60 protein-coding genes (2 of these 60 only partly in view) are annotated in these 55,608 nt (G+C 71.3%); 50 read left to right on the top strand and 10 right to left on the bottom strand.

Annotated features, from left to right (window positions below):
- The 6 genes from rpsE to map all read left to right on the top strand — a co-directional run.
- A protein-coding gene (gene rpsE / locus ELQ40_RS13990) for a 30S ribosomal protein S5 (protein WP_127794235.1) crosses the window boundary here: on the top strand, nt 1-339 show its 3' portion. 333 nt of this gene lie to the left of the window's left edge; only the last 339 of its 672 coding nucleotides appear in the window; its start codon lies off the left edge, out of view; its stop codon occupies nt 337-339.
- On the top strand, nt 339-524 hold the full coding sequence (rpmD, locus tag ELQ40_RS13985) for a 50S ribosomal protein L30 (RefSeq protein WP_022889741.1): 186 nt from the start codon (nt 339-341) through the stop codon (nt 522-524). The genes rpsE and rpmD overlap by 1 nt, the downstream gene beginning before the upstream one ends.
- Complete coding sequence (gene rplO / locus ELQ40_RS19175) at nt 524-1,201, top strand: 50S ribosomal protein L15 (RefSeq protein WP_127794234.1); 678 nt, start codon at nt 524-526, stop codon at nt 1,199-1,201. Before rpmD ends, rplO begins: the two co-directional genes overlap by 1 nt.
- A 116-nt stretch (nt 1,202-1,317) precedes the next feature.
- Nucleotides 1,318-2,643: a preprotein translocase subunit SecY gene (secY, locus tag ELQ40_RS13975; protein ID WP_127794233.1), complete on the top strand. Its 1,326-nt coding sequence runs from the start codon at nt 1,318-1,320 to the stop codon at nt 2,641-2,643.
- On the top strand, nt 2,640-3,269 hold the full coding sequence (locus tag ELQ40_RS13970) for an adenylate kinase (RefSeq protein ID WP_127794232.1): 630 nt from the start codon (nt 2,640-2,642) through the stop codon (nt 3,267-3,269). Before secY ends, ELQ40_RS13970 begins: the two co-directional genes overlap by 4 nt.
- 8 nt (nt 3,270-3,277) lie before the next feature.
- Complete coding sequence (map, locus tag ELQ40_RS13965; protein WP_127794231.1) at nt 3,278-4,105, top strand: type I methionyl aminopeptidase; 828 nt, start codon at nt 3,278-3,280, stop codon at nt 4,103-4,105.
- Nucleotides 4,106-4,117: 12 nt separating this feature from the next.
- Here map and ELQ40_RS13960 read toward each other — a convergent pair whose 3' ends face one another.
- Complete coding sequence (locus tag ELQ40_RS13960; RefSeq protein ID WP_127794230.1) at nt 4,118-6,031, bottom strand: PTS sugar transporter subunit IIA; 1,914 nt, start codon at nt 6,029-6,031, stop codon at nt 4,118-4,120.
- A 167-nt stretch (nt 6,032-6,198) separates the two neighbouring features.
- Here ELQ40_RS13960 and ELQ40_RS13955 point away from each other — a divergent pair, with 167 nt between their 5' ends.
- The 16 genes from ELQ40_RS13955 (at nt 6,199) to glmM (ending at nt 18,521) form a co-directional block, all read left to right on the top strand.
- Nucleotides 6,199-6,507, top strand: a complete 309-nt coding sequence (locus ELQ40_RS13955; protein ID WP_127794229.1) for a PTS sugar transporter subunit IIB — start codon at nt 6,199-6,201, stop codon at nt 6,505-6,507.
- An 88-nt stretch (nt 6,508-6,595) separates the two neighbouring features.
- Complete coding sequence (locus ELQ40_RS13950; protein WP_127794228.1) at nt 6,596-6,862, top strand: HPr family phosphocarrier protein; 267 nt, start codon at nt 6,596-6,598, stop codon at nt 6,860-6,862.
- Nucleotides 6,863-6,904: 42 nt separating this feature from the next.
- On the top strand, nt 6,905-8,587 hold the full coding sequence (gene ptsP, locus ELQ40_RS13945) for a phosphoenolpyruvate--protein phosphotransferase (protein ID WP_127794227.1): 1,683 nt from the start codon (nt 6,905-6,907) through the stop codon (nt 8,585-8,587).
- Nucleotides 8,588-8,612: 25 nt separating this feature from the next.
- Nucleotides 8,613-10,142: a PTS mannitol transporter subunit IICB gene (locus ELQ40_RS13940; RefSeq protein WP_127794226.1), complete on the top strand. Its 1,530-nt coding sequence runs from the start codon at nt 8,613-8,615 to the stop codon at nt 10,140-10,142.
- Entirely contained in the window at nt 10,142-10,579 is a 438-nt protein-coding gene (locus tag ELQ40_RS13935; protein ID WP_127794225.1) for a PTS sugar transporter subunit IIA, read from the top strand. The genes ELQ40_RS13940 and ELQ40_RS13935 overlap by 1 nt, the downstream gene beginning before the upstream one ends.
- Complete coding sequence (locus ELQ40_RS13930; RefSeq protein ID WP_127794224.1) at nt 10,579-11,724, top strand: mannitol-1-phosphate 5-dehydrogenase; 1,146 nt, start codon at nt 10,579-10,581, stop codon at nt 11,722-11,724. Before ELQ40_RS13935 ends, ELQ40_RS13930 begins: the two co-directional genes overlap by 1 nt.
- A gap of 152 nt (nt 11,725-11,876) precedes the next feature.
- Nucleotides 11,877-12,098 (top strand): translation initiation factor IF-1, encoded by a 222-nt coding sequence (gene infA / locus ELQ40_RS13925; protein WP_011186713.1) that lies wholly within the window; start codon nt 11,877-11,879, stop codon nt 12,096-12,098.
- 69 nt (nt 12,099-12,167) lie between these two features.
- Nucleotides 12,168-12,284, top strand: a complete 117-nt coding sequence (gene rpmJ / locus ELQ40_RS13920; protein WP_005050492.1) for a 50S ribosomal protein L36 — start codon at nt 12,168-12,170, stop codon at nt 12,282-12,284.
- A 173-nt stretch (nt 12,285-12,457) separates the two neighbouring features.
- Nucleotides 12,458-12,838, top strand: a complete 381-nt coding sequence (gene rpsM / locus ELQ40_RS13915; protein WP_127794223.1) for a 30S ribosomal protein S13 — start codon at nt 12,458-12,460, stop codon at nt 12,836-12,838.
- Between the two features lie 35 nt (nt 12,839-12,873).
- Nucleotides 12,874-13,272 carry a 30S ribosomal protein S11 gene (gene rpsK / locus ELQ40_RS13910; RefSeq protein WP_127794222.1) on the top strand — a complete coding sequence of 133 codons (399 nt, stop codon included), beginning with the start codon at nt 12,874-12,876 and terminating at the stop codon, nt 13,270-13,272.
- A 132-nt stretch (nt 13,273-13,404) separates the two neighbouring features.
- On the top strand, nt 13,405-14,391 hold the full coding sequence (locus ELQ40_RS13905; protein WP_127794221.1) for a DNA-directed RNA polymerase subunit alpha: 987 nt from the start codon (nt 13,405-13,407) through the stop codon (nt 14,389-14,391).
- A gap of 43 nt (nt 14,392-14,434) precedes the next feature.
- Nucleotides 14,435-14,968 (top strand): 50S ribosomal protein L17, encoded by a 534-nt coding sequence (gene rplQ, locus ELQ40_RS13900; RefSeq protein WP_127794220.1) that lies wholly within the window; start codon nt 14,435-14,437, stop codon nt 14,966-14,968.
- Between the two features lie 89 nt (nt 14,969-15,057).
- Nucleotides 15,058-16,032, top strand: coding sequence for a tRNA pseudouridine synthase A (locus ELQ40_RS13895; protein WP_127794219.1), 975 nt, complete (start codon nt 15,058-15,060; stop codon nt 16,030-16,032).
- Between the two features lie 136 nt (nt 16,033-16,168).
- Nucleotides 16,169-16,615 (top strand): 50S ribosomal protein L13, encoded by a 447-nt coding sequence (gene rplM / locus ELQ40_RS13890; RefSeq protein ID WP_127794218.1) that lies wholly within the window; start codon nt 16,169-16,171, stop codon nt 16,613-16,615.
- 35 nt (nt 16,616-16,650) lie between these two features.
- Nucleotides 16,651-17,136 (top strand): 30S ribosomal protein S9, encoded by a 486-nt coding sequence (gene rpsI, locus ELQ40_RS13885; RefSeq protein ID WP_127794217.1) that lies wholly within the window; start codon nt 16,651-16,653, stop codon nt 17,134-17,136.
- A gap of 23 nt (nt 17,137-17,159) precedes the next feature.
- Nucleotides 17,160-18,521: a phosphoglucosamine mutase gene (gene glmM, locus ELQ40_RS13880; RefSeq protein ID WP_127794216.1), complete on the top strand. Its 1,362-nt coding sequence runs from the start codon at nt 17,160-17,162 to the stop codon at nt 18,519-18,521.
- A 60-nt stretch (nt 18,522-18,581) separates the two neighbouring features.
- Here the strand turns inward: glmM and coaA are convergent, their stop codons facing one another.
- Nucleotides 18,582-19,532, bottom strand: coding sequence for a type I pantothenate kinase (coaA, locus tag ELQ40_RS13875; protein ID WP_240665805.1), 951 nt, complete (start codon nt 19,530-19,532; stop codon nt 18,582-18,584).
- A gap of 64 nt (nt 19,533-19,596) precedes the next feature.
- Between coaA and glmS the strand changes: the two genes are divergently transcribed.
- The 10 genes from glmS to ELQ40_RS13825 all read left to right on the top strand — a co-directional run bounded on the left by glmS (nt 19,597) and on the right by ELQ40_RS13825 (nt 27,853).
- Nucleotides 19,597-21,447, top strand: a complete 1,851-nt coding sequence (gene glmS / locus ELQ40_RS13870) for a glutamine--fructose-6-phosphate transaminase (isomerizing) (protein WP_127794215.1) — start codon at nt 19,597-19,599, stop codon at nt 21,445-21,447.
- A gap of 48 nt (nt 21,448-21,495) precedes the next feature.
- Entirely contained in the window at nt 21,496-21,867 is a 372-nt protein-coding gene (locus ELQ40_RS13865) for a holo-ACP synthase (protein WP_127794214.1), read from the top strand.
- Entirely contained in the window at nt 21,864-23,075 is a 1,212-nt protein-coding gene (alr, locus tag ELQ40_RS13860) for an alanine racemase (RefSeq protein ID WP_127794213.1), read from the top strand. The genes ELQ40_RS13865 and alr overlap by 4 nt, the downstream gene beginning before the upstream one ends.
- Nucleotides 23,075-23,626, top strand: a complete 552-nt coding sequence (gene tsaE / locus ELQ40_RS13855) for a tRNA (adenosine(37)-N6)-threonylcarbamoyltransferase complex ATPase subunit type 1 TsaE (RefSeq protein WP_127794212.1) — start codon at nt 23,075-23,077, stop codon at nt 23,624-23,626. Before alr ends, tsaE begins: the two co-directional genes overlap by 1 nt.
- Nucleotides 23,627-23,635: 9 nt before the next feature.
- The gene (gene tsaB / locus ELQ40_RS13850; protein WP_127794211.1) at nt 23,636-24,253 is read left to right on the top strand and encodes a tRNA (adenosine(37)-N6)-threonylcarbamoyltransferase complex dimerization subunit type 1 TsaB; all 618 of its coding nucleotides are present in this window, start codon (nt 23,636-23,638) and stop codon (nt 24,251-24,253) included.
- Nucleotides 24,250-24,798 carry a ribosomal protein S18-alanine N-acetyltransferase gene (gene rimI / locus ELQ40_RS13845; RefSeq protein ID WP_127794210.1) on the top strand — a complete coding sequence of 183 codons (549 nt, stop codon included), beginning with the start codon at nt 24,250-24,252 and terminating at the stop codon, nt 24,796-24,798. The genes tsaB and rimI overlap by 4 nt, the downstream gene beginning before the upstream one ends.
- Complete coding sequence (tsaD, locus tag ELQ40_RS13840) at nt 24,795-25,847, top strand: tRNA (adenosine(37)-N6)-threonylcarbamoyltransferase complex transferase subunit TsaD (protein ID WP_127794209.1); 1,053 nt, start codon at nt 24,795-24,797, stop codon at nt 25,845-25,847. The genes rimI and tsaD overlap by 4 nt, the downstream gene beginning before the upstream one ends.
- Before the next feature lie 130 nt (nt 25,848-25,977).
- Nucleotides 25,978-26,448 (top strand): DUF4190 domain-containing protein, encoded by a 471-nt coding sequence (locus tag ELQ40_RS13835; protein WP_127794208.1) that lies wholly within the window; start codon nt 25,978-25,980, stop codon nt 26,446-26,448.
- A 32-nt stretch (nt 26,449-26,480) separates the two neighbouring features.
- Nucleotides 26,481-27,266, top strand: a complete 786-nt coding sequence (locus ELQ40_RS13830; protein ID WP_127794207.1) for a DUF4190 domain-containing protein — start codon at nt 26,481-26,483, stop codon at nt 27,264-27,266.
- An 8-nt stretch (nt 27,267-27,274) separates the two neighbouring features.
- Nucleotides 27,275-27,853 carry a DUF4190 domain-containing protein gene (locus ELQ40_RS13825; protein WP_127794206.1) on the top strand — a complete coding sequence of 193 codons (579 nt, stop codon included), beginning with the start codon at nt 27,275-27,277 and terminating at the stop codon, nt 27,851-27,853.
- A gap of 122 nt (nt 27,854-27,975) precedes the next feature.
- Here the strand turns inward: ELQ40_RS13825 and ELQ40_RS13820 are convergent, their stop codons facing one another.
- On the bottom strand, nt 27,976-29,163 hold the full coding sequence (locus ELQ40_RS13820; protein WP_127794205.1) for a class I SAM-dependent methyltransferase: 1,188 nt from the start codon (nt 29,161-29,163) through the stop codon (nt 27,976-27,978).
- A 146-nt stretch (nt 29,164-29,309) separates the two neighbouring features.
- Between ELQ40_RS13820 and groES the strand changes: the two genes are divergently transcribed.
- The 3 genes from groES (at nt 29,310) to ELQ40_RS13805 (ending at nt 32,266) form a co-directional block, all read left to right on the top strand.
- Entirely contained in the window at nt 29,310-29,606 is a 297-nt protein-coding gene (groES, locus tag ELQ40_RS13815; protein WP_022889766.1) for a co-chaperone GroES, read from the top strand.
- 167 nt (nt 29,607-29,773) lie between these two features.
- Complete coding sequence (rarD, locus tag ELQ40_RS13810) at nt 29,774-30,730, top strand: EamA family transporter RarD (RefSeq protein ID WP_370296404.1); 957 nt, start codon at nt 29,774-29,776, stop codon at nt 30,728-30,730.
- 246 nt (nt 30,731-30,976) lie between these two features.
- The gene (locus tag ELQ40_RS13805; protein WP_127794204.1) at nt 30,977-32,266 is read left to right on the top strand and encodes an ABC transporter substrate-binding protein; all 1,290 of its coding nucleotides are present in this window, start codon (nt 30,977-30,979) and stop codon (nt 32,264-32,266) included.
- Nucleotides 32,267-32,845: 579 nt separating this feature from the next.
- On the opposite strand, the gene ELQ40_RS13800 is transcribed toward ELQ40_RS13805, so the two are convergent.
- The 4 genes from ELQ40_RS13800 to ELQ40_RS13785 are packed head-to-tail and all read right to left on the bottom strand — an operon-like array spanning nt 32,846 to nt 36,847.
- Nucleotides 32,846-33,586, bottom strand: coding sequence for an ABC transporter ATP-binding protein (locus ELQ40_RS13800; protein WP_127794203.1), 741 nt, complete (start codon nt 33,584-33,586; stop codon nt 32,846-32,848).
- The gene (locus tag ELQ40_RS13795) at nt 33,583-34,605 is read right to left on the bottom strand and encodes an ABC transporter ATP-binding protein (protein ID WP_127794202.1); all 1,023 of its coding nucleotides are present in this window, start codon (nt 34,603-34,605) and stop codon (nt 33,583-33,585) included. Before ELQ40_RS13795 ends, ELQ40_RS13800 begins: the two co-directional genes overlap by 4 nt.
- On the bottom strand, nt 34,595-35,575 hold the full coding sequence (locus tag ELQ40_RS13790) for a branched-chain amino acid ABC transporter permease (RefSeq protein ID WP_127794201.1): 981 nt from the start codon (nt 35,573-35,575) through the stop codon (nt 34,595-34,597). Before ELQ40_RS13790 ends, ELQ40_RS13795 begins: the two co-directional genes overlap by 11 nt.
- A gap of 9 nt (nt 35,576-35,584) precedes the next feature.
- Nucleotides 35,585-36,847, bottom strand: coding sequence for a branched-chain amino acid ABC transporter permease (locus ELQ40_RS13785; RefSeq protein ID WP_370296793.1), 1,263 nt, complete (start codon nt 36,845-36,847; stop codon nt 35,585-35,587).
- A gap of 405 nt (nt 36,848-37,252) precedes the next feature.
- Between ELQ40_RS13785 and guaB the strand changes: the two genes are divergently transcribed.
- The 3 genes from guaB (at nt 37,253) to ELQ40_RS13770 (ending at nt 40,834) form a co-directional block, all read left to right on the top strand.
- Nucleotides 37,253-38,755 (top strand): IMP dehydrogenase, encoded by a 1,503-nt coding sequence (guaB, locus tag ELQ40_RS13780; protein WP_127794200.1) that lies wholly within the window; start codon nt 37,253-37,255, stop codon nt 38,753-38,755.
- Nucleotides 38,756-38,980: 225 nt separating this feature from the next.
- Entirely contained in the window at nt 38,981-39,829 is an 849-nt protein-coding gene (locus ELQ40_RS13775) for an endonuclease domain-containing protein (RefSeq protein WP_240665804.1), read from the top strand.
- Between the two features lie 198 nt (nt 39,830-40,027).
- Nucleotides 40,028-40,834 carry an ECF transporter S component gene (locus ELQ40_RS13770; RefSeq protein ID WP_127794199.1) on the top strand — a complete coding sequence of 269 codons (807 nt, stop codon included), beginning with the start codon at nt 40,028-40,030 and terminating at the stop codon, nt 40,832-40,834.
- A gap of 31 nt (nt 40,835-40,865) precedes the next feature.
- On the opposite strand, the gene ELQ40_RS13765 is transcribed toward ELQ40_RS13770, so the two are convergent.
- Nucleotides 40,866-42,020 (bottom strand): MalY/PatB family protein, encoded by a 1,155-nt coding sequence (locus ELQ40_RS13765; RefSeq protein ID WP_127794198.1) that lies wholly within the window; start codon nt 42,018-42,020, stop codon nt 40,866-40,868.
- A gap of 168 nt (nt 42,021-42,188) precedes the next feature.
- Here ELQ40_RS13765 and ELQ40_RS13760 point away from each other — a divergent pair, with 168 nt between their 5' ends.
- Nucleotides 42,189-43,889, top strand: a complete 1,701-nt coding sequence (locus ELQ40_RS13760; protein WP_127794197.1) for an ABC-F family ATP-binding cassette domain-containing protein — start codon at nt 42,189-42,191, stop codon at nt 43,887-43,889.
- Between the two features lie 17 nt (nt 43,890-43,906).
- Here ELQ40_RS13760 and ELQ40_RS13755 read toward each other — a convergent pair whose 3' ends face one another.
- Nucleotides 43,907-44,446, bottom strand: coding sequence for a DoxX family protein (locus ELQ40_RS13755; RefSeq protein WP_240665803.1), 540 nt, complete (start codon nt 44,444-44,446; stop codon nt 43,907-43,909).
- Between the two features lie 106 nt (nt 44,447-44,552).
- On the opposite strand from ELQ40_RS13755, the gene ELQ40_RS13750 reads away from it, so the two are divergent.
- The 5 genes from ELQ40_RS13750 to ELQ40_RS13730 all read left to right on the top strand — a co-directional run bounded on the left by ELQ40_RS13750 (nt 44,553) and on the right by ELQ40_RS13730 (nt 49,576).
- Complete coding sequence (locus ELQ40_RS13750; protein WP_127794196.1) at nt 44,553-45,104, top strand: TetR/AcrR family transcriptional regulator; 552 nt, start codon at nt 44,553-44,555, stop codon at nt 45,102-45,104.
- 9 nt (nt 45,105-45,113) lie between these two features.
- A complete protein-coding gene (locus ELQ40_RS13745) occupies nt 45,114-46,238 on the top strand; it encodes a GuaB3 family IMP dehydrogenase-related protein (RefSeq protein WP_127794195.1) in 1,125 nt (374 codons plus the stop codon).
- Nucleotides 46,239-46,417: 179 nt separating this feature from the next.
- On the top strand, nt 46,418-48,130 hold the full coding sequence (locus tag ELQ40_RS13740) for a glycerol-3-phosphate dehydrogenase/oxidase (RefSeq protein WP_127795316.1): 1,713 nt from the start codon (nt 46,418-46,420) through the stop codon (nt 48,128-48,130).
- 63 nt (nt 48,131-48,193) lie between these two features.
- A complete protein-coding gene (locus tag ELQ40_RS13735) occupies nt 48,194-48,688 on the top strand; it encodes a cation:proton antiporter regulatory subunit (RefSeq protein WP_127794194.1) in 495 nt (164 codons plus the stop codon).
- A 51-nt stretch (nt 48,689-48,739) separates the two neighbouring features.
- Nucleotides 48,740-49,576, top strand: a complete 837-nt coding sequence (locus tag ELQ40_RS13730; RefSeq protein ID WP_127794193.1) for an SURF1 family protein — start codon at nt 48,740-48,742, stop codon at nt 49,574-49,576.
- A gap of 18 nt (nt 49,577-49,594) precedes the next feature.
- On the opposite strand, the gene ELQ40_RS13725 is transcribed toward ELQ40_RS13730, so the two are convergent.
- Complete coding sequence (locus ELQ40_RS13725) at nt 49,595-50,011, bottom strand: VOC family protein (protein ID WP_127794192.1); 417 nt, start codon at nt 50,009-50,011, stop codon at nt 49,595-49,597.
- Between the two features lie 91 nt (nt 50,012-50,102).
- Between ELQ40_RS13725 and ELQ40_RS13720 the strand changes: the two genes are divergently transcribed.
- From ELQ40_RS13720 to ELQ40_RS13695, 6 genes are all read left to right on the top strand, one after another.
- Nucleotides 50,103-50,699 carry a TetR/AcrR family transcriptional regulator gene (locus ELQ40_RS13720; RefSeq protein WP_127794191.1) on the top strand — a complete coding sequence of 199 codons (597 nt, stop codon included), beginning with the start codon at nt 50,103-50,105 and terminating at the stop codon, nt 50,697-50,699.
- 9 nt (nt 50,700-50,708) lie between these two features.
- Nucleotides 50,709-51,197, top strand: a complete 489-nt coding sequence (locus ELQ40_RS13715; RefSeq protein ID WP_127794190.1) for a DUF3817 domain-containing protein — start codon at nt 50,709-50,711, stop codon at nt 51,195-51,197.
- An 80-nt stretch (nt 51,198-51,277) separates the two neighbouring features.
- Entirely contained in the window at nt 51,278-52,828 is a 1,551-nt protein-coding gene (guaA, locus tag ELQ40_RS13710; protein ID WP_205649507.1) for a glutamine-hydrolyzing GMP synthase, read from the top strand.
- Between the two features lie 105 nt (nt 52,829-52,933).
- Nucleotides 52,934-53,881: an L-lactate dehydrogenase gene (locus ELQ40_RS13705; RefSeq protein WP_127794188.1), complete on the top strand. Its 948-nt coding sequence runs from the start codon at nt 52,934-52,936 to the stop codon at nt 53,879-53,881.
- A gap of 121 nt (nt 53,882-54,002) precedes the next feature.
- Nucleotides 54,003-54,443, top strand: coding sequence for a YciI family protein (locus ELQ40_RS13700; RefSeq protein WP_164863602.1), 441 nt, complete (start codon nt 54,003-54,005; stop codon nt 54,441-54,443).
- Nucleotides 54,444-54,450: 7 nt separating this feature from the next.
- A protein-coding gene (locus tag ELQ40_RS13695; RefSeq protein ID WP_127794187.1) for an RNA polymerase sigma factor crosses the window boundary here: on the top strand, nt 54,451-55,608 show its 5' portion. It continues 126 nt past the right edge of the window; the window shows 1,158 of its 1,284 coding nt (coding positions 1-1,158); it begins with the start codon at nt 54,451-54,453; its stop codon lies off the right edge, out of view.

Raw genomic sequence — 55,608 nt, 5'->3', positions numbered from 1 at the left:
CGCGTCGGCGCGACCATCCCGCACCCGGTGCAGGGCGAGGCCGCTGCCGGTGTCGTGCTGCTGCGTCCGGCCTCGGCCGGTACCGGTGTCATCGCCGGTGGTCCGGTCCGTGCCGTCCTCGAGTGCGCCGGCATCCACGACGTCCTGAGCAAGTCGCTGGGCTCGTCGAACACCATCAACATCGTGCACGCCACGGTCGAGGCCCTCAAGCAGCTCGAGGAGCCGCGTGCGGTCGCCGCACGTCGTGGCCTCGACTACGACGAGGTCGCCCCGGCCCGTCTGCTGCGTGCCGAGGCCCAGGCGGCCGAGGCCGCCGCAGCAGCGAAGGCAGGTGCCTGATGGCCAAGCAGCTCAAGGTGACCCAGATCAAGTCCAAGGTGAGTGAGAAGCAGTACCAGCGTGACACGCTGCGCAGCCTCGGGCTCAAGCGAATCGGCCAGTCGGTCGTGCGTGAGGACACCCCGCAGAACCGCGGGTACGTCAACACCGTCGCTCACCTCGTGAAGGTTGAGGAGATTGACTAATGGCTGACGAGAAGATCGACGCCGCCGCGGAAGCCCCGAAGAAGGCTCCTGCGAAGAAGGCCGCGGCGAAGCCCGCCGCCGAGAAGGAAGCGGCCCCCAAGGCCGCTGCGAAGAAGGCTCCGGCGAAGGCCGCTGCCGCGAAGGCCGACGACGCCGCCGCCGAGAAGGCTCCGGCCAAGAAGGCTCCGGCGAAGAAGGCCCCCGCGAAGGCGGACAAGGCCGACGTCGCCGAGAAGCGCGAGCCGGTCCTGAAGGTGCACCACCTGCGCCCCGCGCCCGGTGCCAAGAAGGACAAGACCCGCGTCGGACGCGGTGAGGGCTCGAAGGGCAAGACCGCCGGTCGCGGCACCAAGGGCTCGAAGGCCCGCACCACGGTGCGCCCCGGCTTCGAGGGCGGCCAGCTTCCGTACCACATGCGTGCGCCGAAGCTCCGCGGCTTCAAGAACCCGTTCCGCGTCGAGTACCAGGTGGTCAACCTGGAGAAGCTCGCGGAGCTCTACCCCAAGGGCGGCGACGTCACCATCGCCGACCTGGTGGCCAAGGGTGCCGTCCGCAAGAACGAGCGCGTGAAGGTGCTCGGCAACGGCGACATCCAGGTCAAGCTCAACGTCACGGTCGACAAGGTCTCGGGTTCCGCCGAGCAGAAGATCGTGGCCGCGGGCGGCTCGGTCCAGTAAGACCGCAGCACCACTTCGAGTTCGAGCCTGTCGGGACCTCGCGTATGATTCACGGGGGTCTCGACAGGCTCGAGCCGCATATGGACTGACTCCACGACGGAGCTACAGGAGGACGAGTGTTCAACGCCATCGGGCGCATCTTCCGCACCCCCGACCTTCGGAGGAAGATCGGCTTCACCCTGGGCATCGTCGCCCTGTTCCGGTTGGGGTCGTTCATTCCGGCCCCGTTCGTGGACTTCTCGAACGTCCAAGCGTGCCTCGTGTCCGCGCAGGGCACGGCGTCGGGGCTCTACGAGCTCGTCAACGTCTTCTCGGGCGGCGCGCTCCTCCAGCTGTCGATCTTCGCGCTGGGCATCATGCCGTACATCACGGCGTCGATCATCGTGCAGCTCCTGCGCGTGGTCATCCCGCACTTCGAGACCCTCTACAAGGAGGGCCAGGCCGGGCAGGCGCGCCTCACGCAGTACACGCGCTACCTGACCATCGCGCTCGGCGTGCTCCAGTCGACGACGCTGATCACCGTGGCGCGCTCCGGTGCGCTGTTCAGCGGTGCATCGGCGCCCGAGTGCACGCAGCTGCTCACCAACGACGCCTGGTACGCGATCCTGCTGATGGTCATCACGATGACCGCCGGCACGGGCCTCATCATGTGGATGGGCGAGCTCATCACCGAGCGCGGCATCGGCAACGGCATGTCGCTGCTCATCTTCACCTCGATCGCCGCGACCTTCCCGGGCTCGCTCTGGGCGATCGGCATCACGCAGGGTTGGGACGTGTTCGCGATCGTCCTGGCGATCGGCATCCTCGTCGTCGTCGCGGTCGTGTTCGTCGAACAGTCGCAGCGCCGCATCCCGGTGCAGTATGCGAAACGCATGGTGGGCCGGCGCACGTACGGCGGCAACAACACCTACATCCCGATCAAGGTCAACATGGCCGGCGTCGTGCCGGTGATCTTCGCCTCGTCGCTGCTGTACCTGCCTGCGCTCATCGCGCAGTTCAACCAGCCTGCAGCCGGCGAGGAGCCGCAGGCCTGGGTCGTCTGGATCCAGAACTACCTGACGCAGGGCGACCACCCGCTCTACATGCTCCTGTACCTGGCGCTCATCGTCGGCTTCACGTACTTCTACGTGGCCATCACGTTCAACCCGGACGAGGTCGCCGAGAACATGAAGAAGTACGGCGGCTTCATCCCGGGCATCCGCGCCGGCCGCCCGACCGCGGAGTACCTCGACTACGTGCTCACCCGCATCACGTTCCCGGGCTCGCTGTACCTCGGCGCGGTGGCCCTGATCCCGCTGATCGCGTTCGCCCTCGTCGGTGCGAACCAGAACTTCCCGTTCGGCGGAGCCTCGATCCTCATCATCGTCGGCGTCGGCCTCGAGACGGTGAAGCAGATCGACGCCCAGCTCCAGCAGCGACACTACGAAGGACTTCTGCGATGACCGTTCCCGACACCGCTTCCACGACGCACGCCCGTCTCCTCATCGTCGGCCCGCAGGGCTCCGGCAAGGGCACGCAGGGCATCGTCGTCGCGGACGCGTTCGGGATCCCGCAGGTCGCGACCGGTGACATCTTCCGGGCGAACGTGTCGGGCGGAACGCCGCTCGGCAAGCGCGTGCAGGCCATCATCGAGGCGGGCGACCTGGTGCCGGACGAGCTGACCAGCGAACTCGTTCGCGACCGTCTCGGCCAGCCCGACGCCGCCGCAGGCTTTCTGCTGGACGGATACCCGCGCAACCGCGGCCAGGTCGCCGACCTCGACGCGTTCCTGGCGGGTCGCGGCGAGGCGCTCGACGCGGTGATCGAGCTCGCGGTGCCTCGCGCCGAGTCGATCGCACGGCTCACGCAGCGCGCGATCGAGCAGGGCCGGACGGACGACACCGAAGAGGTCATCTCGAACCGCCTCGCGATCTACGAGCGCGAGACCGCCCCGATCCTGGACGGCTACCGCGCGCGCGGACTGGTCGTCCGCATCGACGGTGTCGGCACCCTCGCCCAGGTCACGGAGCGCATCTTCGCGGCGCTCGCGGTGCGCGGGATGGTACCGGCGCACCCGGGTGCGGCCTGACGCCCGGCGTGTTCCGGAAGTCGATCTACAAGACGCCGGCCGAGCTGCGCGCGATGCGCGCGGCCGGCGCGGCGACTGCCGCCGCGCTCGCTGAGGCGCGTCGCCTGCTCGTCGTCGGCGCGACGCCGCTCGAACTCGACGCGGCCGCCGAGCGCGTGATCGCCGACCACGGCGGTCGCTCGAACTTCAAGCTGGTGCCGGGCTACCGGCACACGCTGTGCGTCTCGGTGGACGACGACGTCGTGCACGGCATCCCGGGCGAGCGGCCGTTCCGACCGGGTGACATCGTGTCGGTCGACGGCGGCGCGGAGGTCGACGGCTGGAACGGCGACTCGGCGTTCACGGTGGTCCTGCCGGATCCGACGCGTCCCGAGGTCGTCGCGGCGCGGCTGGAGCTCGCGAGGGTCACCGAGCATGCGCTCTGGACCGGCGTGGCGGCGCTCGCCTCCGCGAAGCAGCTCAACGACGTCGGCGCGGCGATCGAGGACGCGGTGCGCGCGGAGGGCGAGTTCGGCATCCTCACCGACTACGTCGGGCACGGCATCGGCCGCACGATGCACGAGGAGCCGCCGGTCTTCAACTACCGGGTCGACCGTCGCAGCCCGGCGGTGAAGCCGGGCCTCGTCGTCGCGATCGAGCCGATGATCGTCGCCGGCGCGATCGAGACCTTCGTGCGCGACGACGAGTGGACGGTCACGACGAGCGACGGGTCGGATGCCGCGCACGTCGAGCACTCGGTCGCCGTGCACGCCGACGGTGTCTGGGTGCTGACCGCCGAGGACGGGGGAGCGGCGGCGCTCGCCCCCTACGGCGTGGTCCCCGTTCCGATCCCGTAGCAGCCGAACCGCTCAGCCGACCTCCGCCGCGTGCATGAGGTGCGCCAGTTCGGCGACGAGGCCGGCGTGGTCTTCGGCGCCGTGGACGAGCCGCAGGACGTTGTCGCGATCGGCGAACGTCAGCACGAACTGGTCGAACAGTTCCTGGAATTCGGCGCGCCCGCTGTCGGCGAACGCGATCAGCGCCACGAGGTGCACGGGCGTCCCCGCCCAGTCGACGGCGACGTCGTCGACGCCGATCGCGATCGCGGTGCGCGCAGCCGACATCCGCATCGCGTGCGGCACCGCGAGGTGCTCCGCGAACGCGGTCGACGACATCCGCTCCCGCTCGACCGCGCCGTCGACGTAGGCCTGGTCGATGGCGTCGACGGCGATGAGCCGGGCGCCGAGCATTCGGATGATCGCCTCGCGGTCGCGTCCTCGGAGGCCGCGGACGAACGACCCCGGCTCGATCAGTTCGGCCAGCCGGGCAGCGAGCCTCGCCGTCGCGCGACTCGCACGAAGGCGGTTGACCTCGAGCCGCACCCGTTCCAGGTCGGCCGACGTCGGCAGCGGCGAGACCAGGACCAGCCGGGCCGTCGCGACCGAAGGCGGCACGACCGCGACGACGAGGTCGGCGGTCGCTGCCGCGTCGTCGTCCGTCGAGACGACGCCCGCGGTGTCGCCGAGTTCCCGTTGCACCCGTTCGCGCAGTCGATCGCGCAGGTCGTGGTACTCGGGTGCGACGACGGCGATGCGGATGCGGTCGTCGGCGGCGAGCCGACGCTCGACGTGAGCGCCGAGGTGCATCGCGAGGTAGGCGATCTCGTCGTCGTTCACGCGGATGCCCTCGGCGCGGTACAGCTCACTGGCGACATACACACCGAGCTCGTAGACGAGCGGGTACGCGGCCTTGATCTGCGCCGTGAGCGGATTGCGTGAGAACGCCCGGTCGGCCGACCGTGCGGCCAGGTTGTCGACGTGGAGCGCGAGCCGTTCGACCAGCTCGTCGTCGAGGTCGACGAGGTACTCGGATGCCGCCCGCCGGACGATCCGGCGCACGAGCGCGGTTCGCGGCGACGCGGCGGGACCGTCGGCGGTGGACTGCACCGTGGCGGCTCTGGTCCGGAGCAGGCGAGCGAGGTGGGTCCGGTCGGGCGGCGGCAGGCGCACGTCGAGATGGCGTTCGACGAGGGCGGCGAGCAGCGACTCGAGGGCGTCGGGTGCCTCGAGGGCGTCGGGTGCCTCGAGGGCGTCGGGCGACTCGGGAGCGTCGGGTGGCTCGGTGGCGTCGAGCGCGCCGACGCGGTCGACCCGGTCCGCGGCGATCGCGATGTGCAGCAGGACGTCGTCGAGTGCGTAGCCGTTCGGCGCGTACCCGGCGCTCGCGAGCCCGTCGACGAGCGCGGTGCGGAAGCCGGGCAGTTCGGGAAACCGTCGTCGGAGCGCGTCGACGGCCACCCGTCCGCGGAGCGTCTCCTCGCGCAGCAGGTCCCCGAGGAGGCGTCGCTTGGCCGGCTCGGGGCCGCGGAGCGCGACCCGTGCCCCGCTGCGCTCCAGCCGCAGCGGGCCGTCCGCGAGTCGAACCCGCACGCGCGAGAGGTCGGCCTCGACCGTGGAACCGCTGACGTGGAGATCGTCGGCGAGGTCGTGCACGTCGGCGTCATCGGCGTCGACGAGCGTCCGGATGATCCTGGCCGTGCGCCCGTCCGGACGGTCGAAGCCCGACTCGCCGTCGTCCGTGCGGTCGCGGCGGGCGAGGGCCGCGAGGTCCACTCGATAGCCGTCGGGGCCGGATGCCACGAGCGGGCCGTCGGCGTTGGCGCGGGCCACCCAGGTGCGGACGGTGCGCGTCGACACGCCGAGGCGGTCCGCGAGTTCCGACGCCGTCGTCCAGTCGTCGGCGCGCGCGAGCTCATCGAGGAGTCGCTGCCATCGCTCGGCCACGACAGCAGTCAACCATCCGGGCGTCGCCGTGTCGCCGCATCCGACGCCGATTTCCTCCCGGGCGGAAGCGAATCTGGTGGCCGCCGCCGCGTCGCACGAGGATCATCGGATGCGTCGCGGCGCACGCCGTGGGCGATCGACGAGGACCGACCGGCGAAGGGGGCGGCATGCGCATCATCGTGGTCTGCGGCGCCGGCGCGTCGAGCACGTTCGTCGCCCATCGCCTGCGTATGCGCGCACGCGAACGCGGACTGCAGGTCGACGCGCGGGCCGCCACGGAGTCGACGCTCGCCGACGCGCTCGCCGACGCCGACGTGCTCCTCGTGGGGGCGCATCTCGCGGGCAGCGCCGAACGCATCCGCACGCTCGCGGCCGAGGCATCCGTGCCGTTCGCGATGCTGCCCGAGTCCGCTGCGGCGGACGACGGCGGCGCAGCCCTCGACCTCGCCATCTCGTCAGCTGGGGTGGGGTCGTGACCGGGCCGGAGCCGTGCGTGCCCCGACAGGGGTGCGCGGGCTATGGTGGTGAATCGGGGGACGGACTCCAGCGACGAGAACCGGGGACATCGTGGAACGCACAGTTCGGATCGGATCGACGCACGGGCTGCACGCCCGGCCGGCCAAGCTCTTCACCCAGGCCGTCGCCGCTTCGGGGTCGAGTGTCACCATCGCCAAGGGCGACGGGGCACCTGTCAACGCCGCCAGCATCCTCGCGGTCATCGCGCAGGGCATCGACCACGGCGACGAGGTCACCCTCGTCGTCGACGGGGGCGACGAGGCGCGCGTCCTCGACGATCTGGTCGACCTCCTGCTCACCGACCACGACGGCTAGCGGCGTCCGACCGTCTCCCGATCGGACGAGCGGGAGGACAGCGTGAACGAGATCCAGGGCACCGGCATCGGGCAGGGCGTCGCGATCGGGCCGGTGGTGCGGATGGCCGAACGGCTGCCCGAACCGGTCGACCGGCCGAGCCACCTCGACCCGGCACGCGAGGAGGAGCGGGCGCGCGCATCGCTCGCCTTCGTCGCCGACGACCTGCAGCGCCGTGGGGCGCGGGCGGGCGGCGCGGCGAAGGACGTGCTCGAGGCGCAGGCCATGATGGCCGAGGACGTCACGCTCGCCGACGACGTCGCCGCGCGGCTCGGTGAGGGCAAGACCGCCGAACGAGCCGTGTTCGAGGCGTTCGCGGCGTTCCGCGAACTGCTGGCCGGCATGGGCGGATACCTCGGCGAGCGCGCCGCCGACCTCGACGACGTGTCGCAGCGCACGATCGCGCATCTGCTCAAGCTGCCGGCGCCCGGGGTGCCGGATCCCGGGTATCCGTTCGTGCTCGTCGCGCGCGACCTGGCGCCGGCCGACACCGCGACCCTGGATCTCGACCGCGTGCTCGGTCTCGTGACGATCGACGGCGGCCCGACCTCGCACACCGCGATCCTCGCGCGCGAGAAGTCGATCGTCGCGGTCGTCGGCGCCGCGGGCGCCGGCTCGTTGGCCGACGGCGACTCCGTGATCGTCGACGCCGAACGCGACCTCGTCGTCGCCGACCCCACCACCGTGCAGGTGGGCGAGGCGCGCGAGCGCATCGCCGCGCGGGAGCGCGCCGCGTCGGCGCCCGTGACGCCGGGCCGGCTCGCCGACGGAACCGCGGTGCCGTTGCTGGCCAACCTCGGGTCGGCGGATGCCGCGACCGAGGCCATCGCGCTCGGCGCGGAGGGCGTCGGGCTGTTCCGCACCGAGTTCCTCTTCCTCGACGCCGACCGCGCGCCGAGCGTGACCGAGCAACAGGCGCAGTACGAGAAGCTCCTCGGCGCGTTCGAGGGGCGCAAGGTCGTCGTGCGCGTGCTCGATGCCGGCGCCGACAAGCCGCTGTCGTTCCTCAACGACGCCGACGAGGAGAATCCCGCGCTCGGGCTCCGCGGCATCCGCGCGCTGCGGCACTCTGAGGTCATCCTGCGCGAGCAGCTGACCGCGCTCGCCGCGGCCGACGCGGCGACGTCGGCGGACCTGCAGGTGATGGCACCGATGATCGCGACGGTCGAGGAGACGCGGTACTTCACCGAACTCGCCCGCGAGCTCGGCATCGCGACCGTGGGCGTCATGGTCGAGGTGCCCTCGGCGGCGCTGCTCGCGGAGCGCGTCCTCGGGGTCGCCGACTTCGCCTCGATCGGCACCAACGACCTGACCCAGTACACGATGGCCGCCGACCGCCTGCTCGGCACGGTCACCGCACTGCAGGACCCGTGGCATCCGGCCGTCCTGAAACTCATCGCCGAGGTCGGACGCGCAGGCGCCGCGACCGGCAAACCCGTCGGCATCTGCGGCGAGGCCGCTGCCGACCCCCTGCTCGCCGTCGTCCTCGTGGGCCTCGGCGCAACCAGCCTGTCGATGTCGCCATCGGCACTCGCAGACGTCCGCGCCTCCCTCGCGCGGTACGACCTGGACGACGCACGAGCGATCGCCAGGGCCGCGTCGGCCGCTGAGGGAGCGGCCGCCGCCAAGCTGGCGGCCCGCGAGGCCGCCGAATCCGCAGCCGCGGCACGCGAGGTCGTGCCGTGACCCGTCCCGAGAGAGGTCTCCTGTCATGACAACGACGTCCGACACGGCAAAGCGGCCCGGGGGAGCCCGCGTCGCCGTCCAGCGCTTCGGCACCTTCCTCAGCGGCATGATCATGCCGAACATCGCCGCGTTCATCGCGTGGGGATTCATCACCGCGCTGTTCATCGAGGCGGGGCCGTTCCCCGTCCCCGCACTCGGCGGCTTCCCGGATGCCGCGGGCAACGAATACCCCGGCCTCGTCGGGCCGATGATCACCTACCTGCTGCCCCTGCTCATCGCGAACCAGGGCGGCCGCATGGTCTACGACACGCGAGGCGGCGTCGTGGGCACGATCGCGACCATGGGCGTCATCGTCGGCGCGGGCATCCCGATGTTCATCGGCGCGATGATCATGGGCCCGCTCGCCGCGTGGCTCATGAAGCAGGCCGACAAGCTGTGGGAGGGCAAGGTCAAGGCCGGCTTCGAGATGCTGGTGAACAACTTCTCCGCCGGCATCCTCGGCCTCCTGCTCGCGCTCGCGGGGTTCTACGCGTTCGCGCCGGCGGTCGAGGGGCTCAGCAACGGGCTCGAGGCGGCCGTCAACTGGCTCGTGCTCGCCGGCCTGCTGCCGCTCGTCTCGATCCTGGTGGAGCCGGGGAAGATCCTGTTCCTGAACAACGCGATCAACCACGGCGTGTTCACGCCGCTCGGGATCCAGCAGTCGGAGGAGACGGGCAAGTCGATCCTCTTCCTCATCGAGGCGAACCCCGGTCCGGGCCTGGGCATCCTGCTCGCGTTCGCGATCTTCGGCATCGGGGCGGCACGCGCGAGCGCACCCGGCGCGATCATCATCCAGTTCTTCGGCGGCATCCACGAGATCTACTTCCCGTACGTGCTCATGAAGCCGATCCTGGTGCTCGCGGCGATCGCCGGCGGCATGGCGGGAGTCGCGACGAACGTGCTCTTCCAGTCGGGGCTCCGCGCGCCGGCCGCCCCCGGGTCGATCATCGCGGTGCTCCTCCAGACCGCGAGCGACAGCTACGTGGGGGTCATCCTCTCGGTCGTCATCGCGGCCACGGTGTCGTTCGTGATCTCCGCGATCATCCTGCGCGCCAGCCGCAAGCGCGACCTTGCCGCCGGCGCGGGCGACCTGTCGGCGGCGATCGCGAAGACCGAGGCCAACAAGGGCAAGGAGTCGGGCGTGCTGCACAACCTGCAGGCCGACGGTGCCGCCGCGGGCGCGGCGCTCGTCGACGAGGGCGAGCAGGCGGCGTTCGAGCACAAGCCGATCCACTCGATCGTGTTCGCCTGCGATGCGGGCATGGGTTCCAGCGCCATGGGCGCGACGGTCCTGCGGAACAAGATCAAGAAGGCGGGCATCGACTCGGTGACGGTCACCAACGCCGCGATCGCGAACCTGACCGACGACATCGACCTGGTCGTCACGCACCGCGACCTCACCGACCGGGCGAAGCAGCAGTCGCCGACCGCGCTGCACATCTCGGTCGAGAACTTCATGAACTCGCCGAAGTACGACGAGATCGTGCACCTGCTCGAATCGGAGGGAGTCCGCTGATGACCGAACAGATCCTCGCGCCCGGGGACGTCCGCACCAGGCCGGCGGCGGCGTCGCGCGACGACGCGATCCGCGAGGCGGGGGAGATCCTCGTCGCCGCGGGGGCGGTCTCGCCCGCATACGTCGACGCGATGCTCGAGCGCGAAGCATCCGTCTCGACGTACATGGGCAACGGGCTGGCGATCCCGCACGGTACGAACGAGGCGAAGGACGCGATCTCGCGTTCGGCGCTGTCGTTCATCCGGTACGACGAACCCGTGGACTGGGGCGGCGAACCGGCGCGCTTCGTGGTCGGCATCGCCGGCATCGGCGACGAGCACCTCGAGATCCTCTCGAAGATCGCGATCGTGTTCTCCGACGAGGACGAGGTGCAGCGCCTGCTCGACGCTCCGTCTGCGGACGCCCTCGTCGAGATGCTCTCGGAGGTCAACGGCTGATGCTCGCCGTGCACTTCGGCGCGGGGAACATCGGACGCGGGTTCGTCGGGCTGCTGCTGCACGAGGCGGGATACGAGGTCGTGTTCGCCGACGTCGACCATGCGCTGATCGCCCGGCTCGCCGAGGCCGACGACTACACCGTGCACGAGGTCGGCGCGGGCGCGCGGGATCACCGCGTCACCCGGTTCCGCGCGATCGACAGCGCGACGGATGCCGCGGCGCTCGTCGAGGAGCTCGCCGCAGCGGATCTCGTGACCACGGCCGTCGGGCCGCGCGTGCTGCGCCACATCGCACCGCACGTGCTCGAGGCGCTCCGGCGTCGACCCGACGGCCTCGCGCCGCTCGGCGTGATGGCGTGCGAGAACGCGATCAACGCGACCGACCTGCTGCGCGACGAGATCGTGGCGCTGGTCACGCCGGAGGAATGGCACGACCTCGCACCGAGGGCCGTGTTCGCGAACACGGCGGTGGACCGCATCGTGCCGGGGCAGCCCGAGGGGGCGGGCCTCGACGTGACGGTGGAGACGTTCTTCGAGTGGGCGATCGAGCGGCCGCCCTTCGGCGAGCACGCCCCCGCGATCCCCGGTGCGCACTTCGTCGACGAGCTGGCGCCGTACATCGAGCGCAAGCTGTTCACGGTCAACACCGGGCATGCGTCGATCGCGTACCTCGGATTCCTCGCCGGGCACGAGCGCATCAGCGACGCGCTCGCCGACCCGACGGTCTCCGGGGTCGTGCAACGGGTGCTCGAGGAGACGTCGGCGCTGATCGTCGCCGAGCGAGGGTTCTCGCCCGAGGAGCAGGCGGCCTACCGGGCGCGGATCCTCGAACGCTTCGCCAACCCGGAACTGCCCGACACCGTGGGCCGGGTCGGCCGGCAGCCCCTGCGAAAGCTCGGGCGGAAGGAGCGGTTCATCGAGCCGGCGGTCCGCCTGGCCAGGCGAGGCGACCAGGTCGACGCGCTGCTCGAGGCGGTGGGCGCCGCGCTGCGGTTCGACGAGCCCGAGGACCCCGAGAGCGTCGAGCTCCAGCAGCTGCTGCGGCAGGCGGAGGCACCCGAGATCGTCCACGAGGTCATGGGGCTCGAGCGCGAGGATCCGCTGTTCGGACGGCTCGTCGCGGTCGTTCGCGCGGCGCAGGCCTGACGGCCGGCGTCGACTGGCGCTTCGGGGTGGAATCGCCTATAGTAGACCCTTGGTGCTCTGCACGCTCGGTTCGGCATGCCCCTCGGGGTGCGTCGAGGCGCGCAGCATCATCGCACGACTGATCATCCCGCACCCTAAGCGATAGTGAGGCTATGGCCAAGAAAGACGGTGTCATCGAGATCGAAGGCTCGGTCATCGAAGCGCTCCCGAACGCCATGTTCCGGGTCGAGCTGACCAACGGGCACAAGGTCCTCGCCCACATCTCGGGCAAGATGCGCCAGCACTACATCCGCATTCTCCCCGAGGACCGCGTGATCGTGGAGCTGAGCCCCTACGACCTGACCCGCGGTCGCATCGTCTATCGCTACAAGTAACGGCTGACCGGAAAGTAACGGCCCGCGGCTCTCCGCGGGTACGAGGACAGCGAACGAAGGAACACGACTGTGAAGGTCAACCCCAGCGTCAAGCCCATCTGCGACCACTGCAAGGTCATCCGCCGCCACGGCCGCGTCATGGTGATCTGCAAGTCCAACCCGCGCCACAAGCAGCGCCAGGGCTGAGCCGCGGGCGCGTGCGCCCGAGGCCTCCGACTCACAACTGAACACGAGAACGGCAACGTCAGAACCGTCGATCCGATCCGCCCGAGGGCGATCGGCTCACGGGGACACCTCGGGGAGGAGGCCCGGGCACCGGCGTTGCTCCACACCTCCACTCACTCACAGGAGAAGCCACCATGGCACGTCTGGCAGGAGTCGACATCCCGCGCGAGAAGCGCGTGGAGATCGCACTGACCTACATCTACGGCGTCGGCCGCACCCGCGCGCTGCAGACGCTCGCGGACACCGGCATCGACGGGAACATCCGCGTCAAGGACCTCAGCGACGACCAGCTCGTCGCCCTTCGCGACTACATCGAGGGCAACTACAAGGTTGAGGGCGACCTCCGCCGCGAGGTCGCAGCCGACATCCGCCGCAAGGTCGAGATCGGCTCGTACGAGGGCATCCGCCACCGCAAGGGCCTCCCGGTCCGCGGTCAGCGCACCAAGACCAACGCTCGTACCCGCAAGGGCCCGAAGCGCACCGTCGCCGGCAAGAAGAAGCCCGGCCGCAAGTAACCGCTCGTTCGCCAGTCTCAGGAGATTTCAGAAAAATGGCAGCACCCAAGGCGGCTACTCGCAAGCCGCGCAAGAAGGAAAAGAAGAACATCGCCGTGGGCCAGGCCCACATCAAGTCGACGTTCAACAACACGATCGTCTCGATCACCGACACGACCGGTGCCGTGATCAGCTGGGCCTCGTCCGGCGGCGTCGGCTTCAAGGGCTCGCGCAAGTCGACCCCGTTCGCCGCGCAGCTCGCCGCCGAGTCGGCCGCGCGCCAGGCGCAGGAGCACGGCATGAAGAAGGTCGACGTCTTCGTCAAGGGCCCGGGTTCGGGTCGTGAGACCGCGATCCGCTCGCTCCAGGCCGCAGGCCTCGAGGTCGGCAGCATCACCGACGTGACGCCCCAGGCGCACAACGGCGTCCGCCCGCCGAAGCGTCGCCGCGTCTAACTCTCCGACGCCAGTCGCCTGCCGGCGCCCGAGTGGGCGCCGGCCCGGCGGCCGGCGAGCGTTCTCTCAAACTCAAGATCCCCACACTCGCAGGTGTCATATAGCGGACACCCTGCCGAAAGGAATCACACCGTGCTGATCGCACAGCGCCCGACGCTCAACGAAGAGAACATCTCGGAGTTCCGTTCGCGGTTCGTGATCGAGCCCCTCGAGCCGGGCTTCGGTTACACCCTTGGCAACTCGCTTCGTCGCACCCTCCTCTCCTCGATCCCCGGCGCAGCCGTGACGAGCATCCGCATCGACGGCGTGCTCCACGAGTTCTCGACCGTCCCGGGTGTCCGCGAGGACGTGACGGAGATCATCCTCAACATCAAGAACCTGGTCGTCTCCAGCGAGCACGACGAGCCCATCACCGCCTACCTGCGCAAGCAGGGCGCCGGTGAGGTCACCGCCGCCGACATCTCCGCTCCGGCGGGCGTCGAGGTGCACAACCCCGAGCTGGTCATCGCGACGCTCAACGAGTCCGCGAAGTTCGAGCTCGAGCTCACCATCGAGCGCGGCCGCGGCTACGTCTCCGCGAGCCAGAACCGCAACGAGTACTCCGAGGCCGGCCAGATCCCGGTCGACTCGATCTACTCGCCGGTCCTGAAGGTCACGTACCGCGTCGAGGCCACCCGTGCCGGCGAGCGCACCGACTTCGACCGCCTCGTGGTCGACGTCGAGACGAAGCCGGCGATCTCGCCGCGCGACGCCATCGCCTCGGCCGGTCGCACGCTCGTCGAGCTCTTCGGCCTGGCGCGCGAGCTGAACACCGCGGCAGAGGGCATCGAGATCGGCCCCGCGCCGGTCGACGCCGTGCTCTCGAGCGAGCTCTCGATCCCGATCGAGGACCTCGACCTGTCGGTGCGCAGCTACAACTGCCTCAAGCGCGAGGGCATCAACACGGTGTCGGAGCTCGTCGCCCTGTCGGAGTCGCAGCTGATGAACATCCGCAACTTCGGCCAGAAGTCGGTCGACGAGGTCAAGGACAAGCTCACCGAGATGGGCCTGTCGCTGAAGGACTCGGTCCCCGGCTTCGACGGCGCCCACTTCTACACGGGCTTCGACGACGAGAACTAAGGCCTCGTAGGCCGCACCAACCCCACTACCTGGAGACAACACCATGCCGAAGCCCACGAAGGGCCCCCGCCTCGGAGGCGGACCCGCGCACGAGCGGCTGATGCTCGCGAACCTCGCCGCCGCGCTCTACACGCACAAGCGGATCACCACCACCGAGACCAAGGCCAAGCGGCTCCGCCCGCTCGCCGAGCGTCTCATCACCTTCGCCAAGCGCGGCGACCTGCACGCCCGTCGTCGGGTCCTCGCCGTGATCGGCGACAAGGCCGTCGTCCACGAGCTCTTCGCCGTGATCGCACCGCAGGTGGCCGACCGCGAGGGCGGCTACACGCGCATCACCAAGATCGGCAACCGCAAGGGCGACAACGCCCCCATGGCGGTCATCGAGCTGGTGCTCGAGCCCGTGAGCCCGAAGCAGCGCGCCGCCAAGCCCGCCGCCGAGGCCGCTCCGGCCGCCGAGGAGGCTCCGGCCGCCGAGGAGACCGAGGTCGTCGAGGAGACCGCGACCGACGAGACCGCGGAGGTCGAGGAGACCGAGGCTGCCGCCGAAGAGGCTCCCGTCGAGGAGCCGGCGAAGTAATCTCGCTGCACTGCACGTGAAGGGCCCCGGGCGACCGGGGCCCTTCCGCGTCCCTCGGGCGGGCGCCGGGCCCGCCTAAGCTTGGGACCATGTCGACCCCCGTACCGCCCGCCGTGGACGAGGCCGCCGGTGCCGCGGCCGGTGCCGCGGCGGCGGAGCAGTCGGACGCCGCCGTGCGGATCCGGCTCGGGGTCTCGTACGACGGGACCGCGTTCAACGGGTGGAGCCGGCAGCCGGGGCTGCGCACCGTGCAGGGCGTGCTCGAGGCTGCTCTCGGAACGCTGTTCCGCCGGTCCGGCTTCGCGCCCCGACTGACGGTCGCCGGCCGGACCGATGCCGGCGTCCATGCGCTCGGGCAGGTCGCGCACCTGGACGTTCCGGCGGCCGCGCTCGAGGAGATCATGCGTCCCCGCCGCGGCGACGCCGACCGGGGCATCCCGACCGGCCCGGCCTCGGTGCTGCTGCGGCGACTGACCGGCATCCTCGGGGCATCCGACGCCGATGTCGTGGTGACCGGCGCCGCGGTCGCGCCGCCGGGCTTCGACGCCCGGTTCTCGGCCGTGTGGCGGCGGTACGAGTACCGCGTCGCCGACCAGCGTGCCGCCCGCGATCCGCTCGCGCGGAACCGGACGGTCTGGTTCCCCCGCGAGCTCGACGTCGAGGCGATGGATGCCGCGGCCCGCTCGCTCACCGGCCTCCACGACTTCGCTGCGTACTGCAAGCCGCGCGAGGAGGCGACGACGATCCGCACGCTCCAGGGATACTCGTGGGAGCGGCGGGCCGAGGACGGCGTGCTCGTCGCCCGGCTGCAGGCCGACGCCTTCTGCCATTCCATGGTGCGGGCGCTCGTCGGAGCCTGCGTCGCCGTGGGCGAGGGGCGCCTCGACGACGCGGCTCCCGCCGCACTGCTCGCGGCGGGAGAGCGCACGAGCGCGTTCAAGGTGATGCCGGCGAAGGGGTTGGTGCTCACGGAGGTCGGGTACCCGGACGACGCCGAGCTCGCGGCGCGCGCCGCGCAGACGCGGGCGCGACGTGAATTGCGTGTCGAGGGAGTCATCGGCTAAGATTGCTCTTTGGTGCCGTCACTGCGCGGCATCCGATGTTGAGCCCTCCACCGGGAATCGTTCACCTGCATCGCACGCGAACGCCCAACGGAGTGGGATTCACGAACCCCTCACTCGATCAGAAAGCAGCACTACTGTGACGCGCACCTACACCCCGAAGCAGAGCGAGATCCAGCGCGACTGGCTCGTCATCGACGCCACCGACGTCGTGCTCGGCCGCCTCGCCAGCCACTCCGCCGCACTCCTGCGCGGCAAGCACAAGGCGATCTTCGCGAACCACGTCGACACCGGCGACTTCGTCATCATCGTCAACGCCGACAAGGTCGCCCTGACCGGCCAGAAGCTCGAGCAGAAGAAGGCGTACCGCCACTCCGGCTACCCGGGCGGCCTCAAGGCCGTCGGCTACGCCGAGCTCCTCGAGAAGAACCCGGTCCGCGCCGTCGAGAAGGCGATCCGCGGCATGCTCCCCAAGAACTCGCTCGGCCGTCAGCAGCTCAAGAAGCTGAAGGTCTACGCCGGCCCGGAGCACCCGCACCAGGCTCAGCAGCCGAAGACGTACACCCTCACCCAGGTCGCCCAGTAGCCCGGCGCCGACGCGAAGAAGGATTCAGAGACACCATGGCGAAGATCGCAGACCAGATCGACCAGGCTCCTGAGAGCTACTCCACCGAGACCCCGGCCTCGGAGGCCCCCTCGGCTCCCCGCCCCGTGCTGAACGTCTCGGGCGCGGCCGTCGGCCGTCGCAAGGAGGCCATCGCGCGCGTGCGCGTCGTCCCCGGCTCGGGCGCCATCACGGTCAACGGCCGTGAGTTCGCGGACTACTTCCCGAACAAGCTCCACCAGCAGCTCATCACCGACCCGTTCACCGTGCTCGAGCTCTCCGGCTCGTACGACGTGGTCGCCCGCATCACCGGTGGCGGCCCCTCGGGCCAGGCCGGCGCGCTCCGACTCGCGATCGCCCGCGCGCTCAACGAGATCGACCGCGAGAACAACCGCCCGACCCTCAAGAAGGCCGGCTTCCTCACGCGCGACGCGCGCGTGATCGAGCGCAAGAAGGCCGGTCTCAAGAAGGCCCGCAAGGCGCCGCAGTTCTCGAAGCGCTGAGTCTGGCTCGGACGCAGAGCTCGATGCCTCGGCTCTTCGGAACCGACGGGGTCCGGGGCCTGGCCAACCGTGAACTCACGGCTGACCTGGCCCTGGGCCTCGCCCAGGCCGCCGCGGCGGTCCTCACCCAGGGGCGGCACGCCGACGCGAACCGCGCCGCGGGACGCCGCCCGGTTGCGGTCGTCGCGCGCGATCCACGCGTCTCCGGCGAATTCCTCACCGCCGCCGTCGCAGCCGGCCTCGCATCCTCGGGTGTCGACGTGCTCGACGCAGGAGTCATCCCGACGCCGGCGACCGCGTTCCTCATCGACAGCATCGGCGCCGACTTCGGCGTCATGATCTCGGCTTCGCACAATCCCGCGCCAGACAACGGCATCAAGTTCTTCTCATTCGGCGGCACGAAGCTGCCCGACGAGGTCGAAGACCGTATCGAGAGCTACCTCGGCCGGCAGAAGCTCGCGCCCATCGGCGACGGCGTCGGCCGCATCCAGCGCTTCGCGGATGCCGAGGACCGCTACGTCGTCCACCTGCTCGGCACGCTGCCGCACCGGCTCGACGGGCTCAAGGTCGTGCTCGACTGCGCCCACGGCGCCGCGGCCGGCGTCTCGCCGGAGACGTTCAAGGACGCCGGCGCAGAGGTCGTCGTCATCGGCGCCGACCCCGACGGCACCAACATCAACGACGGCGTGGGTTCGACCCACCTCGAAGGCCTGCAGCGGGCGGTCGTCGAGCACGGCGCCGACCTCGGCATCGCGCACGACGGCGACGCCGACCGCTGCCTCGCCGTCGACGCCGACGGGAACGTGGTCGACGGCGACCAGATCATGGCGATCCTCGCGCTCTCGATGCAGCAGCGCGGCACGCTCACCGACGACACGCTCGTCGTCACCGTCATGTCGAACCTCGGCCTGAAGCGCGCGATGGCCGCCAACGGCATCCGCGTCATCGAGACCAAGGTCGGCGACCGCTACGTGCTCGAGGCGCTCGGCGCGCACGGGCTGGCGCTCGGCGGCGAGCAGTCGGGCCACGTCATCATGAGCGAGTTCGCGACCACCGGCGACGGCGTGCTCACGGGACTGCACCTGGCCGCGGAAGTCGCCCGGACCGGACGGTCGCTCGCCGACCTCGCGTCGGCCATGACCGTCTTCCCGCAGGTGCTCGTGAACGTGCGCGGCGTCGACCACCACGCGATGGCCGACGACGAGGGCATCGCCGACGCCGTCGCGCGGGTCGAGGCCGAGCTCGGCGACTCCGGTCGCGTGCTGCTGCGCCCGTCGGGCACCGAGCCGATGGTTCGCGTCATGGTCGAGGCATCCGACGAGGCGTCCGCGCAGCGATACGCCGACGAACTGGCCGCCGTCGTGCGGGAGCGACTCCCGCTCTGAGCGGCGCGCCACCGTGTCGCGGCGCCGGCCGGTTCCGCCGCTTCGACGTGCGTTCGCGCGTCAGAGCTTGCGCAGGAGCACGCTCGACACCGTGTGGTCGGCGCTCTTGCGAAGCACGAGCGTCGCGCGCGACCGCGTCGGCCGGATGTTCTGCAGCAGGTTCGGCTCGTTGATCGTCCGCCAGATCTCGGCGGCGCGAGCCCGCGCCTCGGGTTCCGACAGCGACGCGTACCGGTGGAAGTACGACTTCGGGTTCGCGAACGCACCCCGCTGCAGCTTCAGGAACCGCTCCTCGTACCAGTTCGCGATGTCGCGGGTGCGCGCGTCGACGTAGATGGTGAAGTCGAAGAGGTCGCTGACCGCGAGTCGATGACCCGGCGCCGCGGGCTGCAGCACGTTGAGGCCTTCGACGATGAGCACGTCGGGCCGCCGCACGGTGATCTGCGCGTCGGGGACGATGTCGTACGCGAGGTGGGAGTAGAACGGCGAGCGCACCTCCGCTGCCCCGGACTTCACCTCGCTGACGAATCGGAGGAGCGAACGCCGGTCGTACGACTCGGGGAAGCCCTTCCGGGTCATCAGGCCCCGGCGCTCGAGCTCGGCGTTCGGAAACAGGAACCCGTCGGTCGTGACGAGTTCGACGCGGGGGGTGTGCTCCCAGCGGGCGAGGAGTTCGCGCAGCAGTCGCGCGATCGTCGACTTGCCGACCGCGACCGAACCCGCGACGCCGATCACGAACGGCGTGCTCTCGCTGCGCTCCCGGAGGAACTCGCTCGTGACGCGGTGCAGCGACTTCGTGCCGCCGACGTAGAGGTTGAGCAGGCGCGACAGCGGGAGGTAGACCTCGGCGACCTCGCGCGGGTCGAGCGGTTCGCCGAGTCCCCTGAGCTGGACGATCTCGGTCTCGGTGAGCGGCGCCGGGATCGACGGCGCGAGCGCCGCCCAATCCGCCCGATCGAGTTCGATGAACGGCGACAGCTGTCCGCCGGCCGGCGACTGGCGATCCAACACCCCGGCAGTCTACCGGCGGGGCTCGCCGGCCGAGCGCACAGGCCCCGCGGGTAGGATCGAGCCCATGTGTGGAATCGTCGGATACGTCGGCGCTCGCGAGAGCCTCGACGTCCTCATGGGGGGCCTTCGCCGCCTCGAATACCGCGGCTACGACTCGGCGGGCGTCGCGGTGATCGACGACGACGGCAACCTCGAGACGGCCAAGCGGGCGGGCAAGCTGCAGGTGCTCGCCGACGAGTTGGAGCGGCATCCGCTCGCTCCGGGCACCACGGGGATCGGGCACACCCGGTGGGCGACGCACGGCGGACCGACCGACCGGAACGCGCACCCGCACCTGGGCGACGACGGGCGGCTGGCGCTCATCCACAACGGCATCATCGAGAACTTCGCGGAGCTGAAGCAGGAACTGCTCGACGAGGGCTTCGCCTTCGAGTCCGAGACCGACACCGAGGTCGCCGCGGTGCTGCTCGGGCGGGAGGTGCGCGAGCACGGCGACCTGCGCGAGGCGTTCCGCCGCACGGTCGGGCGCCTCGAGGGCGCGTTCACGCTGCTCGCGGTGCACCGCGACGAGCCCGGCCTGGTGGTCGGCGCCCGGCGGAACTCGCCGCTCGTCATCGGCCTCGGGGAGGGCGAGAACTTCCTCGGCTCGGATGTCGCGGCATTCGTCGAGTTCACCAAGCGCGCCGTCGCGATCGGGCAGGACCAGATCGTCGCCATCACGGCCGACGGGGTGACCGTCACGGACTTCGACGGCACGCCGGTCGAGGTCGAGCCGTTCGAGGTCGCGTGGGACGCGACCGCCGCGGAGAAGGGCGGCTGGTCCTCCTTCATGCGCAAGGAGGTCCACGAGCAGCCGGACGCCGTCGCGAACACGATCCGCGGACGGATCTCCGAGGGCCAGGTGGTGATCCCCGAGCTCGAGTCCTTCGGCGACGACCTGCTCCGGGGCATCCGGCGCATCACGGTCATCGCCTGCGGCACGGCCGCCTACGCCGGGATGGTCGCGAAGTACGCGATCGAGCAGTGGGCGCGGGTGCCGGTCGACGTCGAGCTGAGCCACGAGTTCCGGTACCGGGACCCGGTGCTCGAGTCGGACACGCTGGTCGTGTCCATCTCGCAGTCGGGCGAGACGATGGACACGCTGATGGCCGTGAAGTACGCCAGGGAACAGGGCGCGCGCACGATCTCGATCTGCAACACGCAGGGCGCGACGATCCCGCGCGAGTCCGACGGCGTCGTGTACACGCATGCCGGCCCCGAGGTCGCCGTCGCGTCGACGAAGGCGTTCGTGGCGCAGATCACGGCGCTCTACCTCTTCGGGCTGCACCTGGCTCGGGTCCGCGGCACGCTGGACGCCGCGCAGATCGTCGAGGAGCTGGACGAACTCCAGGCGATCCCCGGCAAGCTCGAGACGGTCCTCGGCGAGTCCGAGCGGGTCGCGCAGCTCGCGCACTGGATGGCCGACACGCGCTCGGTCCTCTTCCTCGGGCGCCACGTCGGCTATCCGATCGCACTCGAGGGGGCGCTCAAGCTCAAGGAGCTCGCGTACATCCACGCCGAGGGGTTCGCCGCCGGCGAGCTCAAACACGGTCCCATCGCGCTCATCGAGCCGGGCCAGCCGGTGTTCGTGGTGGTGCCGAGCCCGCGCGGGTCGCAGGCGCTGCATCCGAAGGTCGTGTCGAACATCCAGGAGATCCGTGCGCGCGGTGCGCGGGTCATCGCCATCGCGGAGGCCGGTGACGCGGCGGTGCTGCCGTTCGCCGACGAGGTCATCCGCATTCCGCTCGCGTCCCCGCTGTTCGAGCCGCTGCTCGCGGTCGTGCCGCTGCAGGTGTTCGCGATGGAACTGTCGCAGGCGAAGGGCCTCGACGTCGACCAGCCGCGGAACCTAGCCAAGTCCGTCACCGTGGAGTGAACGGGGCGCGAGGGTGATCGGAGACGGGGCGTTGTTCGGAGGTCGGCGGTGATCGCGGGCATCGGCATCGACGTCGTCGACATCGCCCGGTTCGAGCGGTCGATCGAGCGGACGCCGCGACTCGTCGAGCGGCTGTTCGCTGAGAGCGAACGCCGGCGTCCGGCCCGCTCCCTCGCCGCCAGGTTCGCCGCGAAAGAGGCCCTGATCAAGGCGCTCGGCGGGGCATCCGTCATCCGCTGGCACGACATGCGGATCGTCCAGGACGCCGACGGGAACCCCGACTTCGCGCTCACCGGCGCGCTCGCCGAGCACGTCGGCACGCTCGGCATCGACCGGGTGCACCTCTCGATGAGCCACGACGCCGGCATCGCCAGCGCGTTCGTCGTACTCGAGCGACTCGACGACGGCGGCCGGCGATGAGCGGGACGGACCCCTCGGATGCCGCGACGCCGGATGCCGCGACGCCGGATGCCACGACGCCGGATGTCGCCGCCCGCGCCCGCCCGTTGCGCGAGGCCGTGATCGACCTCGACGCGATCACGGCGAACGTGCGCCGGGTGGCCGACCGGGTCGCCCCGGCGGCGGTCATCGCGGTGGTGAAGGCGAACGGCTACGGCCACGGCGCGGCCGAGGTCGCGCGGGCCGCGCTCTCGGGCGGCGCCGCCGGGCTCGGGGTCGCCGACCTGGACGAGGCGTACGCGTTGCGAGCGGCGGGCATCGACTCGCGGGTCATCGCCTGGCTGCACGACCCGTTCGCGGAGTTCGCACCGGCGATCAGAGCCGGGATCGACGTGGGCGTGTCGAGCCGCGAGCAGCTCGAGCGCGTCGCGGACGCTGCGGTCGCCGTCGGCCGACCGGCCGCCGTGCACCTGAAGGTCGACACCGGGCTCAGCCGGAACGGCGTGCCCGAACCCGAGTGGCCGGCCGTGTGCGCGCGGGCCTCCGAGCTCGAGCATGCCGGATCGATCCGCGTCGTCGGGGTGTTCAGCCACTTCGCGAACACCTCCCGCGACGTGGATGCCGCCCAGCTCGCGGTGTTCGACCGGGCGGTTGAGGCCGCGCGCAGCGCAGGCCTCGACCCCGCGCTCCGCCACATCGCCTCGTCGGAGGAGGCGTGGCGCGACCCGGACGCCCGGTACGACGCGGTGCGGATCGGCATCGCGATGTACGGGCTCACGCCGTTCGGCGACGGCACCACCGCGACCGCGCTCGGACTCGTCCCCGCGATGACCCTGCGCACGCGGGTCGCCGCGGTGCGTCGGGTCGAACCCGGGGCCGGGGCGTCCTACGGCCACCTGTGGACCGCGGATCGGGCGACGACGCTCGCGCTCGTGCCGGTCGGCTACGCCGACGGCCTGCCGCGGCACGCCAGCGAGCGGGGCGCGCACGTGACGATCCGCGGACGCCGCCACCCGATCGTCGGGAGGATCGCGATGGACCAGTGCATCGTCGACGTCGGCGACGACGAGGTGGGGCTGGGCGACGAGGTGGTCGTGTTCGGGGATCCGGCGACCGGTGCGCCGACGGCCGACGAACTGGCCGAGGCCGCGGGCACCATCGGCTACGAGGTCGTCACGCGCGTCGGGCCGAGGGTCGTGCGCACCCACGTCGGCGGAGCGGAACGCTGATGCGCTTCGAAGCGCCCGACACCGAGGCCATGGAACGGTTCGGTCGCGAGCTCGGGCGGGCGCTGCGCGCCGGCGACCTCGTGGTGCTCACCGGGCCGCTCGGTGCCGGCAAGACCACGCTCACCCGCGGCATCGGCGACGGGCTCGGCATCCGCGGTCCGGTGCAGTCGCCGACCTTCGTGCTCGCGCGCACGCACCCCAACCTGGGAGACGGGGCCCCGCTCGTGCACGTCGACGCCTACCGCCTCGGCTCCGCCGCGGAGCTCGAGGACCTCGACCTCGACTTCGATCGCTCGGTCGTGGTCGTGGAGTGGGGCGCCGGCCTGCTCGACGGCGTCAGCGAGTCGTGGCTGGAGATCGTGATCGAGCGCCGGGTCGGCGGCGAACCCGCCGGCCGGGGCGCCGGCGCAGCCGATCACGAAGACCTCGATGCCGACGAGCCGCGCGTCGTGACCGCGGTCGGGCACGGCCCCCGCTGGGCCGGGACGGCCTTCGAGGTCGCGCCCGACGCCGCCCCGACGCCGGGCGGCACCGCGCAGCCCGGCGCGTAGGCTGGAACCATGCTGCTCGCGATCGACACGTCGACCGGAACCTCGGTCGCGGTCGTCGACCACGACGGCGGCATCCTCGCCGAGCACTCGACCGACGACGCGATGCGCCACGCCGAGGTCGTCGGCGCGTTCATCCGCGACGCCCTCGACGATGCCGGCGTGGCGCCGACCGCGCTCGCCGGCGTCGCCGCAGGGATGGGCCCGGGGCCCTTCACCGGCCTGCGCGTGGGCATCGCCGCGGCGCATGCGTTCGCGATCGGCATCGGCCGGGCCCTCGTGCCGGTCCCGAGCCATGACGCGATCGCGTGGGCCTGGATGCTCGAGCACGGCCCGGGCCGGGTCCAGGTCGTCACCGACGCCAGGCGCCGCGAATCCGCGGTCTCGGAGTACGACGGCCTCGACGACGCCGGACTCCCGGTGCGCCTCGCCGGCCCGGCGCTGTTCCCGCGCGACGAGGTGCCCCTGCACGCGGTCCGCCACGACGCCTCGCTCGTCCGAGCCGGCGCCGTCGGCATGCTCGCCGAACTCGCGTTCGCCGCGGGGCGCCTGCCGCTCGCCGCCGACGAGCCGATGTACCTCCGCGCGCCCGACGTGACGCCGTCGGCCGGCAAGCAGGTGCTGCGATGAGCCGGATGCTCCGCCGGGCCGGCATCGCCGACCTCGACGGCATCATGGCCATCGAGCGGGCGACCTTCCCCGAGGACGCCTGGAGCGACGAGATGATGCGACGGGAGCTCGAGCAGGAGCACGGTCACTACCTCGTCGTCGTCGACGACGAGGAGCCGGGCACGGTGCTCGCCTATGCCGGGCTGCTCGCGGCCCGCGGTTCCGGTGAGGGCGACATCCAGACCATCGCGGTCGACGAGCGGTTGCGCGGGCTCGGCATCGGGCGAGCGCTCATGCAGGCGCAGGTCGCCGAGGCGCGCCGCCGCGGCGCCGAGCGGCTCTTCCTCGAGGTGCGCGCCGACAACGAGGCCGCCCACCGCCTGTACCGATCCCTCGGCTTCGTCGACCTCGCCGTGCGGCCGCGGTACTACCGCGACGGCGCCGACGCGGTCAGCATGCGGCTCGACATCCCGCCGGTGACGACCACGACGGCGGATGCCCCGGGTGCGCCCGCCGCAGCCGCCACGGCCGTGGATCGTCCCGTCCCGACCGAGGAGGCACCGTGAACCGCGAGGCCCCGCTCGTCCTCGGAATCGAGACGAGCTGCGACGAGACGGGCATCGGCATCGTTCGCGGCACCGACCTGCTCGCCAACGTCATCGCCTCATCGATGGAGGAGCACGCACGCTACGGCGGCGTCGTCCCCGAGGTGGCCGCACGCGCCCACCTCGAGGCGCTCGGCCCGACGCTGCAGCAGGCGCTCGCCGAGGCATCCGTCTCGCTCGACGACCTGGACGCGGTCGCGGTGACGAGCGGGCCAGGCCTCGCCGGAGCGCTCATGGTCGGCGTGGGCGCCGCCAAGGGACTCGCGCTCTCGCTCGGCAAGCCCCTCTACGCGGTGAATCACCTCGTCGGGCACGTCGGCGCCGACCTGCTGGACTCCGACGCGCCACTCGAGACGCCGACGGTCGCATTGCTCGTCTCCGGCGGGCACACGTCGCTCCTGCTCGTGCGAGACCTCGTCTCCGACGTCGAGTTGCTCGGCGAGACCATCGACGACGCGGCCGGCGAGGCATTCGACAAGGTGGCGCGGCTCCTCGGCCTCCCGTACCCGGGCGGCCCCGAGATCGACCGGGCCGCCATCGGCGGCGATCCGGCCGCCATCCGGTTCCCGCGCGGGCTCACGAAGCCGAAGGACCTCGAACGGCACCGGTACGACTTCAGCTTCTCCGGGCTCAAGACCGCGGTCGCCAGGTGGGTCGAGCAGCGCCGTGCAGCCGGAGAACCCGTGCCCATGGCCGACGTCGCGGCGAGCTTCCGCGAGGCGGTCGTCGACGTGCTCGTCGGCAAGGCGCTCGCCGCGTGCGCCGACCTCGGCGTGCCGCGCCTGCTGCTCGGCGGCGGCGTCGTCGCCAACGCCCGGCTTCGGGCGGTGGCGGAGGAGCGGGCCGCCGCCGCGGGCGTCGAGCTGCGGATCCCGCCGCTGTCCCTGTGCACCGACAACGGTGCGATGATCGCCGCCCTCGGTGCGCAGCTGGTGATGGCCGGGCGGGCGCCGTCCGAGCTCGGGTTCGGCGCGGACTCGACGCTGCCGGTCACCGACATCCGCGTGTGACGCACGGGGAGTGCTCCCCTCGCGGCGGGCGAGCGGGTCGCGCTAGGGTGAACGCGAGGGGCGGGGATGTCGCGCGCGATCGCGCACCGCATCGTGCCGCCGAATTCCGCAGCATCCGAAGGAGCCGCACGTGACCGACCCGAACGCACCTGGGCAGCCGACTCCGCCGGCGAACGGCACCCCCGCGGCGCCTCCGCCGTACGGCGGCGCCCCCGTGCCGCCGCCTGCGCCGCCCGCCGCGCCGGCGTACGGCGCTCCTGCCGGTGGGCAGCAGCCGTACGGTGCGCCGGCGTACGGGGCTCCGGCATACGGGGCTCCCGCATACGGGGCGCCGGCCTACGGCGGCCCGCCCGCCGCGCCGCGCACGAACGTGCTGGCGATCGTCTCGCTCGTCTCGGCGTTCTTCATCTCGCTCGCGGCGATCATCACGGGCCACATCGCCCTCAACCAGATCAAGAAGACCGGTGAGAACGGGCGCGGACTCGCGATCGCCGGCCTCATCATCGGCTACGTCGGACTGGTCGCGGGGATCATCTTCTTCGTCGTCTACGTCGTGATCATCATCGGCCTCGCCGCGACGTCCGGTGTGACCACCTACTGAGATACGGCTCGCATCGAGAGGGAGGGACCGACATGACCGATCCGAAGGAACCCGGCGAGCAGCCCGAGGTGCCGGCCGGCGAAGCTGCGGGGGAGCCGACGAGCGCCTCCGAGGCGGCCGCCGTGTCAGAGCCGCCTGCCGTTTCCGAGCCGCCCGCCGTGCCCGAGCCGCCCGCGGCTGCATCGGCGGAACCACCGAGCGTGCCGGAGCCGCCTGCGGTGTCCGAGCCGGCCGTGGCCGCGTCGGCGGAACCGCCGAGCGTGCCGGAGCCGCCTGCGGCGCCGGAACCGCCCGCGGTGCCCGAGCCGCCCGCCGCGCCGGAACCGCCTGCCGCTCCCGAGCCGCCCGCGTACACGGCACCCGAGGCGCCGGCCTTCGCCGCGGCCGCAGGGGCCGCGGCGGCACCGCAGCCGCGGCCGCAGCCGGCCTACGGTGCGCCCGCAGGCCAGCCGGCCTACGGCGCCCCGACGCCGCCGGCCGCGCCGCCCGCGTACGGGTCACCCGCCTACGGCGCGCCGGTCGCGCCCGCGAAGCCGACCCCGGTGTTCAGCCTCATCTCACTGATCGCCGGCATCGTCGGCGTCGTGTTCTCGCTCGCCGTCGTATGGATCCCGTTCGTCGGCGGCATCCTCCAGCTGTTCGTCCCGGCAGCGGCAGTGGTGCTCGGCTTCATGGGCAAGAAGAAGGAACCGCAGGCGAGGGGCATGTGGTTGACCGGCATCATCCTGGGCTTCGTCGGCATCGCCATCGGCCTGCTGTCGATCCTGCTCTGGGCGCTGACCTTCGCCGCGATCGGCTCCAACCCCTACACCTACTGAGCGCTCCGATGAACGACGGACGCCACGAGGTCCCGCCCGACGGCGGGACCTCCGGCCCGTCGCCGGAACCCGCCCCGGCGGACGACGACTTCATCCGCGCGCCGATCCCGCCCGATCCGCTCGTCGACCGTGCCGCCGAATCCGACCCGCTCGCGCCCTACCGCCCCGGCGGTGCCACGCTGCAGGCCGACGACGCGATGCTGCAACCGGACGGACCCGGCCGCGAGTTCGAGGAGAACTTCGACACCGGGCGCCTGCAGCAGCTGCCGACCGGTCAGCTGCTCATCGTGCACCGCGCAGCGCCGGCACCCGCTCCGGCCGACATCGAAGAGGAAGACGTCCAGCGACGGGTCTACAGCTGGGTCGGCGCGGTCACCGGATCGATCGGAGCCGTCGCGTCGCTCTTCGTCGGCTGGATGCTCCCGCTGACGTTCGTCGCGATCATCTTCGGAGTGCTGGGGCTGCGCCGCGAGGAATCGGGGCGCACGCTCGCCTTCGTCGCGATCGGAACCGGCGTCACCGGGCTCGTGTTCTCGGCGGTCTGGATCGGCTACTACGCCATCGTCTACGGCGCGCTGCCGAGCTGACGTACGAAGGCTGGATCGGCGCGGTGCTGCCGGCGCGCATCGTGTACGGCGCGCTGCCGAGCTGACGTACGAAGGCTGGATCGGCGCGCTGCCGAGCTGACGCGTCAGCGGGGTACGCCCGCTCAGATCCGCTCGACGAGCAGGGTCACCCGCCGTCCGCCCTCCCGGGTGATCACGATGGTGGCGGATTCGCCACCGCGGAGGCGGAGCTTCGAGCGCAGGGTCGCCGGATCCACGTCGACCCCTCGCTTCTTGATCTCGAGCGTGCCGATCCGGCGCTCGGCGAGGGCCTGGCGCAGCTGCCGCTCGTCATTGGGTAGTCGCTCGAGCACGCGGAACCCTCGGGCGAAGGATGAGTCGACGGCGCGGTCCGCGGTGATCCACGCGATGCCGTCGGAGAGCATCCACCCGCCCATCGACCGCGCGAGATCGCCGATCAGCCGTGCACGGATGACTGCGCCGTCAGGCTCGTACAGGAAGTCGCCGAGCGGGCCGGTCGGGGCATCCTCACTGTCGGCGCCCGCGGTCAGCTCGGCCGCCTGGTCGCCGCGGATGACGAGCGCCGCACGCCCGACACCCGGGCGCGCCACCGGGCCGAACCAGACGCCGAGCTCGACGACATCCCCGTCGACTGACACCCACTGCGCTTCGGTTCCCGACGGGATCACCTCGCGGTCGGTGCCCGGCCCCAGCTTCACGCCCACCGCCATGCGGTCGGCGAGGCCGTACGCGAAGTCGAGCGATGGCGTGTAGTCGGAAGGATCGGCCAGACGGGTCGTCCTGCCGCCCGCGGTGGTCCGGCGAGCGGGATCGAGCCAGGCGCCGCCGATGCCGCCGAGCGGCACCTCCTCCGCGCGGGCGTGCAGCACTCGGGCCCGCACGAACGGCGTGAGGTTGAACGAGGCGATGGCTGCGGTCACCTCGTCGGCCTCGGCGGCGGTCACCTCGAGGTCGACGGCGGCCATCGCGAGGGAGTCGCCGCCGATGCCGCAGCCGAGGTCGGCGACGTGTCCGATGCCCGCCCGGGCGAAGCGCCCGGCGTGCAGGGCGGCCACCTTGAGGCGTGTCGCCTGCTCGAGGCCGGCTTCGGTGAAGAGCATCCGCTGCGCGAACTCGCCGAACTTCGCCCGGGCGCGGGTGCGGAGCCTGGCCTGGCTGAGGACCGCCGCGACGAGGCCGGGGGAGTGGCCGTCCTTGCGCAGGTCGGCGACCAGGCGCACGACGTCGGCCTTCGAGTCCCACTCGGGCATGGCGTCCAGCAGGTGCAGGCCCTCGGGCGAGAGCAGTTCGACGAGCTCGGCGCGATCCACCCGGCAACGCTAGCACCGAGGTCCGCTGGCACTCACGTTGCATGAGTGCCAGAGACTGCCTACACTCGGTATTAGCACTCTCGCACTGAGGCTGCTAACCCAGTCTTCGTCAAGACAGCACCTATCTCACAGAAAAGGGGTCAACCGTGTCGGTTTCCATCAAGCCGCTCGAGGATCGCATCGTCATCAAGCAGGTCGAGGCCGAGCAGACCACCGCCTCCGGTCTGGTGATCCCCGACACCGCGAAGGAGAAGCCCCAGGAGGGCGAGGTCGTCGCGGTGGGCCCGGGCCGCATCGACGACAACGGCAACCGTGTTCCGCTCGACGTCGCAGTCGGCGACAAGGTCATCTACTCGAAGTACGGCGGCACCGAGGTCAAGTTCGGCGGCGAGGACTTCCTCGTCCTGTCGGCTCGCGACGTGCTCGCGGTCGTCGTTCGCTGATCACGACGCACTCCACGAGGGCCGGTCACCGTCTGGTGACCGGCCCTCGTCGCGTCCGGGGCACCGGATGCCTCGGCTTCGATGCCCGCGGGACGTCGTGCCGGCCGCAGGCACGGGATACTGCGGCGGATGCCTGCCGCGTCGGCGGGCGCGCGTAGGCTGCATCGGTGAGCTCCTCCTCGTCCGACGCCGGTGCGATCGCCCGCCCGGCACCCGCGCAGGGCGGCGCGGGCTACGCGTACGCCGTCGCCGCCTACCTGCTCTGGGGCATCCTGCCCGTGTACTTCCTCGCGCTCGCCCCGACGGGGCCCTTCGAGATCGTGGCATGGCGCATCCTGCTCTCCCTCGTCTTCTGCGCGCTCCTGCTGACCGTCACGCGTGCGTGGAAGGTCTTCGGCGGGCTGCTGCGCGACCGCCGCGTGGTGCTCACGATGGGTCTCGCCGGCGTGCTCATCTTCGTGAACTGGCAGACCTACGTCTACGCGACGCTCTCCGGGCAGGTGGTCGAGGCCGCCCTCGGGTACTTCATCAATCCGATCGTCACCGTCTTCCTCGGCGTCCTCGTGCTGCGCGAGCGGCTCCGAGTCACCCAATGGATCGCCGTCGGAATCAGCATCGTCGCGGTCATCGTGCTCGCCATCGGCTACGGCCGGCTCCCGTGGATCGCGCTCGTCCTCGCCTTCTCGTTCGGCCTGTACGGGCTGATCAAGAAGCGCGTGGGGCCGAAGGTCGACGCCGTCTCGGGGCTTACGCTGGAGACCGCGTGGCTCGCGCCGGTCGCGGCGGTCCAGCTCGTCGTCGTCGCGGCGACCTCGGGAGGCCTCACGCTCGGGGGTCACGGCGCGTGGCATGCGACCCTGCTGCTGCTCGCCGGCGCCGTCACGGCCGTCCCACTCCTGCTCTTCGCCGCGGCGTCGAGGCGGCTCCCGCTCACGCATCTCGGATTCATCCAGTACTTCGCCCCGTTCATCCAGTTCCTGGTCGGCGTCTACGTGCTCCACGAGTCGATGCCGCCCGAGCGATGGGTCGGATTCGGGCTGGTGTGGCTGGCGCTCATCGTGCTGACGGTCGACCTCGCTCGGAACGCCCGTGCCGCGCGCCGGGAGCTGGTCGAGCCCGTCTGATCCGCTCCGCGGAGGTCGCGCGCCACCCGAAGTGGGGGCGCGCGATCGTTGCGTTCGGGCGGTTCGCCGCGCGTGGCTTCGTGCGCCGACCCGGTGGAATGTGACGCAAATGTAACGTTTCGGCGGGTGTTATCGGGTTGTGACCGGAATCCGTTGTTGGGATGCCGCCCCCGAACGTACTGTGACAGGACGGCGTCCCCGTTGCGGGGCGCATCAGAACCAATTCCTTCAGTCCCAAGGAGCAACATGAGCGTTTTCGGCACATCCCGCCCCGCTCGTTCGCGTGGCAAGGTCTGGACGGGCGTCGCGGTCACCGCGGCCAGCGCCCTCCTCCTGTCGGCCTGTGCGAGCGGCGACACGGATTCATCGGGTGGGGAGAGCCAGGGTCCCCGTGAGGAGCTGGCGCTCACGATCGGTACTGCCCTGCCGCAGACCGGCAACCTCGCCTTCCTCGGCCCGCCCGAGGAAGCCGGCGTCGCCTACGCGACGGCCCAGATCAACGAGGTCACCGACACGACCGGCCTGACGCTCGACGTCGTCTACGGCGACTCCGGCGACACCGACAACAAGGCCTACGAGACCGAGATCCCCCGCCTCCTCGGCGAGGACGTCTCGGCCATCATCGGCGCCGCGTCGTCGGGCACGTCGCTGCAGTTCATCGACCAGGTCACCGGTGCCGGCGTCATCCAGTTCTCGCCGGCGAACACGTCCGACGCGTTCACCACGTACGACGACAACGGCCTGTACTTCCGTACCGCGCCGTCCGACGTGCTGCAGGGCGAGGTGCTCGGCAACCTGATCGCCGAGGACGGCAACCAGACGCTCGGCCTCATCGTGCTGAACGACTCGTACGGCACCGGTCTCGCGAAGTACGTCACCGAGGCCTTCGAGGCTGCCGGCGGCGAGGTCGTCGCGGCCCCGACGTACAACACGGGTGACACCACGTTCGACGCCCAGATCGGCGAGGTCCTCGCGGCCGACCCCGACGCGATCGCCCTGATCACGTTCGACGAGGTCTCGACGATGCTCCCCAGCCTCTTCGGGCAGTTCCCGGCCGACAAGCTCTACTTCGTCGACGGCAACCTGAAGAACTTCGAGGAGGGCACCTTCCCCGCCGGTTCGCTGACCGGTGCGAAGGGCACGCTGCCGGGCCTGTCGATCGACTCGATCTCGGACTTCACCGGTGAGCTGGACGCCTTCCTCGAAGAAGAAGGCACCCCGGCGCTCGAGGACTACAGCTACGCTGCCGAGTCCTTCGACGCGACCGTGCTGCTCGCGCTGGCCGCGCTTGCCGCGAACTCGACCGACTCCGCCGACATCGCGGCGAAGCTGGCCGAGGTCTCCGGTGGCGAGGGCGACGGTGAGAAGTGCACCTCGTTCGCGGAGTGCGCCGACATCATCATCGGCGGCGGCACGGCCGACTACGACGGCATCTCCGGTCCGATCACCTTCGACGAGGTGGGCGACCCGACCGAGGCGTCGATCGGCATCTACCAGTACGGCGAGGACAACACCTACGCGGCGTACGAGGGGTGATCTGACCCTGGTCTGACCCGAACGCACGGGCCCCGGTCTTCGGACCGGGGCCCTTCTGCGTGCCCCGGGGCGCCCTTGCGTGCCCGGGGCGCCCCTGCGTGCCCGGGGCGCCCCTGCGTGCCCCGGGGCCCTTCTGCGTGCCCGGGGGCGCCTCAGCGCGTTCCGGCGCGTCTACGCGTCCTGGGTATCCGTCTGCGCGGCGCGGCGCGTCTGCGCATCCTGGCCCGTGTGCGCGTCCCCGAGGCCCCGTGGGCGCCTCCTGAGGCCCGTCTCCGTCTCCCGGCCCGCCTCCGATCCGGAGTCGCCGACTGTGGCCGATATCGCCGCGCGCGATCGTCGGATCGGCCACACTCAGCGCGTTCCAGCCGCACCCGGCGGATTCGCGCGCCCAGGCCCGTGCCCACCCCGCGCAGGCGGACGGTGCGGCGGCCCGGCGCATCCTGGCGGCCCCCTGATGCGGGTAGCCGCGAGGCGAGCACGGAGCATCCGCCCGCCGACACGCGGAAGGGGCGGGCCCGCTTGCGCGGACCCGCCCCTTCCCTGCACCTGAACGGCCCGCAGGCCGTTCAGGCAGGCACGTCAGGTGCCGAGCGTGCCGAGGTAGAGCTCGGTGACCTTCGGGTCGCTGAGCAGGTCGCGGCCCGAGCCCGTGTAGGCGTCGCGGCCCTGGTCGAGCACGTATCCGCGGTCGCAGATCTGCAGGCAGCGCCTGGCGTTCTGCTCGACCATGATGCAGGTCACGCCCGCCTTGTTGATCTCCGAGACCCGGATGAACGCCTCGTCCTGGCGGACGGGCGACAGGCCGGCCGACGGCTCGTCGAGCAGCAGCACCTTCGGGTCCATCATGAGCGCGCGGCTCATCGCGACCATCTGGCGCTCACCACCCGACAGCGACCCGGCGCGCTGCTTGAGGCGCTTGCCGAGCTCCGCGAAGATGCCCGTCACGAACTCGAGGCGCTCCTTGTAGACGCCGGGCCGTTGGAACAGGCCCATCTGCAGGTTCTCCTCGATGGTGAGGCTCGGGAAGACGTTGTTCGTCTGCGGGATGAAGCCCACCCCGCGGGAGACGAGCTTGTTCGCCTTGAGTCCCGTGATGTCCTCGCCCTCGAGCGAGATGGTGCCCTCGCGAACGTTGACCTGGCCGAAGATCGCCTTCAGCAGCGTCGACTTGCCGGCGCCGTTCGGGCCGATGATGCCGATCAGTTCGCCCTGGTTCGCGACGAGGGAGCATCCGTTCAGGATGTTGACGCCGGGCAGGTAGCCCGCGTGCACCTCGTCGACGACGACGACGGGCGTGCCGGTCTCGACGGTCGTGGTCACTTCTCCTCCTCCTCGAGCTCTGCGAGACCCTCCGCGAGGATCTCGTCGCGGGCCGCGGCATCCGCCGTCGCCTCGGCGCCCTCGGGCGCGTAGCGCCCGGTGACGACGCCGAGGTCGAGCTCCTGGTGCGCGCCCAGGTAGGCGTCGATGACCGCCGGGTCCTGCATGACGGTGTACGGGTCGCCCTCGGCGACCACGCGCCCCTCGGCCATGACGACGACCCAGTCCGCGATGTGGCGGACCATGTGCATGTCGTGCTCGACGAAGAGCACCGTCATGCCCTCGTCCTTCAGGTCGAGGATGTGGTCGAGCAGCGACTGCGTGAGCGCCGGGTTGACGCCCGCCATCGGCTCGTCGAGCATGACCAGCTTCGGCTCGCTCATGAGGGCCCTGGCCATCTCGAGGAGCTTGCGCTGGCCGCCGGAGAGGCTCGCCGCGAAGTCGTCCGCCTTGGCGTCCAGCTTGAACTTCTGGAGCAGCGTCTCGGCCCGCTCCTCGATCTGCGCGTCCTGGCCGCGCCAGGCCGCCGGGATCAGGCTCGACCAGAACCGCTCGCCGCGCTGTCCCTTGGCGCCGAGCTTCATGTTCTCCATGACGGTCAGCAGGCCGAGCGCCTTGGTGAGCTGGAACGTGCGCACCTGGCCCATGCGCGCCACCTTGTAGGCGGGAACGCCCGAGAGCGACGTGCCGTCGAAGGTCCAGGAACCCTCGTTCGGCTTGTCGAACCCGGTGAGCAGGTTGAACAGCGTGGTCTTGCCGGCACCGTTCGGACCGATGAGCGCGGTGATCGCGCCCCTCGGGATCTCGAGGTGCTCGACGTCGACCGCCGTGAGACCGCCGAACGTGCGGCGGACGCCGTCGGCCACGATGATCGGGTCGACCTTTGCGACTCCGGGCTTCGCGTCGCCGACGTGGAGACCGGTGGTCTTGGGGCGTGCGACCGGCGCGGTGGGCGTGGCCGTCGCGGCTGCGTCGGCAGCCGTCGTGGGCTCGTCGGGAGCCGGGAACTCACTTGACAAAGGTCAGCTCCTTCTTGTTGCCGAGGATGCCCTGTGGCATGAAGATCACCAGCAGCATCAGCGCGACGCCCACGAGGATGAAGCGCAGCGTGCCCGCCTGGATCTGGGTCATGAACGGGAGGACACCCGCCTGGACGAGTGCGGGCAGGAAGTTCGAGAGGAACGTCTGCAGCACCCAGAAGATGAGCGAGCCGAGCAGCGGCCCGAACACGGTCGCCGCGCCGCCGAGCAGCAGGGCCGTCCAGACGAAGAACGTGAGCGAGGTCACGTACACGCCGGGGCTCGCCGCACGGTCGAGCGCGTACACGATGCCGCCGGCCGCGGCGAGCACGCCGCCGAGCACGAGGGCCTGCATCTTGTACGCGAACGCGTTCTTGCCGAGCGCGCGCACCGCGTCCTCGTCTTCACGGATGCCCTTGAGCACACGGCCCCAGGGGCTGCGCATGAGCATCCAGACGACGAGCACGGCGATCGCGAGGGTGACGAGGCCCATGATGCGGACCCACCACTCGTTGGCGGTGTACTCCCACGGGCCGAAGCCGTACGTGCCGTCGGGGATCGGATTGGAGTCGCGGAACGAACCCTGGTAGCCCGACAGGCCGTCGGCAGAGCCGGTGTACTCGTCGAACGCGGTCGTCAGGAAGAGCAGTCGCACGACCTCGGCGGCCGCGATCGTCACGATCGCGAGGTAGTCGCCGCGCAGCCGCAGCGTCGGGACGCCGAGGATGAGCGCGAAGACCGCGGATGCGACGAGCCCGACGATGATCGCCAGCCACCACGGGAATCCGAAGGTGAGCGACGAGATCGCGTAGCCGTAGGCGCCGATGGCCATGAAGCCGGCGATGCCCATGTTGAGCAGGCCCGCGTAGCCGAAGTGCACGGCGAGGCCGAGCGCGGCGAGCGCGTAGCCGATGGTCGCCGGGCTGAGGATCGACGAGAGCGAATTGGAGAAGATCTGAAGCCAGTCCATGGTGCGCGCCTATCCGATTCTCTCGCGTCGGCCGAGGATGCCCTGCGGGCGGAACAGCAGGATCACGATGAGGATGACGAGCGCTCCCGCGTACTTCAGGTCGTCGGGGATCCACAGGCCCGAGACCTCGACGAGGACGCCGACGATCAGGGAGCCGATCAGCGCGCCGAACGCGGTGCCGAGGCCGCCGAGGGTCACCGCCGCGAACATGAGCAGCAGCACCTGCGCGCCCATGTCCCACTTGATGCCGGGCCGGTAGTAGGCGTACAGGATGCCGGCGAGGCCGGCGAGGCCGCCTGCGACGATCCAGACGATGCGGACGACCTGGTCGACGTCGATGCCGGATGCCGCCGCGAGCGACGAGTTGTCGCTGATCGCACGCGTCGCCTTGCCGATGCGCGAGTACGTGAGCCAGAGCGCGAAGCCGACGATCACGAGGATCGACAGGATGATCGAGGCGATGTCGATCACGCTGAGCTGGATCGGCCCGAAGGCCAGCTTCGGCGCCGAGGCGTACGGGAGCTGCGTCGTGCCGCCGCCGATGAAGTACTGGTAGATGTACCGCATCGTGAGCGAGAGGCCGATCGAGACGATCATGAGCTGCACGACGCCGACGCGCTTGCGCCGCAGTGGTCGCCAGAGGATCACGTCGAGCACGTACCCGAGCAGGGCGCTGAGGATCACCGCGACCGGCAGCCCGATCCACAGCGGCAGCGCGAGGGATCCCGCGCTGACGAGGAACGATGCCGCGATCGCGCCGAAGGTGACCATCTCGCCATGGGCGAAGTTCGAGATGCCGGTCGTGCCGAACACGAGCGACAAGCCGACTGCCGCGAGTCCGAGCATGAGGCCGAAGTTGATGCCCTGCACGAGGCGCTGCAGGAACTGGTCCCAGACGCTCGTGACGTTGCGTTCGCCCTCGCCGATGAAGAAGTTCACGGTCACGCGCCCTCCGGCGCCGACGGTGACCTCCTTCTCGTTGGGGCTGTCGTCCTCGGGGTCGACGACCGCGATGCCCTCGGGCAGCGTGTCCTCGTCGAGGGTGACGGTGTAGTCGTCCTTCTCCGGGACGCTGACGCGCCACTGGCCGTTCTCGTCGGTCTCGACCTCTTGCTCACCCCCCGGACCGTCGACGATCAGGACGACGCCCTCGAGCGGTTCTCCGTCGAGTTGGACGTTGCCGCTGATGCGGTAGGGGTCGCCCTCCGCGGCAGCGGCGGGACCGGCCGTGAGTGTCAGCACGGCGATGACGGCGGCGAGTGCGGCGAGGATGACGCCGACCAGCCGGGCGAGGCGGCCCGGTGGGGACGCGACGGCATGGGTTGGGGATCTCACGAAACCTCCAGATCGGGACACGCAGCCGACGTCGGTCTCGTCGTCTGCGAAGGAGACGCTATGAGCGTAGTGTGTCCGCGGTGTTTCATCGGTGCGTACTTCGAGAACCGCGATGGAATCGTGAACTTCCTGCGACCGGAGCCGGAAGATCGGATGTCGCTGCGAACGCCCTCCCCGACGGTCCGAGCGCCGCCGTCGGCGCGGAATAAACGCTCAGGCTCCGCCATTAGAATCGGTAGACACCGCGCGCGGCAGATCCCGTCGAGGCGGTGGATCTCGATGCCGATCGCGCGGCCGGCACCCACTCCGGCCGGCACCAGTCGCACACGGAGGCGCGCCCACATGGACCAGCACGACCCCTTCGGATTCACGGGTCTCACCTACGACGACGTGCTCCTGCTTCCGGGACACACCGACGTGATCCCGAGCGAGGCCGAGACGGCGTCGCGGCTGACGCGGCGCATCACGGTGGCGACGCCGCTGCTGTCTGCGGCGATGGACACCGTGACCGAGACGCGCATGGCGATCGCCATGGCCCGCCAGGGCGGCATCGGCATCCTGCACCGCAACCTCTCGATCGCCGACCAGGCCGACATGGTGGACCGCGTGAAGCGCTCCGAGTCGGGCATGGTGTCGAACCCGGTCACCACGTCGCCCGAGGCATCCGTCGCCGATGTCGACCGGCTCTGCGCGACGTACCGGGTCAGCGGACTGCCGGTCGTCGACGACGAGGGCGTGCTCGTCGGCATCATCACGAACCGCGACATGCGCTTCGTCTCCGACTTCGAGAAGGCGTCGACCAAGGTCTCCGAGGTCATGACCAAGGCGCCGCTGATCACGGGCCGCGTCGGCATGAACCCCGACGAGGCGCTCGCGATCTTCGCGCAGCACAAGGTCGAGAAGCTGCCGCTCGTCGACGACGAGGGCCACCTGACCGGCCTCATCACGGTGAAGGACTTCGACAAGTCGGAGCAGTACCCGAACGCGACGAAGGACTCCGAGGGGCGCCTGCGCGTGGGCGCCGCGATGGGCTTCTTCGGCGACGCATGGGAGCGCGCCGAGGCGCTGCGCGACGCGGGCGTCGACGTGCTGGTCGTCGACACCGCCAACGGCGAGTCGGCGGGCGTGCTCGACATCATCCGCCGGCTGAAGGCGGACCCGACGTTCGCGCACATCGACGTGATCGGCGGCAACGTCGCGACGTACGAGGGCGCGAAGGCGCTCGTCGAGGCAGGGGCCGACGCGGTCAAGGTCGGCGTCGGACCGGGCTCGATCTGCACCACCCGCGTCGTCGCGGGCGTCGGCGTGCCCCAGGTCACCGCGGTCTACGAGGCGTCCAAGGCGACGCGGCCGGCGGGGGTTCCGCTCATCGCCGACGGCGGCCTGCAGTACTCGGGCGACATCGCGAAGGCGCTCGTCGCCGGTGCCGACACGGTCATGCTCGGATCGCTCCTCGCCGGAACGGCCGAGAGCCCTGGCGAGCTCGTCTTCCAGAACGGCAAGCAGTTCAAGACGTACCGCGGCATGGGATCGCTCGGCGCGCTGCAGACCCGTGGCAAGAAGACCTCGTACTCCAAGGACCGCTACTTCCAGGCGGATGTCCCGAGCGACGACAAGCTGATCCCCGAGGGCATCGAGGGCCAGGTGCCCTACCGCGGGCCGCTGTCGGCGGTCGCCTACCAGCTCATCGGCGGGCTGCGTCAGTCGATGTTCTACGTCGGCGCACGCACGGTCGAGGAGCTGAAGTCGAAGGGCCGCTTCGTGCGGATCACGCCGGCCGGGCTCAAGGAGTCGCACCCGCACGACGTGCAGATCGTCGTCGAGGCGCCGAACTACACGCGGTAGGGGCGCGCGGCGGCGTCGCGGCGGCGGCGTGGCGGCGCGAACTTCGGAGGAACGCGCGAAGTCCGGAGCATCCCGCCCGAATCCTCCGAGGTCGAGCTGATCCTCCGACCTTCGCGCGGCGCGAGCCGTGGGGGAGTACTCCTCCACAGCCGGAGGCGACGCGCGTGCCTGCACGGTCGCCGGTACTCGGGGCAGACCAGTGGCGGCCGAGGGCAGGCTGCAGGGGTGGAACTCGAGGCCTGGCTGCTCACCCGTGAGGGCATCGCGCACCGTGCCGAGGCGCTGCGCGCAGGTTTCGCGATCGCGAAGGTCCGCGGTCTCGTCCGCTCGGGCCGCGCGACGATGGTGCGCCGGGCGTGGATCGCGCTCCCCGAGGCCTCGACCGACCTGCTCGCGGCCGCCGCTGCGGGCGGCAAACTGTCGTGCCTGTCGCTGGCACGACGCCGCCATTGGTGGATCCCCGAGGGAGCGGATGGGGGAGTCCACCTGCACCTGCTCCCGCACGCCGGATCCGCTCGGCTCGACCATGGCCCGCCGCCTCGCCTGCACTGGAGCGTGCCGATCGCGCCTGCCGCGCGCACCGGACTCCTCGGCACGGTCGAGGACTCGCTCGCGCACCTCGCGATCTGCCTGCCACCCGACCGTGCCCTGGCCGTATGGGAGTCCGCCGCGAAAGCGGAGCGACTGGCGCCCGAGGCGCTCCGACGCGTGCGCTGGACCACCGTTCGGGCCCGCGAAATGGCCGAGCACGTGACCGGCCTGTCCGACTCGGGCATCGAGACGGACATCTTCACGGCGTTGCGTCGGCACGGTGTCGCCGTTCGTCAACAGGTCAGGATCGCCGGTCACCGCGTCGACGGACTGGTCGGCGCACGGCTGATCGTGCAGATCGACGGATTCGAGTTCCATGCCGCGTCGTCCGCGCAGCGAACCCGCGACATCGCCCACGATGCGGAGCTGCAGCTCCGCGGATACACCGTCCTGCGGTTCTCGTACCACCAGGTCGTGCGTGAACGACCCAACGTCGAACGGACCGTGCTGCGCGCGATCGCGCAGGGCCTGCACCTGCCCTGAGCGCGTCTCGTGGCCCGCGTGCCCGCTTGGAGCGGGGTGCGTGCGGGCTGCCAGGTTCGGAGGATTGCGCGAGGTTCGGAAGATCGTGCGGAGATCCTCCGGAGTATGCGCGATGCTCCGAACTTCGCGCGGCGGAACTCGAGGGCGGCGGTCGGAGCAGAAGGGTGACGGGGTGCGCTCGAGGGCGAGCAGGCGGGGGTGTCATGGGTCGACATGTCGGACGTGGGCGGTCGACGCGGCGAGGGCGAGGCGGCAGAATGGTCGATCGTGACCGAGCCCGAGCCCACCACACCCGCGCCTGCCGCGGGCAGCGAACCCGCCGTGGGCAGCGCACCCACCGCGCACACCGCGAGCAGCGACCCCGCCGCGAACAGCCGAACGTCCGCGGCGCCGCGCTCGCGCATCGCCTCGCCGTATTCGACGTCGTACCTGCTCACTGCGGCCGCGATCGCCGCGGCGACGGCCATCCTGCTCATCGCCGGCAACTGGATCGGGTACGCGACCTCCGCGATCCCGTGGATGAACGGCGTCACGCTCGGCCTGTGGGTGGTGCCGTGGGCGCTCGCGCTGCGCCTGCTGCCGCTACCCGGTACGACCCTGCTCGTCGCACTGTTCGCCGGAATCGTGATGGGGCCGTTCCAGCCCGACGGCTTCCGGGCGATCTACGTCAACCTCTGGTACGCGTTCTTCTTCGAGATCGTGTTCGCCGTCACCCTGTACCGCATCCAGCGACTCTGGCTGTGCATCGTGGGCGGTGTGCTCAACGGTGCGGTCTGGGGCGTGACCGTCGCGCTCGCGCTCGATGCCGCGTCGATGGTGCCGGGTGTCGTCGCGGCGACCATCCTCATCCCGACGATCAGCGGCGGGGTCGGCGGATGGCTCGGGTTCGTCATCGCCGACGCGCTGATCCGCCGCGGGGTGGGAACCACGACCCGCAAGCGCCTCGACCAGCGCCGCGCCGCTCGGGCCGCCGCACGCGCCGCGTCGGGAGCCCCGACCGCCTGAGCCCGGCCGCCCGAGCCCGGCCGCTGCGCTCTCAGCCCCGCGCGTCGGCGATCCGGGTGACCGCCTCGGCGAGCACCTCCGGCGAGCACGCGAGGTTGAGACGGGCATGGCCGGTGCCGACGGATGCCCCGAACGCGGGCCCGTTCGCGAGCGCGACCTTCGCATGCTCGAGCGCGTACGCGGCGGGGTCATCCCCCCAGCCGAGCGCCGTGAGGTCGAGCCAGGCGAGGTACGTGGCATCCGGGATGCGGTAGCGGACACCGGGCAGTTCGTCGGCGATCAGGTCGGCGAGCAGGCGCCGATTGTCGTCGATGCTCGCCAGCACGCCGTCGAGCCATGAACCGCCCTCGGTGAATGCGGCGATGCTCGCGATCGCGCCGAACTGGCCCATCCGCCACTCGACCTCGTAGGGCAGCGCCTCACGGACGCGGTCGCCGCGGTCGCTCGCCGTGACGATCATCGCGGCCTTCAGGCCCGCGAGGTTGAACGCCTTCGTCGCGGCGGTGATCGCGATGCCGACCTCGCGCGCCTCGTCGGAGACCGTGAGGAACGGGGTGTACGGCGTCGCCGGTTGCGCGAGCGGCCCGTGCACCTCGTCGCTGACGACGGTCGCGCCGAAGCCCTTCGCGAGATCGGCGAGCGCGCTGAGGTCCTCGGCGGCGTGCACCAGCCCGGTGGGGTTGTGCGGGTTGCACAGCAGCACCGCCCGCGCGCCCCCGGCCAGCGCAGCTTCGATGCCGAGCAGGTCGAGCCTCCACCCCTCGTCGATGCCGCCCGCGAGCGGGACCTCGACCACCGCGGCGCCGGCCTCGGTCACGAGGTCGAAGAACGGCGGGTAGATCGGCGGCATGACCACGACGCCGTCGCCGGGCTGCACCGTGCGGCGCAGCATCTCGACGATGCCCATGCTGACGTCGGCCGTGCAGGTGACGCGGGCGGGGTCGATCTCCCAGCCGAGCCGGCGGGCCGCGAACGGCGCGAACGCCTCGGCCACCGGGCGGCTGCCCGAGTGGTAGCCGGTGTCGGAGCGGCGGATCGCGGCGTGCAGGGCCTCGGCGATCGGCTCGGCGAGCGGGTAGTCCATCTCGGCGACGGGCAACGGCAGCACGTCGTCGGGGTAGGAGCGCCACTTCGCGCTCGTGCGGGTGCGGAGGAGGTCGATCGGGTCTGCCGGCACGCGATGCATGCCTCCATCCTGCACCCGTGGCCGGTCGGGCACCCGGGGTCCGCTCCGTCTGGCGGGGCATCCGCGACCTCGCTAGGCTGGTCGGCTGCCCGGTTCCGAGGACGACGGCGGCGCGGCCCGTGATCGGCGGGTCTGCCACGTGCACGGACACGAACGGATGCTCCACCCATGGGATTCCTCGACGTCAACGGCGTCTCCTTCTCGCTGCCCGACGGACGGCCGCTGCTCGCCGACGTGGCGTTCCGCGTACCCGAGGGGCGCACGACCGCGCTCATCGGCGCGAACGGCGCGGGCAAGACGACCCTGCTGCGCATCGTGCGCGGCGACCTGCGACCCGATGAGGGCAGCGTGCAGGTGGACGGCGGGCTCGGCGTCATGGACCAGTTCGTCGGCACCGGTCGCGTCATCGCGGGCGTGGATGCCACGGTCGGCGGCCTGCTCGTCTCGGTGGCCCCGCGGCGCGTTCGGGACGCGGCGGTCGAGCTCGAGGCATCCGAGGCCGCGCTCATCGACCGCGACGACACCCCGAACCAGATGCGGTACGCAGGCGCGCTCGCCGAGTACGCGGAGGCCGGCGGGTACGACCAGGAGGTCGTCTGGGACCACTGCACCTCGGCGGCGCTGGGCATCCCATGGGAGCGGGCGAGGTGGCGCGACCTGTCGACGCTCTCGGGCGGGGAGCAGAAGCGGCTCGCCCTCGAAGCCCTGCTGCGCGGGCCCGAGCAGGTGCTTCTGCTCGACGAACCCGACAACTCGCTCGACGTGCCGGGCAAGCGGTGGCTCGAGCAGCAGCTGCGGCAGACGCCGAAGACGGTGCTGCTGGTCTCGCACGACCGCGAGCTGCTGGCCGCTGCGGCCGACCGTCTCGTGACCCTCGAGGCGAGCCCGGCGGGCAGCTCGGCCTGGGTGCACGGCGGTGGGTTCGAGGGGTACCACGCCGCTCGTGAGGCGCGATTCGAGCGGCTGGACGAGCTCAGGCGACGGTGGGACGAGCAGCACGTGCAGTTGAAGACGCTGGTAGCGACACTGAAGGTGAAGGCGACGTACAACGACGGTCTCGCGTCGAGGTACCAGGCGGCGCAGACCCGGTTGCGGAAGTTCGAGGAGGCGGGCCCGCCGGAGGCGCGGCCACCGGCTCAGGCGGTGTCGATGCGGCTGCGCGGGTCGCGCACGGGCAAGCGCGCGGTGATCGCCGAGGGACTCGAGCTCACCGGGCTCATGCGACCGTTCGACCTCGAGGTCTGGTACGGCGACCGGGTCGCGGTGCTCGGCTCGAACGGCTCGGGCAAGTCGCACTTCCTCCGGCTGCTCGCGGCGGGTGGCTCGGACCCCGACCCGATGCAGGGGCACGTCACCGACCGAGGCGCCCGCATCGAACCGGTCGCGCACGACGGTCGGGCGGTGCTCGGGGCGCGAGTGGTGCCGGGGTGGTTCGCGCAGGGCCATGAACTCCCCGAACTGCGCGGCCGCACCCTGCTCGACATCCTGCATCGCGGCGACGCGAACCGCGATGGGATGCCGCGCGAGCAGGCGAGCTCGGCGCTCGACCGGTACGGCCTGGCGGCCTCCGCGCACCAGGTGTTCGACTCGCTGTCTGGCGGCCAGCAGGCGCGCCTGCAGATCCTGCTGCTCGAGCTCTCAGGGGCGACGCTGCTGCTGCTCGACGAGCCGACCGACAACCTCGACCTCGTCTCGGCGGAGGCGCTGGAGGACGCGCTCGCCCGGTTCGACGGCACGGTGCTCGCGGTCACGCACGACCGGTGGTTCGCGCGGAGCTTCGACCGGTTCCTGGTGTTCCGGGCTGACGGCGAGGTCGCCGAGGCGGACGCTCCCGTGTGGGACGAGGGGCGCGTCGCGCGGGTGCGGTGACCGGCCCTCTGCGGACGTCAGCCAAGCGCGACAGCGAGGCACGCCGCGACGAACCCGACCTGTTCGACCGTGCGGGGGACGAGCGGCGACCCGCCGCGCCGGGCCTCACGGACGTTGGCTGGGAAGACGGCGACGAGCAGGGCGGCGAGGCACCAGGCCGCGAGGCGATGGGTCGGCGGGAACAGCAGTCCGAGTGCTCCGGCCGCCTCGAGCACGCCGGTCGCGGCGACGATCAGGTCGGGGCGCGGCAGCGCGGGCGGGACCATGGCGACCAATCCGGCCCGGACTCCCGGGACCAGCCGGCCGATCGCGCCCATGAGGAAGAGTGCGACGAGCCCGCCCGTGACGGCGGCCTGCCAGCCGGCGAGCGCGGGGATGCCGACGGCGGCCAGGGCGGCGCCGGTGAGGGCGGTGATGGCGGTTCCCGCGACGAACGCGATGGGGACGGGGGAGACGAAGGTCTGCACCCAGGGGTTGCGTCGTGGAGCCGTGGAGGCGTCGCCCGTGGTGCCGGTGCCGGCGGGGAGACCAGGTGCGGGAGGTCGGTGATCGGTCATGACGGGTTCCTCGCGATCGGTGAGCGGATGGCTAATCTTGTCAGTGACTAGATTGCGCACGAACCTCGATCTTGTCAATGGCTAGATGCGTGCGTATGGTCGAGGCATGGCGTACCACCACGGCGACCTCAGGGAGGCACTGCTCCAGGCGGCGATCGAGGCGATCGACGAGCGCGGCGTGGACGCCCTGAGCCTGCGCGACCTCGCGCGCCGGACCGGCGTCTCGCATGCCGCCCCCGCGCACCACTTCGGCGACCGGGCCGGGCTGTTCACCGCGATCGCCGCGGACGGGTTCGAACGGCTCGCCGCGGGCCTCGAGGCATCCGAGGACCTGGTCGAGGCGGGTGTCGCGTACGTCGACTTCGCGACCCGCGAGCGTGCGCGGTTCGAGGTCATGTTCCGGCCTGAACTCCTGCGCGACGACGATCCCGCACTCGTCGCCGCACGCGAGCGCGCAGGTTCGGTGCTGCGCGCCGGCGCCGGACCGATGGGCGGCGACGCCCGCGCGAACACGCTCGCCGCCTGGTCGCTCATGCACGGGCTCTCGACGCTCTGGAACGCCGGCGCGATCGCCGACCCCCCGTCGGACGACGCGGCCGTCGTCGCCAAGCAGGTCGCCGTGCGCCTGTTCCGTCGGGCCGACGACGCCGTTCGGTAGGGTTGTCGGGTGACCCAGGAGATCGAGATCGGCCGCGCCAAGCGCGGACGCCGAGTGTACGCGTTCGACGACATCGCGATCGTGCCGAGCCGCCGGACCCGCGACCCCGAGGACGTGTCGGTCGGCTGGTCGATCGACGCGTACCAGTTCGACATCCCGTTCCTCGCGGCGCCCATGGACTCGGTCGTCTCACCGGCCACCGCCATCGCGATGGGTAGGCTCGGCGGACTCGGCGTGCTCGACCTGGAGGGCCTCTGGACCCGGTTCGAGGAGCCCGAGATCGCCCTCGCGGAGATCCGCAACCTCAACCCCGAGCGCGCGACCGCCCGCATGCAGGAGCTCTACGCCGAGCCCATCAAGCCCGAGCTGGTCACCGCCCGCCTGGCCGAGATCCGCGCGGCGGGCGTCACCGTCGCCGGCGCGCTCTCGCCGCAGCGCACGCAGGAGCTCACCGAGACCGTCGTCGCCGCGGGCGTCGACCTGTTCGTGATCCGCGGCACCACGGTCTCGGCCGAGCACGTCTCGAAGAACCAGGAACCGCTGAACCTGAAGAAGTTCATCTACGAGCTCGACGTCCCGGTGATCGTCGGTGGCGCCGCGACCTACACCGCGGCGCTCCACCTCATGCGCACCGGCGCGGCGGGCGTGCTCGTCGGCTTCGGCGGTGGCGCGGCGTCGACGACCCGCACCTCGCTCGGCATCCACGCCCCGATGGCGACCGCCGTCGCCGACGTCGCGGGCGCACGTCGCGACTACCTCGACGAGTCGGGCGGGCGGTACGTGCACGTCATCGCCGACGGCGGCGTCGGCGTCGCCGGCGACATCGTCAAGGCGATCGCCTGCGGCGCGGACGCCGTCATGCTCGGCGCGGCGCTCGCACGGGCGACGGACGCCCCCGGCGGCGGCTGGCACTGGGGCGCCGAGGCGCACCACGCGAAGCTGCCGCGCGGCCAGCGCGTGCGCGTCGGCCAGGTCGCGCCGCTCGAGGAGATCCTCTACGGCCCGGCGCCGAGCGCCGAGGGCACCGCGAACCTCGTCGGCGCCCTGCGCAAGTCGATGGCGACGACCGGGTACTCCGACCTCAAGGAGTTCCAGCGCGTGGAGGTCGTCGTCGCCCCGTACCAGGGGGCATGAACGGTTCACAGCTCGCGCTCAGGCGCGTCGGGTGCGACCGCCACGTGGCTCGGGTAGCGTGGAAAGCGGATTGCGGCGCCCGCCGTGGCGCCGCCGGATAGGGGGCGACTGTGGCCGCTGGGAAGACGGCGTCGAACGCGACTGGTCGAGGCGCGAAGCAGGGAAGCGCGGCCAACTCCGTGTCGCGGTCCACGAAACTGGGACCGGACGAACGGGCCGCCGCGATCGCGCGACTGCGTGAGAAGGAACTCGACATCCTGGTCGTCGGCGGTGGCATCGTCGGCACCGGTGCAGCGCTCGACGCGGTGACCCGCGGATTGTCGACCGGCCTCCTCGAGGCCCGCGACTGGGCGTCGGGCACGTCGAGCCGGTCGTCGAAGCTGGTGCACGGAGGCATCCGGTACCTGGAGCAGCTGGACTTCCGACTCGTCCGCGAGGCGCTCATCGAGCGTGGACTCCTGCTGCAGCGGATCGCGCCGCACCTGGTCAAGCCCGTGCGGTTCCTCTACCCGTTGCAGAAGCGCTTCTTCGAGCGGTTCTACATCGGCGCGGGCATGCTGTTGTACGACGTGTTCAGCTACTCGGGCGGGCGTCCGCCCGGAGTGCCCCATCACCGTCACCTCACCAAGCGGCAGGTGCACAAGGCCATCCCGTCGCTGTCGTCGAACGCGATGGTGGGCGGGCTCACCTACTACGACGCGCAGGTCGACGACGCTCGCTACGTCGCGAGCCTCGCGCGCACCGCGAGCTTCTACGGCGCGCACGTCGCGAGCCGCGTGAAGGTCGAGGGGTTCCTCAAGGTGGGCGAGCGGGTCGTGGGCGTGAAGGCGCACGACCTGCAGACCGACGAGCGCTTCGAGATCCGCGCCAAGCAGGTCGTGAACGCGACCGGCGTCTGGACGGACGACACGCAGCGGATGGTGGGCGAGCGCGGCACGTTCAAGGTGCGGGCGTCGAAGGGCATCCACCTCGTGGTGCCGCGCGACCGCATCCAGTCGGCGATGGGCATGATCTTCCGCACCGAGAAGAGCGTGCTCTTCGTGATCCCGTGGGGCCGGCACTGGCTCATCGGCACGACCGACACCGACTGGAATCTCGACAAGGCGCATCCGGCGGCGACGGCGGCCGACATCGACTACCTGCTCGAGCACGTGAACCGCGTGCTGAACATCCCGCTGACGCGTGAGGACGTCGAGGGCGTCTTCGCGGGGCTCCGGCCACTGCTCGCCGGGGAGAGCGACCAGACCTCGAAGCTCAGCCGCGAGCACATCGTGGCGCACACCGTGCCGGGGCTCGTCGTGGTGGCGGGCGGCAAGTGGACCACGTACCGGGTGATGGCGAAGGACGCGATCGACGCGGCCGCGGACGCGCTCGACGGGCGCGTGCCGCCGTCGACCACGCAGGAGATCCCGCTGCTCGGTGCCGAGGGCTACCAGGCGGCGTGGAACAAGCGCGGGAAGATCGCGCGCGCGTTCGACGTGCACAAGGTGCGCATCGAGCACCTGCTGAACCGGTACGGCACGATGACCGACGAACTGCTCGACCTGATCCGGAGCAACCCGAGCCTCGGCGAACCGCTTCCCGGCGCCGACGACTACCTGGCCGCCGAGGTCGTGTACGCGGCGAGCCACGAGGGCGCGCTGCACCTCGACGACGTGCTCGCCCGCCGCACCCGCATCTCGATCGAGGCGTGGGATCGCGGTGTCTCGGCGGCGCCGGTCGCGGCGTCGCTGATGGCGGGCGTCCTCGGGTGGGATGCCGCCCGCGAGCGGCTCGAGGTCGAGCGATACCTCCAGCGCGTCGAGGCCGAGCGTGCCTCGCAGCAGCAGCCCGACGACGAATCGGCTGACCGGGTGCGGCTCGAGGCACCCGACATCGTCACGGTCGACTGACGGCGAAGCGGGGCGGCGACGATTCGTCGCCCCGGGCTTGGACCCGAGAGCGGGGGCGGTTCGATGGTCGAGGTGCGGCTGGTGCGGCTGCCGGGGGTCGGCATGCTGCACTCGTTCACGACGATGGCCGGGGTCGAGGTCTCGGTCATCGCGCATCGCACGGGCGTCAGCGATCTCGTGATCCGCATGCACGGCGAGGATCGCGGCGTCTCGAACCTGCGCCTCGACGAGGAGGAGGCCCGCACGCTCGCCGACCTGCTCGGCGGCACCCGAATCGTCCAGTCGATCGACGACCTCGACGACCTTCCCGGGGTGCCGATCGACTGGGCCACCGTGGGCGAGCACGACTCGCTGGCGGGGCATCCGCTCGGCTCGTTGGCCCTGCCCGACGGGGTCGTGATCGTCGCGCTCGTGCGCGGCGAGAGCGCGACGCCGACGCCCGCGCCCGACGTGGTCGTGCTGCCCGGCGACATCCTGGTGGCGGTCGGTCCGGAGGAGGGCGTCGAACGGGCGTTCCGGGCGATCTCGATCGGCGGCGCGGCGGAGCCGCCCGCCTGACGCCCGGGGACTCGGCTCGGTCCCATCTTCGCGCGGGTAGGCTGGTGCACCGTGCCCGCCGACTCCCGCCGCCCCATGCTCCGCATGATGATGCGGCCCCGCTGGATCGCCGCGCTGTTGCTCGCGCTCGGCATCGCCGCCGCGTTCGCGGCCCTCGGGCAGTGGCAGATCGAGCGGGCCGTGGAGCAGGCCGTGGTCGAGGAGCGGCCGACGGAGCAGGTGCGCCCGTTCGCGGGGATCGCCGAACCGGATGCCCCGACCGAGCAGACGGCGACCGGCCAACTGGTCGAGGTGGCCGGTGCGTATGTACCCGGCGACACGGTTCTCGTGGAGGGCCGGCTGAACGACGGCGTGCTCGGCACGTGGGTCGTCGCCCACCTCGAGGTCGGCGACGGCGAGCCCGGCGGGCTGCCGATCGCGCTGGGCTGGGCCGCCGACCACGCCGACGCCGAGGGGGCGCTCGACGCGTTCGAGGCGTCGGTCGCCCGGTCTCCGGACGCGGTCGTGACCGTCGAGGGGCGGTTCCTTCCGAGCGAGGCGCCCATGGTGCCCGAGGACGATGCGGACCCGCAGCGGATGCAGACGGTCGCGGTGGCGCAGCTCATCAACGTGTGGGCCGACTACGACGACCGGCCCGTGTACTTCGGCTACGTGACCGCCGCGGAACCGGTCGAGGGCCTCGACGCGATCTCGTCGCCGCCGCCGGAGCAGGAGGGCGAGCTGAACTGGCTCAACGTCTTCTACGCGGTCGAGTGGGTCGTGTTCGCGGCGTTCGCGATCTACCTCTGGTACCGGCTCGTGCGCGACGCCGTGGAACGCGAGCGCGAGGAGGCCGAGCTCGCGGCCGCCGAGGCATCCGTTGCGGGAGGCGGACCGGGCGGCGCGTGACGCCGCCCGGCCGGGCCGTCACGCTTCTGCGTCGCGTCCGAACGCCGCTGCGAACTCGGGTACCGGTTCGATCTCGGTGATGACGTCGACGAGGACGCCGCCGGGATCGACCACGATCACGTGTCGCTGACCGAACGCCTCGCTGCGCAGCTCCTGGGCGACCGGTACACCGGCGGCGGCGAGCGACGCGGCGAGCGCGTCGACGTCGTCGACCTCGAGGTTGACGAGCATGCCGCGGGCGACGCCGCCGTGCCCGGAGGGGATGGACGGGTGCGTGCCGTCGAGGAGCGCGAGCTCGTGGCCGGCGTCCGGATGGCGCAGGCTCACGTACCAGTCGGACTCGAACGTCGACTCGAACCCGAAGTGGGTGCGGTAGAACTCGGCGCTCGCGGAGACATCCGTGGTGCAGAGCACGGGGTAGCAGCCGGTCAGCATGGGAGGATCCTTCCGATCAAGATACATACAGTGTGTATGTGTTTTGATGGTGACTGACATACAGTGTGTATGTCAAGAGGTGGAGGAACGGATGGCGACCAAGGCCGAGCAACGCGAGCGCACGCGGGCCGAACTCGTGCGCATCGCCACCGGACGTTTCGCCGAGCACGGCTATGCCGGCGTCGCCCTCGAGGACCTCGTCGCGGACGCAGGCCTGACCCGTGGCGCGGTCTACCACCACTTCGGCAGCAAGCTCGGGCTGTTCCGGGCGGTCGTCGAGCGGGAGCAGGCGCGCGTCGCCGAGGTCGTGGAGTCAGCCGCCGACGCCGAGGCCGACGTGGTCGAGGGGTTCCTCGCCGGCTGCCGCGCCTTCCTCGAGGCGAGCCTCGCACCCGGTGCCAGGCGCATCCTGCTCGTGGACGGACCCGCCGTGCTCGGCTGGGACGCCTGGCGCGAGGGCGACGCCGACACGAGCGTGCGCCTGCTCGACGAGGGCATCGCCGAACTCGCCGCGGCGGGCGTCATCGAGGACCGCTCGCTCGCCACCGTCGGCACCATGGTCTCGGGCGCGCTCAACGAGGTCGCGATCGCCGACGCGGACGCCGACGATCCGCGCGCCCGCATCGACGAGACCGTCGACGTGCTGCGCCGGATGCTGCGGGGTCTGGCCCCCTCGCGCGCCGCGTAGACTGGTCGCATGCCCCTCGAGCCCAAACTCGCCGATCTGCCGCGCATTCGCGGGGCGCTGAAGTTCTACCAGGTCGCCTCGGTGATCACCGGCGTCATGCTGCTCCTGCTCTGCGCCGAGATGCTCCTCAAGTACGTCTGGCACCTGGAGCTCTACGCCTTCGGCCCCGGCGGGCTGTTCAGCTTCGAGCCGGTCGTCGAGACCGCCGAGGGCCTCGAGTCGACCGGCGTCGGCGTCAACCTCTCCACCGGCATCCTCATCGCCCACGGCTGGTTCTACGTCGTGTACCTCTTCAGCGACTTCCGGCTGTGGAGCCTCATGCGCTGGCGGTTCGGGCGCTTCATCCTCATCGCGATGGGCGGCATCGTGCCGTTCCTCTCGTTCTTCCTCGAGGCCCGCGTCGGCCGCGAGGTCAAGGCCTACCTCGCCCGTCGCGAGGCGGAGGCCGCCGCAGCATCCGTTCCCGCAGCCGACGACCCCGTGGAGGCCCAGTCGTGACCGAACAGCCCAACGGCACCGAACCGCCCGCTGCGCAGCCCGACGGCGCCGCGCAGCCGAACGGCACCGAGCAGCGGCCCGTGCTCGTGGTCGACTTCGGTGCGCAGTACGCGCAGCTGATCGCGCGCCGCGTACGCGAGGCATCCGTGTACTCCGAGATCGTGCCCCACACCATCACCGCGGCCGAGGTCGCGGCCCGCAACCCGGTCGGCATCGTGCTGTCGGGCGGCCCGAGCTCGGTCTACGAGGAGGGCGCGCCGTCGCTCGACGAGGGCATCCTCGAGCTCGGCGTCCCGACGTTGGGCATCTGCTACGGCTTCCAGGTGATGGCACGCCAACTGGGCGGTGAGGTCGCGCACACGGGCCAGCGCGAATACGGCTCGACCGAGACGACCGTGCGCAGCGACGACAACCTGCTGCTCGGCGGGCAGCCCGAGCACCAGATCACGTGGATGAGCCACGGCGACTCGGTCTCGATCGCGCCCGAGGGCTTCCAGGTGCTCGCCTCGACCGCGTCGACGCCCGTCGCGGCGTTCGCGAACGACGAGAAGAAGTTCTACGGCGTGCAGTGGCACCCCGAGGTCAAGCACTCCGCGCACGGGCAGAGCGTGCTCGAGAACTTCCTGCACCGCGCCGCGGGCATCGCGGCCGACTGGAACGCCGGCAACGTCATCGCCGAGCAGGTCGCCCGCATCCGCGAGCAGGTGGGCTCCGCCCGCGTCATCTCCGCGCTCTCGGGCGGCGTCGACTCCGCCGTCTCGACCGCGCTCGTGCAGCAGGCCGTCGGCGACCAGCTCACCGCGGTCTTCGTCGACCACGGTCTGCTCCGCAAGGGCGAGCGCGAGCAGGTGCAGCAGGACTACGTGGCCGCGACCGGCGTGAACCTCGTCACGGTCGACGCCGCAGACACGTTCCTCGCCGCGCTCGAGGGCGTCAGCGACCCCGAGCAGAAGCGCAAGATCATCGGCCGCGAGTTCATCCGCGCGTTCGAGCAGGCGGAGCTCGACCTCGTCGCCGAGGCCGCGGCCTCGGGCGAGAAGGTGAAGTTCCTCGTGCAGGGCACGCTGTACCCCGACGTCGTCGAGTCCGGCGGCGGCACGGGCACCGCGAACATCAAGAGCCACCACAACGTGGGCGGGCTGCCCGAGGACCTCCAGTTCGAGCTCGTCGAACCGCTGCGCACCCTCTTCAAGGACGAGGTGCGCCAGATCGGCCGCGAACTCGGGCTGCCCGAGGCGATCGTCGCGCGCCAGCCGTTTCCGGGGCCAGGCCTCGGCATCCGCATCGTGGGCGAGGTCACCCGTGATCGTCTCGATCTGCTCCGTGAGGCCGACGCGATCGCGCGCGAGGAACTGAGCGCGGCCGGCCTCGACGGCGAGATCTGGCAGTGCCCCGTGGTGCTCCTCGCCGACGTGCGCTCGGTCGGCGTGCAGGGCGACGGCCGCACGTACGGGCATCCGATCGTGCTGCGTCCCGTGTCGAGCGAAGACGCGATGACCGCCGACTGGACGCGGCTGCCCTACGACGTGCTCGCGAAGATCTCGAACCGCATCACCAACGAGGTGCGCGACGTCAACCGCGTCGTGCTCGACGTCACGTCGAAGCCGCCGGGGACCATCGAGTGGGAATGAGCCGCACCAGCGGCTGAGCGAGGGGCGCGGACCTGGAGGTCCGCGCCCTTCGGCGTTCCGGCGGGCCCTCGCACGCCGGCGGCCCGCCACGGCAGGATGGAACCCATGACGGGATTCCGGGGTTCGAAGCTGTCGGTCATCGGTGCGGGGAGCGTGGGGTCGAGCCTTGCGTACGCCGCGCTCATCAGGGGGTCGGCGAACGAGGTCGCGCTGTACGACATCGCCACCGAGAAGGTCGAGGCCGAGGTGCTCGACCTCGCGCACGGCACGCAGTTCACGCAGTCGCTCATCACGGGAGGCGACGATCCGGCCGTGCTCGAGGGCAGCGACGTCGTGGTGATCACGGCGGGCGCCAAGCAGAAGCCGGGTCAGACCCGCATCGAACTGCTCGGCACGAACATCCGGATCCTCGAGAGCCTGCTGCCGGTCGTCACCGAGCGCGCGCCCGACGCCACGATCATGCTCGTCACCAACCCGGTGGACGTCCTGACGAAGGTCGCCGTCGAGATCACCGGCCTGCCGCCGACCCGGGTGTTCGGGTCGGGCACCGTGCTCGACACGTCGCGACTGCGGTGGCTGCTCGGCGAACGGCTCGGGGTCTCGACGTCGAGCGTGCACGCGTACATCGTGGGGGAGCACGGCGACACCGAATTCCCGCTGTGGTCGAGCGCGACCATCGGACCCGTGCCCCTGCTCGAGTGGGAGGGCGGCGCGCGCGTCTCGGCGGAGGAGCTCGACCGGATCGCGGTCGACGTGCGCGACGCGGCGTACCGCGTCATCGCGGGCAAGGGGGCGACCAACTACGCGATCGGCCTCTCCGCGGCGAGGATCGCGGAGGCCGTGCTCGCCGACGAGCAGGTGGTGCTGCCGGTCAGCACGGTGCTCGACGGCTACCGCGGCATCTCGGGGGTCGCGCTCTCGGTGCCCTGCATCGTCGGCGCGTCGGGTCCACGGCCGGTGCCGAACACGCCGTTCTCCGACGAGGAGGGCTCGAAGCTGGATGCCTCGGCGGAGGCGCTGCAGCGGGCGCTGGCGGACATCGGGCGGGGCTGAGGGCGGCGCTCGAGGCATCCGCCGAAATCTTTTCCAGGTCGTGTCGATCCGCCCGTTCCCCGTTCGACGCATGCATGAGAGGGTCGAACAGGATCGACCCGGACGACGAAGGAGAACGACGATGTCGAAGTACATGCTGATCATGCGGGCCGACGACCAGGGCGTGGCGACCTACGAGGAGCTCCCGTTCGACCAGGTGATCGAGGCCATGGGCCGCTACAACGAGTCGATGATGCAGGCGGGCGTGCTGCTCGCCGGCGAGGGGCTGAGCGACGCGAGCGAGGGCTTCGTCGTCGACTTCTCGGGTGAGAAGCCGCTCGTCACCGACGGCCCCTACGGAGAGACGAAGGAGCTGTTCAACGGCTTCTGGATCATCGAGGTCGCCTCCAAGGAGGAAGCCGCGGAGTGGGCGTCGCGCGCGCCGCTCGGCCCGGGTGCGTACCTCGAGGTGCGCCGGGTCCACGATGAGAGCGACTTCCCGCAGGACAACGAGTGGATCCAGAAGGAGTTCGGATGGCGCGAGGAGCAGGCCGCGAAGGCCGGGCAGGCTGCGCAGTCCTGACCGCCCGATGACGGATGCCACGGGTGAGCGCCGCGTCGACGAGGAGTCGGCGCGGCGCTCCGTCGTGGCCGTGTGGCGCATCGAGTCGGCACGCATCGTCGCGACGCTGACCAAGGTGGTCGGCGACTTCGGCCTCGCCGAGGACCTCGCCCAGGACGCCCTCGTCGATGCGCTCGCGCAGTGGCCCGTCGAGGGCGTGCCGCGAAATCCCGGCGCATGGCTCACCTCGGTCGCCAAGCGCAAGGCGATCGACGGCTGGCGGCGCCGCGAGCGCTACGACGACCGCCTCGCCGCGATCGCGCACGATCTCGAGGCGGAGCAGCAGCGGCAGACGGATGCCCCGCCCTGGGACCCCGACGAGATCGGCGACGACGTGCTCAGGCTGGTCTTCATCGCCTGCCATCCGGTGCTCTCCCGGGAGGCGCAGGTCGCGCTCACGTTGCGCGTCGTGGGTGGGCTCACGACCGAGGAGATCGCGAAGGCGTTCCTCGTGCCGACGTCGACCGTGCAGCAGCGCATCGTCCGCGCGAAGCAGGCGCTCGCCGACGCCGGCGTCGGGTTCGAGGCGCCGGCACGCGACGAGTTCGCGCAACGGCTCGGCACCGTGCTCGGCGTGCTGTACCTGATCTTCAACGAGGGCTACGCGGCGAGCTCGGGCGACGAGTGGATGCGCCCCGAGCTCAGCCGTGAGGCGCTCCGGCTCGGCCGGACGGTGGTCGCCCTGGTGCCGCGCGAGCCGGAGGCGCACGCCCTCGTGGCGCTCATGGAGTTGACGGCAGCTCGATTCCCCGCGCGCCTCGACCGCGACGGCCATCCGGTGCTGCTCGCCGACCAGGACCGCACCCGGTGGGACCGCTCCGCGATCACGCGAGGCCGCGCGGCGCTGGCCCGAGCCGACGCGATCGGGCGCGGGCGAGGGGCGTACGCGCTGCAGGCCGCGATCGCCGAGCAGCACGACCTCGCGGCATCCGTCGACGACACCGACTGGCAGGCGATCGTCGCGATCTACGACGGGCTCGTGTCACTGACGCCGTCGCCCGTGGTCGAGCTGAACCGCGCGGTCGCGGTCGCGATGGCGTCGGGGCCCGGGGCCGGCCTCGAGCTCGTCGATGCGCTGGCCGACGACAAGCGGCTCCGGCTCTCGCACCTGCTGCCGAGCGTGCGC

Source organism: Agromyces sp. LHK192 (genome assembly GCF_004006235.1).
In the GTDB taxonomy this organism is placed as follows: domain Bacteria; phylum Actinomycetota; class Actinomycetes; order Actinomycetales; family Microbacteriaceae; genus Agromyces.
The sequence above is the reverse complement of the archived record's forward strand: the minus strand, read 5'-3'. Positions and strand labels throughout refer to the sequence as shown.

What these genes read in the sequence shown, in the direction of transcription:
- rplQ (WP_127794220.1), top strand. Translation starts at nt 14,435, where the DNA reads ATGCCGAAGCCCACGAAGGGCCCCCGCCTCGGAGGCGGACCCGCGCAC.
- ELQ40_RS13970 (WP_127794232.1), top strand. Translation starts at nt 2,640, where the DNA reads ATGACCGTTCCCGACACCGCTTCCACGACGCACGCCCGTCTCCTCATC.
- rpsK (WP_127794222.1), top strand. Translation starts at nt 12,874, where the DNA reads ATGGCAGCACCCAAGGCGGCTACTCGCAAGCCGCGCAAGAAGGAAAAG.
- alr (WP_127794213.1), top strand. Translation starts at nt 21,864, where the DNA reads ATGAGCGGGACGGACCCCTCGGATGCCGCGACGCCGGATGCCGCGACG.
- rplO (WP_127794234.1), top strand. Translation starts at nt 524, where the DNA reads ATGGCTGACGAGAAGATCGACGCCGCCGCGGAAGCCCCGAAGAAGGCT.
- ELQ40_RS13895 (WP_127794219.1), top strand. Translation starts at nt 15,058, where the DNA reads ATGTCGACCCCCGTACCGCCCGCCGTGGACGAGGCCGCCGGTGCCGCG.
- tsaE (WP_127794212.1), top strand. Translation starts at nt 23,075, where the DNA reads ATGCGCTTCGAAGCGCCCGACACCGAGGCCATGGAACGGTTCGGTCGC.
- ELQ40_RS13765 (WP_127794198.1), bottom strand. Translation starts at nt 42,020, where the DNA reads ATGCATCGCGTGCCGGCAGACCCGATCGACCTCCTCCGCACCCGCACG.
- rpsM (WP_127794223.1), top strand. Translation starts at nt 12,458, where the DNA reads ATGGCACGTCTGGCAGGAGTCGACATCCCGCGCGAGAAGCGCGTGGAG.
- rpsI (WP_127794217.1), top strand. Translation starts at nt 16,651, where the DNA reads ATGGCGAAGATCGCAGACCAGATCGACCAGGCTCCTGAGAGCTACTCC.
- ELQ40_RS13930 (WP_127794224.1), top strand. Translation starts at nt 10,579, where the DNA reads ATGCTCGCCGTGCACTTCGGCGCGGGGAACATCGGACGCGGGTTCGTC.
- ELQ40_RS13725 (WP_127794192.1), bottom strand. Translation starts at nt 50,011, where the DNA reads ATGCTGACCGGCTGCTACCCCGTGCTCTGCACCACGGATGTCTCCGCG.
- ELQ40_RS13935 (WP_127794225.1), top strand. Translation starts at nt 10,142, where the DNA reads ATGACCGAACAGATCCTCGCGCCCGGGGACGTCCGCACCAGGCCGGCG.
- infA (WP_011186713.1), top strand. Translation starts at nt 11,877, where the DNA reads ATGGCCAAGAAAGACGGTGTCATCGAGATCGAAGGCTCGGTCATCGAA.
- ELQ40_RS13720 (WP_127794191.1), top strand. Translation starts at nt 50,103, where the DNA reads ATGGCGACCAAGGCCGAGCAACGCGAGCGCACGCGGGCCGAACTCGTG.
- ELQ40_RS13705 (WP_127794188.1), top strand. Translation starts at nt 52,934, where the DNA reads ATGACGGGATTCCGGGGTTCGAAGCTGTCGGTCATCGGTGCGGGGAGC.
- ELQ40_RS13735 (WP_127794194.1), top strand. Translation starts at nt 48,194, where the DNA reads ATGGTCGAGGTGCGGCTGGTGCGGCTGCCGGGGGTCGGCATGCTGCAC.
- ELQ40_RS13760 (WP_127794197.1), top strand. Translation starts at nt 42,189, where the DNA reads ATGGGATTCCTCGACGTCAACGGCGTCTCCTTCTCGCTGCCCGACGGA.
- rimI (WP_127794210.1), top strand. Translation starts at nt 24,250, where the DNA reads ATGAGCCGGATGCTCCGCCGGGCCGGCATCGCCGACCTCGACGGCATC.
- ELQ40_RS13715 (WP_127794190.1), top strand. Translation starts at nt 50,709, where the DNA reads ATGCCCCTCGAGCCCAAACTCGCCGATCTGCCGCGCATTCGCGGGGCG.
- glmS (WP_127794215.1), top strand. Translation starts at nt 19,597, where the DNA reads ATGTGTGGAATCGTCGGATACGTCGGCGCTCGCGAGAGCCTCGACGTC.
- ELQ40_RS13790 (WP_127794201.1), bottom strand. Translation starts at nt 35,575, where the DNA reads ATGGACTGGCTTCAGATCTTCTCCAATTCGCTCTCGTCGATCCTCAGC.
- ELQ40_RS13805 (WP_127794204.1), top strand. Translation starts at nt 30,977, where the DNA reads ATGAGCGTTTTCGGCACATCCCGCCCCGCTCGTTCGCGTGGCAAGGTC.
- guaB (WP_127794200.1), top strand. Translation starts at nt 37,253, where the DNA reads ATGGACCAGCACGACCCCTTCGGATTCACGGGTCTCACCTACGACGAC.
- rpmD (WP_022889741.1), top strand. Translation starts at nt 339, where the DNA reads ATGGCCAAGCAGCTCAAGGTGACCCAGATCAAGTCCAAGGTGAGTGAG.
- glmM (WP_127794216.1), top strand. Translation starts at nt 17,160, where the DNA reads ATGCCTCGGCTCTTCGGAACCGACGGGGTCCGGGGCCTGGCCAACCGT.
- ELQ40_RS13750 (WP_127794196.1), top strand. Translation starts at nt 44,553, where the DNA reads ATGGCGTACCACCACGGCGACCTCAGGGAGGCACTGCTCCAGGCGGCG.
- ELQ40_RS13955 (WP_127794229.1), top strand. Translation starts at nt 6,199, where the DNA reads ATGCGCATCATCGTGGTCTGCGGCGCCGGCGCGTCGAGCACGTTCGTC.
- ELQ40_RS13825 (WP_127794206.1), top strand. Translation starts at nt 27,275, where the DNA reads ATGAACGACGGACGCCACGAGGTCCCGCCCGACGGCGGGACCTCCGGC.
- ELQ40_RS13830 (WP_127794207.1), top strand. Translation starts at nt 26,481, where the DNA reads ATGACCGATCCGAAGGAACCCGGCGAGCAGCCCGAGGTGCCGGCCGGC.
- ELQ40_RS13755 (WP_240665803.1), bottom strand. Translation starts at nt 44,446, where the DNA reads ATGACCGATCACCGACCTCCCGCACCTGGTCTCCCCGCCGGCACCGGC.
- tsaB (WP_127794211.1), top strand. Translation starts at nt 23,636, where the DNA reads ATGCTGCTCGCGATCGACACGTCGACCGGAACCTCGGTCGCGGTCGTC.
- ELQ40_RS13940 (WP_127794226.1), top strand. Translation starts at nt 8,613, where the DNA reads ATGACAACGACGTCCGACACGGCAAAGCGGCCCGGGGGAGCCCGCGTC.
- ELQ40_RS13700 (WP_164863602.1), top strand. Translation starts at nt 54,003, where the DNA reads ATGTCGAAGTACATGCTGATCATGCGGGCCGACGACCAGGGCGTGGCG.